At 41.2% G+C, this 57,671-nt stretch carries 53 protein-coding genes, 1 tRNA gene and 1 pseudogene (2 of these 55 cut by a window edge); 21 read left to right on the forward strand and 34 right to left on the reverse strand.

Going from position 1 to position 57,671, the window contains the following annotated elements:
- Positions 1–516 carry the final stretch of a cation:proton antiporter gene (locus PL11201_RS15535; protein ID WP_079679849.1) on the forward strand. 1,398 nt of this gene lie to the left of the window's left edge, so 516 of the gene's 1,914 nt are visible here — the last part of the coding sequence; the start codon falls outside the window, past its left edge; its stop codon occupies positions 514–516.
- A 207-nt stretch (positions 517–723) separates the two neighbouring features.
- On the opposite strand, the gene PL11201_RS15540 is transcribed toward PL11201_RS15535, so the two are convergent.
- Entirely contained in the window at positions 724–1,374 is a 651-nt protein-coding gene (locus PL11201_RS15540) for a hypothetical protein (RefSeq protein WP_339394364.1), read from the reverse strand.
- Positions 1,375–1,568: 194 nt separating this feature from the next.
- On the opposite strand from PL11201_RS15540, the gene PL11201_RS15545 reads away from it, so the two are divergent.
- Positions 1,569–1,641: transfer RNA gene (locus tag PL11201_RS15545), tRNA-Met, on the forward strand.
- Between the two features lie 105 nt (positions 1,642–1,746).
- Here PL11201_RS15545 and accC read toward each other — a convergent pair.
- From accC to PL11201_RS15580, 7 genes are all read right to left on the reverse strand, one after another.
- A complete protein-coding gene (gene accC, locus PL11201_RS15550; RefSeq protein WP_079679851.1) occupies positions 1,747–3,099 on the reverse strand; it encodes an acetyl-CoA carboxylase biotin carboxylase subunit in 1,353 nt (450 codons plus the stop codon).
- A gap of 108 nt (positions 3,100–3,207) precedes the next feature.
- Positions 3,208–6,099 carry an isoleucine--tRNA ligase gene (gene ileS / locus PL11201_RS15555; RefSeq protein WP_079679960.1) on the reverse strand — a complete coding sequence of 964 codons (2,892 nt, stop codon included), beginning with the start codon at positions 6,097–6,099 and terminating at the stop codon, positions 3,208–3,210.
- Between the two features lie 208 nt (positions 6,100–6,307).
- Positions 6,308–8,785 (reverse strand): ATP-dependent Clp protease ATP-binding subunit, encoded by a 2,478-nt coding sequence (locus tag PL11201_RS15560; RefSeq protein WP_079679852.1) that lies wholly within the window; start codon positions 8,783–8,785, stop codon positions 6,308–6,310.
- 579 nt (positions 8,786–9,364) lie between these two features.
- Positions 9,365–9,697 carry a DUF5615 family PIN-like protein gene (locus PL11201_RS15565; protein ID WP_079679853.1) on the reverse strand — a complete coding sequence of 111 codons (333 nt, stop codon included), beginning with the start codon at positions 9,695–9,697 and terminating at the stop codon, positions 9,365–9,367.
- Positions 9,690–10,007, reverse strand: a complete 318-nt coding sequence (locus PL11201_RS15570; protein WP_079679854.1) for a DUF433 domain-containing protein — start codon at positions 10,005–10,007, stop codon at positions 9,690–9,692. Before PL11201_RS15570 ends, PL11201_RS15565 begins: the two co-directional genes overlap by 8 nt.
- Before the next feature lie 245 nt (positions 10,008–10,252).
- Positions 10,253–11,695: an LCP family protein gene (locus PL11201_RS15575; RefSeq protein WP_079679855.1), complete on the reverse strand. Its 1,443-nt coding sequence runs from the start codon at positions 11,693–11,695 to the stop codon at positions 10,253–10,255.
- 82 nt (positions 11,696–11,777) lie between these two features.
- Positions 11,778–12,152, reverse strand: coding sequence for a hypothetical protein (locus PL11201_RS15580; RefSeq protein ID WP_079679856.1), 375 nt, complete (start codon positions 12,150–12,152; stop codon positions 11,778–11,780).
- Positions 12,153–12,277: 125 nt separating this feature from the next.
- Between PL11201_RS15580 and rpe the strand changes: the two genes are divergently transcribed.
- From rpe to PL11201_RS15605, 5 genes are all read left to right on the forward strand, one after another.
- The gene (gene rpe, locus PL11201_RS15585) at positions 12,278–12,979 is read left to right on the forward strand and encodes a ribulose-phosphate 3-epimerase (protein ID WP_079679857.1); all 702 of its coding nucleotides are present in this window, start codon (positions 12,278–12,280) and stop codon (positions 12,977–12,979) included.
- Between the two features lie 286 nt (positions 12,980–13,265).
- Entirely contained in the window at positions 13,266–14,057 is a 792-nt protein-coding gene (locus tag PL11201_RS15590) for a peptidoglycan-binding domain-containing protein (RefSeq protein WP_079679858.1), read from the forward strand.
- A gap of 69 nt (positions 14,058–14,126) precedes the next feature.
- On the forward strand, positions 14,127–14,567 hold the full coding sequence (locus PL11201_RS15595) for a GNAT family N-acetyltransferase (protein ID WP_079679859.1): 441 nt from the start codon (positions 14,127–14,129) through the stop codon (positions 14,565–14,567).
- Between the two features lie 69 nt (positions 14,568–14,636).
- Positions 14,637–15,473 (forward strand): type I methionyl aminopeptidase, encoded by an 837-nt coding sequence (map, locus tag PL11201_RS15600; RefSeq protein WP_079679860.1) that lies wholly within the window; start codon positions 14,637–14,639, stop codon positions 15,471–15,473.
- 127 nt (positions 15,474–15,600) lie between these two features.
- A complete protein-coding gene (locus PL11201_RS15605) occupies positions 15,601–16,041 on the forward strand; it encodes a GNAT family N-acetyltransferase (RefSeq protein ID WP_079679861.1) in 441 nt (146 codons plus the stop codon).
- 81 nt (positions 16,042–16,122) lie between these two features.
- Here the strand turns inward: PL11201_RS15605 and minE are convergent, their stop codons facing one another.
- From minE to PL11201_RS15635, 6 genes are all read right to left on the reverse strand, one after another.
- The gene (minE, locus tag PL11201_RS15610; protein ID WP_079679862.1) at positions 16,123–16,626 is read right to left on the reverse strand and encodes a cell division topological specificity factor MinE; all 504 of its coding nucleotides are present in this window, start codon (positions 16,624–16,626) and stop codon (positions 16,123–16,125) included.
- Between the two features lie 56 nt (positions 16,627–16,682).
- On the reverse strand, positions 16,683–17,489 hold the full coding sequence (gene minD, locus PL11201_RS15615; RefSeq protein WP_079679863.1) for a septum site-determining protein MinD: 807 nt from the start codon (positions 17,487–17,489) through the stop codon (positions 16,683–16,685).
- An 86-nt stretch (positions 17,490–17,575) separates the two neighbouring features.
- On the reverse strand, positions 17,576–18,409 hold the full coding sequence (minC, locus tag PL11201_RS15620; protein WP_079679864.1) for a septum site-determining protein MinC: 834 nt from the start codon (positions 18,407–18,409) through the stop codon (positions 17,576–17,578).
- A gap of 216 nt (positions 18,410–18,625) precedes the next feature.
- Positions 18,626–20,038, reverse strand: coding sequence for a GTP-binding protein (locus PL11201_RS15625; protein WP_079679865.1), 1,413 nt, complete (start codon positions 20,036–20,038; stop codon positions 18,626–18,628).
- A 201-nt stretch (positions 20,039–20,239) separates the two neighbouring features.
- Positions 20,240–20,863, reverse strand: a complete 624-nt coding sequence (locus PL11201_RS15630; protein WP_079679866.1) for a Uma2 family endonuclease — start codon at positions 20,861–20,863, stop codon at positions 20,240–20,242.
- A gap of 142 nt (positions 20,864–21,005) precedes the next feature.
- Positions 21,006–22,298: a hypothetical protein gene (locus tag PL11201_RS15635; protein ID WP_079679867.1), complete on the reverse strand. Its 1,293-nt coding sequence runs from the start codon at positions 22,296–22,298 to the stop codon at positions 21,006–21,008.
- A 465-nt stretch (positions 22,299–22,763) separates the two neighbouring features.
- Between PL11201_RS15635 and murF the strand changes: the two genes are divergently transcribed.
- The 3 genes from murF (at position 22,764) to atpC (ending at position 26,242) form a co-directional block, all read left to right on the forward strand.
- On the forward strand, positions 22,764–24,149 hold the full coding sequence (gene murF, locus PL11201_RS15640; protein WP_079679868.1) for a UDP-N-acetylmuramoyl-tripeptide--D-alanyl-D-alanine ligase: 1,386 nt from the start codon (positions 22,764–22,766) through the stop codon (positions 24,147–24,149).
- A gap of 125 nt (positions 24,150–24,274) precedes the next feature.
- Positions 24,275–25,723, forward strand: a complete 1,449-nt coding sequence (gene atpD / locus PL11201_RS15645; RefSeq protein ID WP_079679869.1) for a F0F1 ATP synthase subunit beta — start codon at positions 24,275–24,277, stop codon at positions 25,721–25,723.
- Positions 25,724–25,828: 105 nt separating this feature from the next.
- Positions 25,829–26,242 (forward strand): ATP synthase F1 subunit epsilon, encoded by a 414-nt coding sequence (atpC, locus tag PL11201_RS15650; RefSeq protein WP_079679870.1) that lies wholly within the window; start codon positions 25,829–25,831, stop codon positions 26,240–26,242.
- 446 nt (positions 26,243–26,688) lie between these two features.
- Here the strand turns inward: atpC and PL11201_RS15660 are convergent, their stop codons facing one another.
- Both PL11201_RS15660 and PL11201_RS15665 read right to left on the reverse strand, forming a co-directional pair.
- Positions 26,689–26,973 carry a DUF7734 family protein gene (locus PL11201_RS15660; RefSeq protein WP_079679872.1) on the reverse strand — a complete coding sequence of 95 codons (285 nt, stop codon included), beginning with the start codon at positions 26,971–26,973 and terminating at the stop codon, positions 26,689–26,691.
- Positions 26,974–26,984: 11 nt separating this feature from the next.
- Entirely contained in the window at positions 26,985–29,573 is a 2,589-nt protein-coding gene (locus PL11201_RS15665; RefSeq protein ID WP_079679873.1) for an ATP-binding protein, read from the reverse strand.
- A 762-nt stretch (positions 29,574–30,335) separates the two neighbouring features.
- Here PL11201_RS15665 and PL11201_RS15670 point away from each other — a divergent pair.
- Positions 30,336–32,471 carry a hypothetical protein gene (locus PL11201_RS15670; RefSeq protein ID WP_234996717.1) on the forward strand — a complete coding sequence of 712 codons (2,136 nt, stop codon included), beginning with the start codon at positions 30,336–30,338 and terminating at the stop codon, positions 32,469–32,471.
- Positions 32,472–32,519: 48 nt separating this feature from the next.
- Here PL11201_RS15670 and PL11201_RS15675 read toward each other — a convergent pair whose 3' ends face one another.
- Together PL11201_RS15675 and PL11201_RS15680 are read right to left on the reverse strand one after the other, a co-directional pair.
- Entirely contained in the window at positions 32,520–34,616 is a 2,097-nt protein-coding gene (locus PL11201_RS15675; RefSeq protein ID WP_079679875.1) for a M3 family metallopeptidase, read from the reverse strand.
- 91 nt (positions 34,617–34,707) lie between these two features.
- Positions 34,708–36,384 (reverse strand): serine/threonine-protein kinase, encoded by a 1,677-nt coding sequence (locus tag PL11201_RS15680; RefSeq protein ID WP_079679876.1) that lies wholly within the window; start codon positions 36,382–36,384, stop codon positions 34,708–34,710.
- Positions 36,385–36,677: 293 nt separating this feature from the next.
- Here PL11201_RS15680 and pheT point away from each other — a divergent pair, with 293 nt between their 5' ends.
- Positions 36,678–39,173, forward strand: coding sequence for a phenylalanine--tRNA ligase subunit beta (gene pheT, locus PL11201_RS15685; protein ID WP_079679877.1), 2,496 nt, complete (start codon positions 36,678–36,680; stop codon positions 39,171–39,173).
- A 37-nt stretch (positions 39,174–39,210) separates the two neighbouring features.
- Entirely contained in the window at positions 39,211–39,480 is a 270-nt protein-coding gene (locus tag PL11201_RS15690; protein ID WP_079679878.1) for a YciI family protein, read from the forward strand.
- A gap of 104 nt (positions 39,481–39,584) precedes the next feature.
- Here the strand turns inward: PL11201_RS15690 and PL11201_RS15695 are convergent, their stop codons facing one another.
- The 3 genes from PL11201_RS15695 to yvcK all read right to left on the reverse strand — a co-directional run bounded on the left by PL11201_RS15695 (position 39,585) and on the right by yvcK (position 42,061).
- Positions 39,585–40,055, reverse strand: coding sequence for a DUF2141 domain-containing protein (locus tag PL11201_RS15695; protein ID WP_079679879.1), 471 nt, complete (start codon positions 40,053–40,055; stop codon positions 39,585–39,587).
- A gap of 108 nt (positions 40,056–40,163) precedes the next feature.
- Complete coding sequence (gene tsaE, locus PL11201_RS15700; protein ID WP_079679880.1) at positions 40,164–40,637, reverse strand: tRNA (adenosine(37)-N6)-threonylcarbamoyltransferase complex ATPase subunit type 1 TsaE; 474 nt, start codon at positions 40,635–40,637, stop codon at positions 40,164–40,166.
- An 80-nt stretch (positions 40,638–40,717) separates the two neighbouring features.
- Positions 40,718–42,061 carry a gluconeogenesis factor YvcK family protein gene (gene yvcK, locus PL11201_RS15705; protein WP_234996718.1) on the reverse strand — a complete coding sequence of 448 codons (1,344 nt, stop codon included), beginning with the start codon at positions 42,059–42,061 and terminating at the stop codon, positions 40,718–40,720.
- Positions 42,062–42,316: 255 nt separating this feature from the next.
- On the opposite strand from yvcK, the gene PL11201_RS15710 reads away from it, so the two are divergent.
- The gene (locus PL11201_RS15710) at positions 42,317–43,192 is read left to right on the forward strand and encodes an ABC transporter ATP-binding protein (protein WP_079679882.1); all 876 of its coding nucleotides are present in this window, start codon (positions 42,317–42,319) and stop codon (positions 43,190–43,192) included.
- 134 nt (positions 43,193–43,326) lie between these two features.
- On the opposite strand, the gene PL11201_RS15715 is transcribed toward PL11201_RS15710, so the two are convergent.
- The 3 genes from PL11201_RS15715 to PL11201_RS15725 are packed head-to-tail and all read right to left on the reverse strand — an operon-like array spanning position 43,327 to position 44,830.
- Positions 43,327–43,746, reverse strand: coding sequence for a type II toxin-antitoxin system VapC family toxin (locus tag PL11201_RS15715; RefSeq protein ID WP_079679883.1), 420 nt, complete (start codon positions 43,744–43,746; stop codon positions 43,327–43,329).
- The gene (locus PL11201_RS15720) at positions 43,743–44,021 is read right to left on the reverse strand and encodes a hypothetical protein (protein ID WP_144017780.1); all 279 of its coding nucleotides are present in this window, start codon (positions 44,019–44,021) and stop codon (positions 43,743–43,745) included. Before PL11201_RS15720 ends, PL11201_RS15715 begins: the two co-directional genes overlap by 4 nt.
- Before the next feature lie 11 nt (positions 44,022–44,032).
- Complete coding sequence (locus PL11201_RS15725) at positions 44,033–44,830, reverse strand: hypothetical protein (RefSeq protein ID WP_079679884.1); 798 nt, start codon at positions 44,828–44,830, stop codon at positions 44,033–44,035.
- A 351-nt stretch (positions 44,831–45,181) separates the two neighbouring features.
- On the opposite strand from PL11201_RS15725, the gene PL11201_RS15730 reads away from it, so the two are divergent.
- From PL11201_RS15730 to PL11201_RS15740, 3 genes are all read left to right on the forward strand, one after another.
- Positions 45,182–47,803, forward strand: coding sequence for a C2 family cysteine protease (locus PL11201_RS15730; RefSeq protein WP_079679885.1), 2,622 nt, complete (start codon positions 45,182–45,184; stop codon positions 47,801–47,803).
- A gap of 390 nt (positions 47,804–48,193) precedes the next feature.
- Positions 48,194–48,457, forward strand: coding sequence for a BrnT family toxin (locus tag PL11201_RS15735; protein ID WP_234996719.1), 264 nt, complete (start codon positions 48,194–48,196; stop codon positions 48,455–48,457).
- Positions 48,454–48,708 carry a BrnA antitoxin family protein gene (locus tag PL11201_RS15740; protein WP_026795732.1) on the forward strand — a complete coding sequence of 85 codons (255 nt, stop codon included), beginning with the start codon at positions 48,454–48,456 and terminating at the stop codon, positions 48,706–48,708. The genes PL11201_RS15735 and PL11201_RS15740 overlap by 4 nt, the downstream gene beginning before the upstream one ends.
- 124 nt (positions 48,709–48,832) lie before the next feature.
- On the opposite strand, the gene PL11201_RS26820 is transcribed toward PL11201_RS15740, so the two are convergent.
- The 3 genes from PL11201_RS26820 to PL11201_RS15755 all read right to left on the reverse strand — a co-directional run bounded on the left by PL11201_RS26820 (position 48,833) and on the right by PL11201_RS15755 (position 49,884).
- Positions 48,833–49,108, reverse strand: a complete 276-nt coding sequence (locus PL11201_RS26820) for a type II toxin-antitoxin system VapC family toxin (protein ID WP_200816785.1) — start codon at positions 49,106–49,108, stop codon at positions 48,833–48,835.
- A 156-nt stretch (positions 49,109–49,264) separates the two neighbouring features.
- Positions 49,265–49,480 carry a hypothetical protein gene (locus PL11201_RS15750; RefSeq protein ID WP_079679886.1) on the reverse strand — a complete coding sequence of 72 codons (216 nt, stop codon included), beginning with the start codon at positions 49,478–49,480 and terminating at the stop codon, positions 49,265–49,267.
- Between the two features lie 104 nt (positions 49,481–49,584).
- Positions 49,585–49,884, reverse strand: coding sequence for a type II toxin-antitoxin system VapC family toxin (locus PL11201_RS15755; RefSeq protein WP_255377694.1), 300 nt, complete (start codon positions 49,882–49,884; stop codon positions 49,585–49,587).
- Positions 49,885–49,891: 7 nt separating this feature from the next.
- Here PL11201_RS15755 and PL11201_RS15760 point away from each other — a divergent pair, with 7 nt between their 5' ends.
- Positions 49,892–51,004: an IS630 family transposase gene (locus tag PL11201_RS15760; protein WP_079678737.1), complete on the forward strand. Its 1,113-nt coding sequence runs from the start codon at positions 49,892–49,894 to the stop codon at positions 51,002–51,004.
- A gap of 134 nt (positions 51,005–51,138) precedes the next feature.
- Here PL11201_RS15760 and PL11201_RS15770 read toward each other — a convergent pair whose 3' ends face one another.
- From PL11201_RS15770 to PL11201_RS26825, 3 genes and pseudogenes are all read right to left on the reverse strand, one after another.
- Positions 51,139–51,402: a hypothetical protein gene (locus PL11201_RS15770; RefSeq protein ID WP_079679888.1), complete on the reverse strand. Its 264-nt coding sequence runs from the start codon at positions 51,400–51,402 to the stop codon at positions 51,139–51,141.
- Positions 51,403–51,535: 133 nt separating this feature from the next.
- A pseudogene (locus tag PL11201_RS15775) lies at positions 51,536–51,868 on the reverse strand (type II toxin-antitoxin system PemK/MazF family toxin); the annotation flags it as partial.
- Positions 51,869–51,883: 15 nt separating this feature from the next.
- Positions 51,884–52,138, reverse strand: a complete 255-nt coding sequence (locus PL11201_RS26825) for a hypothetical protein (protein ID WP_079679889.1) — start codon at positions 52,136–52,138, stop codon at positions 51,884–51,886.
- Between the two features lie 194 nt (positions 52,139–52,332).
- Here PL11201_RS26825 and PL11201_RS15785 point away from each other — a divergent pair, with 194 nt between their 5' ends.
- Positions 52,333–52,650: a hypothetical protein gene (locus PL11201_RS15785; protein WP_079679890.1), complete on the forward strand. Its 318-nt coding sequence runs from the start codon at positions 52,333–52,335 to the stop codon at positions 52,648–52,650.
- On the forward strand, positions 52,647–52,925 hold the full coding sequence (locus PL11201_RS15790) for an aspartyl protease (RefSeq protein ID WP_200816786.1): 279 nt from the start codon (positions 52,647–52,649) through the stop codon (positions 52,923–52,925). The genes PL11201_RS15785 and PL11201_RS15790 overlap by 4 nt, the downstream gene beginning before the upstream one ends.
- Positions 52,926–53,032: 107 nt before the next feature.
- On the opposite strand, the gene PL11201_RS15795 is transcribed toward PL11201_RS15790, so the two are convergent.
- The 4 genes from PL11201_RS15795 to PL11201_RS15815 all read right to left on the reverse strand — a co-directional run bounded on the left by PL11201_RS15795 (position 53,033) and on the right by PL11201_RS15815 (position 56,884).
- Positions 53,033–53,953, reverse strand: coding sequence for a transposase family protein (locus PL11201_RS15795; RefSeq protein ID WP_079676644.1), 921 nt, complete (start codon positions 53,951–53,953; stop codon positions 53,033–53,035).
- A gap of 325 nt (positions 53,954–54,278) precedes the next feature.
- Positions 54,279–54,572 (reverse strand): type II toxin-antitoxin system Phd/YefM family antitoxin, encoded by a 294-nt coding sequence (locus PL11201_RS15805; RefSeq protein WP_200816787.1) that lies wholly within the window; start codon positions 54,570–54,572, stop codon positions 54,279–54,281.
- A gap of 80 nt (positions 54,573–54,652) precedes the next feature.
- Positions 54,653–56,380, reverse strand: coding sequence for a succinate dehydrogenase/fumarate reductase flavoprotein subunit (locus tag PL11201_RS15810; protein WP_079679891.1), 1,728 nt, complete (start codon positions 56,378–56,380; stop codon positions 54,653–54,655).
- A gap of 213 nt (positions 56,381–56,593) precedes the next feature.
- A complete protein-coding gene (locus PL11201_RS15815; RefSeq protein ID WP_079677063.1) occupies positions 56,594–56,884 on the reverse strand; it encodes a hypothetical protein in 291 nt (96 codons plus the stop codon).
- A 349-nt stretch (positions 56,885–57,233) separates the two neighbouring features.
- Between PL11201_RS15815 and PL11201_RS15820 the strand changes: the two genes are divergently transcribed.
- Positions 57,234–57,671, forward strand: partial view of a pentapeptide repeat-containing protein gene (locus PL11201_RS15820; RefSeq protein WP_079677062.1) — the 5' portion only. Its footprint extends 105 nt past the window's final position; the window shows 438 of its 543 coding nt (coding positions 1–438); the start codon lies at positions 57,234–57,236; the stop codon falls past the right edge of the window.

Raw genomic sequence — 57,671 nt, forward strand, 5'->3', positions numbered from 1 at the left:
GGAACATTCCTGGCGATGACGAGTAATGGGGAAGTAAATGTGGTACTCGCTGAACGTGCAGATACGGAATTTAAACCGCCCCGGGTATTGGCTTTATTTCCCAGGGAACCTCAAACTAAAATAACTGTTAATCGTGATAAAATTCAACAGGCTTTTATTCCCGATGTTTCTTTAAAACAGTGGAATACCTATCTGGAAGACAAGGAAGTAAAATTAGGGGAAACGGTTTTACGTCAACCAGAGTTAGAATTTCAAATAGCCCATCTACAGGCGTTAATTCGCTCAGGGGAATTAATTCCTTTATTAATAGAAAGAGATGGCAATTTTCAAGTTTTAGCCGCCTCAGAATCTTGGCAAGTCGGAGATCAAATTATTTATCTGCTTCATGATCCTAAACCAACCTTACTCAAACGTTTATCCGGTTCTCAAAAATCTAATTTAATCCTAGAAAAACATCCCGCCGTTGAGGAAGTTCCTCTATCAGTAATCAGTAATCAGTTAGTGGAATTGAAATGATCACCAATAATTTCAGCAATCACATCTTGAATTGTTACTAATCCGACTGTCCCTCCAAATTTATCAACAACTCCATACCGAAACTATAGGGAATTCGGCCGTGACAAAAAAGGCATTAATCGTAATTAAAAATAGCACTGAGAACAATCGCCCCAGCACATCGCCCGTTGTAAGGGTCATGATTACCTTTTCAGAAAATCCAGATGTCTATTGCGCCACTGGAATTCCTGACATCTGCAATTGCATTTTTTGGTCAGGATAATCAGTTAAACTCATGGTTAATTCCTTGGAATTTTCCACTAATGCCGTAGGAATTGTGACCGTTCCTTGATAAACTTTGCCACTAGGAGGCAATTGGCCAGGTAATTCTTCCACACTGGCGCTCAAAGCACGACCCTTGTCATCGGTAACATTTAAAAAACTATAGAGAAATCTAACAGATTCTTGACCTTCATTTTTTAGGTTGACATTTAAAACCAAAGAATTCCCTTTACGAGTCGCTTCTACCACTTCTAAACTTACCCCTCCATCACGGCTAACAATGGGAAAAACTGATTTATTATTTACTACCGGGGCGGGGGAACTTTCAGTTTTCGGTTTTTGGGCTTGGGTAGAGGTGGGCTTATTGGCCACTTTAGCCGATGCACTCGCCACTTCTTCCTTCCCTTCCATGCGCTTCTTGACCGTTGCTAGGATATCCTTCTCTTTCAGCAACAGCACCCCATCATGGCGGTTTCCATTTTTATTTTTATTGGCTAAGTTGTTTGGACGCACATCGGGTTGTGTAATTTCTTTCAACGCCGAACGACCCAGACCATAGCCCCAAACGGAACTGGTAAAGCCAGCGCCAAACATCATGGTTAGTAAAACGACAGTCAGAACAACAGTTGAATTTAGTCCCATCTCAAAATTTAGATATGATTTAACTTGCTATTTTAACGGCTAATGCCTATAGGATATGCTATCACCTACACAGCTTATTCAAAATTTAGCCAAAATTAGCGATCGCGGTTAACAATTTTGGGTGAGAGTATGATATTGTACTATTGGAAGCGCCCTTGGCCGATTGGGGAGGCAGCGAACTCATAATTCGCCTTCAGACTGGTTCGATTCCAGTAGGGCGCATCAGCTTAAACCCCATCCCTGGTTGAATGATGATTGAGGCTCTCCCGTACTCGGGACGCTCACCCCAGGTTATAATCTATTCCTGATTCGGGGGAGTTAGGTTTTCTATTCTCCTTTTTTCATCATTTTTTCCACAAAATTAGTATAAATTTCTCCCCTGATAAATTCGGGATTTTCTAATATTTTTTGATGAAATCCGATGGTTGTGGGAACTCCCGTAATCGCAAATTCCCGTAACGCCCGTTTCATTCTTAAAATTGCCGTCGGACGGTCTGGCCCCCAAACAATTAACTTGCCAATTAAAGAATCATAATAAGGAGGAATTTCATAATCCGTATAGACATGGGAATCAATTCTCACCCCATTTCCCCCCGGCGGTAAATAACCACTAATCTTTCCAGGATGGGGACGGAAATTATGTTCGGGATCTTCGGCGTTAATCCGACATTCAATGGAATGACCGCGTAAAATTACTTGATTTTGAGTTAATAATAACCTTTCCCCTTGAGCAATGCGAATTTGTTCAGCAATTAAATCTAATCCGGTGATCATTTCCGTAACCGGATGTTCCACTTGAATCCGGGTATTCATTTCCATAAAATAGAAATTGCCCGACTGATCAACTAGAAATTCAACGGTTCCCGCCCCGGTATAATTAATCGATTTAGCTGCTTTTACCGCCGCGTTTCCCATCTTTTGACGCAGTTTAGGAGTAATAAAAGAACTGGGGGCTTCTTCTAATAGTTTTTGGTGACGTCGTTGAATCGAACAATCCCGTTCTCCCAAGTAAATTACATTACCATAATTATCAGCTAAAATCTGAATTTCGATATGGCGAGGACGTTCAATAAATTTCTCTAAATAAACCCCCGGATTTCCAAAAGCGGCTTCTGCTTCCCCTTGGGCCGCGGCAAAAAGTTTAGGGAGTTCCGAATCTTCCCTCACTAACCGCATTCCCCGACCTCCACCCCCGGCGGTGGCCTTAATAATCACCGGATAACCGATTTTCCGGGCCAGTTGTAGGGCTTCTTTGTCATCACTCAGGAGTCCATCACTGCCCGGTACGGTGGGAACTCCGACCCGTTGCATGGTTTCCTTAGCCGTTGATTTGTCTCCCATTGACCGCATGGCGTGGGGTGTGGGGCCAATAAAGGCAATATCATGATCGGCACAAATTTCGGCAAATCGGGCGTTTTCAGCCAAAAATCCATACCCCGGATGAATGGCCGTGGCGTTACGAGTCAGGGCAGCGGCGATAATATTGGGAATATTCAAATAGCTTTTACTGCTGCTGGGTTCGCCGATACAAACGGCTTCATCGGCCAGTTGGACATGAAGGGCGTGGCGATCAACCGTTGAATGAACAGCAACCGTCGCAATACCCATTTCCTCGCAGGTGCGAAGAATCCGTAAAGCTATTTCCCCTCGATTGGCAATTAATATTTTTGAGAATCGCATCTTTAATATCAGAAAACAAGATTTATCAACCACTTTGTAGTAAGCCCTTTGGGGCTTAGTCTTCTGGGGAAGAAAGCCCTAAAGGGCTTACTACTTTTAGAAATAGTTTTAAAAAGTTCCCGCTAATGCCTCCACACAACGTTCACAAATAGTAGGATCTTCTTTTGATTCCCCAATATGGACGGAATAATTCCAACAGCGATCGCATTTTTCCCCATCGGCTTTGACAACACCAATTCCCAAATCTTCAAACTGTTGATTATAGGGTAAACCGTTTAAAGGTTCGGGAGTATCTAATAGTTCAACCTGGGAACAAATAAACAGATAACGCAATTCATCCACCCCATTATTATCTTTTAATTCTGTAGTTTTGGGGTTCATTTGTTGCAACTGTTGACGCAGATCCTCATCCGCAATATATAACAATACTTTGGCTTCTAAGGAGGCACCAATGATTTTATCCTGACGGGCTTTTTCCAAGACAACATTAACATCACTTCTAATTTGTCGTAACTGTTGCCATAACGTCCCTAATTCTGGCTTTTCCCAGTGTTTTTCTAACCTTACCCAACCCGCTTCAAAAACCGAAGTCTGGGGCGGAGAATAGGGAATATTTTGCCAAATATCCTCGGCTGTATGGCATAATACGGGGGCGATCGCCTTCGCCAAATTCTCTAACGCCACGGCTAAAACCGTTTGACAACTGCGACGCCGAAACCCATCAGCCCCACTAATATATAACCGATCTTTGGCAATATCCAAATAGAAATTAGATAAATCCACCACACAGAAATTCTGAATCACCTGGAAGAATCGGAAGAATTGATAACTTTCAAAGGACTCTGTTATTTCAGTAAAAACCTCCGTAATCCGGTGTAACATATACTGATCCAATTCCGGTAATTCTTCGTATTTAACCGTATCTTTACTCGGATCAAAATCATGCAAATTCCCCAATAAAAATCGGGCAGTATTTCTAATTTTGCGGTAAACATCCCCCATCTGTTTCAGGATATTTTTCCCCAAAGGAACATCCGAAGAATAATCGACCGAGGACACCCACAACCGCAGAATATCAGCCCCATAAGGCGGCTCCTGCTGTTGATTTTTCCCCCCTTCAATCACAATTGCCGGATCAACCACATTTCCGATGGATTTACTCATTTTCATCCCCTTTTCATCGAGGACAAATCCATGGGTTAATACGGTTTTATAGGGAGCATGACCAGAATTAGCTACACTGGTTAATAAACTTGATTGAAACCAGCCCCGATGTTGATCAGAACCTTCTAAATACATATCCGCCGGATACTTTAATTCGGGACGTTGATTAACAACAGCCGCCCAAGAAGAACCCGAATCAAACCACACATCCATGGTATCGGTTCCCTTGCGGTAGGTCTTGCCATTATTGCGGTATTCTGGGGGTAATAATTCCTGAATGGATAACTCCCACCAAGCATCCGAACCCTTTTCGGCAATAATAGTTTGAACGTGATTAATTGTGCTTTCATTTAATAACGGTTCGTTGGTTTCTTCCTCATAAAAAACCGGAATCGGAACCCCCCAACTCCGTTGTCGAGAAATACACCAATCACTGCGATCAGCTACCATGGAAGTAATCCGATTTTCTCCTTGGGCGGGAATCCATTGCACCTCAGAAATTGCTTTTAAAGCCGCATCTCGGAACCCTTCAACGGAGGCAAACCATTGTTCAGTAGCCCGAAAAATTGTGGGTTTTTTCGTGCGCCAATCGTAGGGATATTTATGTTGATAGGGTTCTTCTTTTAATAGGGAATTAACTTCCGTTAAAGCCTGAATAATTGCCCCATTTCCCTCACCTAAAACATTTAATCCTTCAAATTTTCCAGCTTCATCGGTAAAGTTTCCTTGATCATCCACAGGGGATAAAATCGGCAAACCATATTTTTGACCGACAATATAGTCTTCTTGACCATGACCGGGGGCGGTATGAACTAATCCCGTACCGGATTCGGTGGTAATATAATCTCCCCCAATAACTATCGGACTTCTCCGATTAAATAGGGGATGTTTATAGGTAGAATTTTCTAAATCCTGACCTTTAAAAGTGGCTTTAATGGTTAACGAATAACCCAAGGTTACTGATAATTGTTCAGCTAAATCCGCCGCCACAATTAAATATTTAAACGCCGGGGGGTTTTCACTTTCCCCCACTTCCACAACCGCATAATTTAAAGCGGGATTAACCGCAACGGCTAAATTACCCGGAATTGTCCAAGGAGTTGTTGTCCAAATGGCGACCCCTAATTCCGATAGAAAGGGCATTAATAATTCCCGCAAAGGTTCAGATACGGTTAATAGTTTAAAGGCGGCAAATAAACTGCGGGAAATGTGACCTTCTGGATATTCTAATTCCGCTTCAGCTAAGGCGGTTTTTGAACTGGGACTCCAGTGCACGGGTTTGTGTCCTCGGTAAATATATCCCTCTAAAAACATCTTGCCAAATACACCAATTTGGGCGGCTTCATATTCGGGTTTTAAGGTTAAATAGGGGTGTTCCCAGTCGCCCCAAACCCCATACCGTTTGAAACCGGTTTTCTGTTGTTCAACGGCTTGTAAGGCGAAATCTCTGGCTTTGTGACGCAAAGTTAAGGGGGTTAATTGTTCCCTTTCCCCGGCTTTCATGTTTTGTAATACTTTCAATTCAATGGGTAAACCATGACAGTCCCACCCGGGAACATAACGAACTTTACGACCCTGTAAAATTTGATAGCGATTAATAATATCTTTAAGAATTTTATTGAGAGCATGACCAATATGCAGCGTCCCGTTCGCATAGGGGGGGCCATCATGTAAAATAAATAATTCACCGGGGTTATTTTGTGACAGGCGTTGATAAATTTCCTGTTCAGCCCAAAAGGCTTGGATTTCCGGTTCTCGCTTCACGGCGTTTGCCCGCATATCAAATTTTGTTTGGGGCAAGTTGACGCTATCTTTATAGGATTTGGCTTCTGTCACAACAGTATCCTGAATGATTCTTGTTAATTGATTTGTATTGTATCCTAACATCGTAGTGAGCCCTTCACGCCTCAATTATTGATCTGCAAGTCGCAAATCGTAGTGAGCCCTTCAGGGCTCAATTATTGATCTGCAACTAAGACAGTGAACTTGATCTACAAAACCCGCCCTACCGGAGTAAGACGGGTGGGATGAGAATTAGAGTAAATTAGGAATGGGTAACGGCGTATTCATTTAGAGAATTCAGGGCATGATCTCCGGGTGAAATTGTAACTTTTCCCTGTTGATCCACATCAATAAATGCCCGATCGCCATCCTTAATTGTTCCGGCTAATAAAGCTTCAGCTAAGGCATCTTCTAACAGATTCATTAAGGCTCGACGTAAGGGTCTGGCGCCATAATTCGGGTCAAAACCCACATTAACTAAATGATCTTTGAACCCTTCACTGACGGTTAAAGTAATATCTCTTTCGGTTAACCGAGCCAGCAGATCTCGAAGTAGAATTTCGGCAATTTGTCTAACTTCGGATTTTTGCAATTGACGGAAGACAATAATTTCATCCAAACGGTTAAGAAATTCTGGCCGGAAATATTGTTTGAGTTCCTCATGGACTAAATTTTTAATCCGGTTATATTGCTGATCTTCTTGAGAAGTTGCAGCCCATTCAAATCCTAAACCGCCACCACCTTTTTCAATTACCTTAGAACCGACGTTCGAGGTCATAATAATTAAGGTATTTTTGAAACTGACCGTGCGACCTTTGGCATCGGTTAAACGTCCATCTTCTAAGATTTGTAATAACAAATTGAAGACATCGGGATGGGCTTTTTCAATTTCATCAAATAGCACCACCGTATAGGGACGACGACGGACAGCTTCAGTTAATTGTCCGCCTTCGTCGTAACCCACAAATCCCGGGGGAGAACCGATTAATTTAGACACCGTATGTCGTTCCATATATTCCGACATATCTAAACGAATCATCGCGTCTTCTGCCCCAAAGAAATAGGTCGCTAGGGCTTTAGTTAATTCGGTTTTTCCGACTCCCGTGGGGCCAGAAAAAATGAAACTGGCAATGGGGCGATCGGGATTTTTTAATCCTACCCGGGCACGACGAATGGCGCGAGAAACGGCCCCTACCGCTTCATTTTGACCAATTAAACGTTCATGTAAGATATCTTCGAGTTTCAATAATTTTACCGATTCCGATTCGGTTAATTTATTGACATTAATACCCGTCCATGCAGCTAAAATTTCGGCAATATCGTCTTCAGTTACGACTAAACCCGTACCCGCGATATCGGTTTTTTGAGCGGGGGTTTCCAGTTTATCTTTAATTTCCAATTCCCGATCGCGCAGTTCACTGGCTTGATCGAAATCTTGGAGTTTAACAGCCGTTTCTTTTTCGGCAATAACTTTAGTTAATTCCCGTTTTAATTCCCGCAATTCGGGGGGAACTTTGGAATTCATCACCCGAACTCGCGAACCCGCTTCATCAATTAAATCAATGGCTTTATCGGGTAAAAAGCGATCACTAATATAGCGATCGGATAAGGTCGCCGCCGCGTACAATGCCTGATCGGAAATCGTTAATTGATGGTGTTGTTCGTATGCGCGACGCAACCCGAACAGAATTTCCACGGTTTCTTCCACGGTGGGTTCGCCGACCATCACCGGTTGGAACCGCCGTTCCAGGGCCGCATCCCGTTCAATATATTTGCGGTATTCATCCAGGGTAGTCGCCCCTAAACATTGCAACTCACCCCGGGCGAGGGCGGGTTTGAGCATATTAGAGGCATCCATAGTCCCTTCAATGGAACCCGCACCCACAATGGTATGAATTTCATCAATCACTAAAATGATATTTCCGGCGGTACGAATTTCTTCGACAATGGTTTTTAGGCGTTCTTCAAATTCCCCCCGAAAACGAGTTCCAGCAATTAAAGTTCCCATGCTCAAGCTGATCACTTGTTTATTTTCGAGGACGTCGGGAACATCGTTATTGACAATGCGTTGGGCCAAGCCTTCCGCAATGGCGGTTTTTCCCACCCCCGGTTCACCCACCAACACCGGGTTATTTTTGGTGCGGCGTCCCAGAATTTGAATTACCCGCTCAATTTCCCGTTGACGACCGATCATCGGGTCAAGTTTGCCTTCGGCGGCTAGTTGGGTGAGGTTGGTGCCGAATTCGTCGAGGGTGGCGGTTTTGGTGGACTTGCTGCGACCGCCTCCTCCGGGGGCGACGGTGGCTTCTTCCCCAAGGGATCGAATTACCTCAGTCCGCACTTGAGAACGGTCAACCCCTAGATTTTCGAGGACTTTGGCGGCGACTCCTTCATTATCTTGGAGGAGTCCGAGTAAGATATGTTCGGGGCCAATGTAGTTATTCCCCATTTGTCGCGCTTCCTTCATCGCGGTTTCAAAGATGCGTTTGGCCCTAGGGGTAAAGGGAATTTCTACCGGGAGGAAACCTGACCCGCGACCAATAATGGCCTCGACTTCTTTTTGGACTTCCCGCAGGCTTAACCCTTGTGCCTTCAAGGTTTTGGCGGCGACACTGGTTCCTTCGCTCATTAAGCCCACAAGAATTTGTTCTGTTCCTACAAAGTTATGTCCCAGGCGTCGGGCTTCTTCCTGAGCTAACATCACCGCCTTAATTGCCTTATCCGAGAAGTATTCAAACATTTTTTCTGCTCACTCCCTATATAACGTTTATTTTTATGGAGTTGTCATCCCTGGTGGGGAGACGATGATAGGTTTTAATGTCCCGATGTAAACTTTTATTGAGATACTACAATCTAATGTAACGTTATTTGGTCAAACGTGCAGTGAGGACACCCGTAATTTTGATATGGGGTTGCAAACTGACCAATTCCCCCCATTACCCATTCCCTATTCCCCATTCGCTTTTATATCAGAATTAAAGGAAGAAGCAGAAATAAATAAATAGGGTAATAAAAACCCAATAATTGTTTGTTACACAAAATGATAATAATGCTATAATATAATCAGAGAAAAATCTGATATAGCAGTTGCCACATCTATTAGGACATTCTTGAAAGCTAAAAGCTACTTATAGTAAGTATTTACCTATTGCCCATTGCCCATTCCCTATTGCCTCTTGCTATAGTAGTAATTTTGAATCTGCCAAATATTCTGATCTATTGATATCGAATTGAAGTAAAATTAAGGAGGATAATTATTATTGTGGTTTTGGTGCGTGCGCTTTGCTCACACACCCTGCGGGTTGGCGATTGCCTGCTTCTATAAATACTCCAAATGATTCTTCATTTCCTCGGCATTCAGTATCTCCCAAATTAATACTAACCCTTGCAAAATTTGCCCAATAGATTTACTGCTTTGTGGACAGTAAACAATACCCGAATGGGTAAAACCAGCATGATGTAGTCTCAAAAAATCCGTATCCTGAGTAAAAACAACTCGCTCTTGAGACCGGGCAAATTCTAATTGTTGTTCGTCAGATTTCCCGATCATTTCTTCTTCTGGAGTCGTACTAACATCAATTCTACGTCTTCGCAACCCACTTGCTATAGCAAGAGTTATATTTTCATCTAAATGAAATTTAATTTTACCCATGCTGACGATTTTTTAATTTTTGTTGCAATAGTGATGGGGTTTCAGTTTGCAATTGACGGGCAAATTCTTCGTCAGCTTTGATGGCAGATCGGATTTCATCTCGATGATCATGATAATAGGCTAAAGCTGCATAAATATCAGATAAGGTAATACTGGGATAATGATAAAGAATTTCATCAGGCGACATTCCCATTTGTTCATGCCAGATAACAATATCCTGAACTCTAATTCGATGTCCAGCAATACGGGGTTTTCCCCCACAAATTCCAGGGGTAATTTCAATATGTTCTTGAATGACGGTAATAGACATAATAAACCGATGGTAACGGGAAAATTAGCCTCGTAAGATTATAACATACTTCCATCGAATTGAGGTAAAATTAAGGGGAATTATTATTATTCTGGTTTAGGTGCGTAGGCGTTGATAGCCACACCCCACGGGTTGATGGGATGATTTAAACTTTTTGATCTGAAACTCAAAATAAATATCGTAGGGTGGGTAAGCCCAGCGAACGCACCAACGCCTAAGAGGGTTTGGAGACCCAACCCCGACAATCATTTTTTTGTGGAATTAGGAGTTAATTGAAGCCCTGGAGACGCAGAAGGACTGGGTTGATTATATTTTTTCAACCAATCTTTCCCGACTTGAATGGTTAAGTCAGATTCTAAAAATCCCGTACTTTCGACGACAACCTTACCAAAACCTAGAGATTTTTGTAAAGATTCAGCACTCTTAATATCGCCATCCTGAGCGACAATTTTGGTTTCTTCTAAGGGTTCTGTCCAAGGTTTAGAAATTTTGACATTCCAAAATCCCTGATCATTTAAAGTTCCAACCAATTTATCAATAGCCTCAGAACTATCATTACTATCTTGAATGGCAATTCTTAAATCTTTGGGATCAATATTATCAAATTTCCAAACATCCTGACCAAAATCAAAATGTTGAGCCACTATATTTTCTAAACGGGCTGCATCGGGTAACCAATAGCTGGCTCGATATTCTTTCGGGTCACTAAATTCCCCTGGAACCATTAGCATTTGTACATTTTCCCGTTTAATATTGGTGGCAAAATCAACTAAGGCGACTAATTCTTCTAAACTTAAATTGGTATCAATATGAGACTGAACAATTGACATAACTTGAGGCAGTTTAGAAATGGTACTCACACTTAATGCTTGTTCCATGAACTCCCGAATTAGCATTTGTTGACGTTGTACCCGTCCGATATCGCCTAAAGCATCATAACGGAAGCGTAAAAACTGTAAGGCTTGCGCTCCATTCAGGTGTTGTTCCCCTTGTTTTAAATTAATATAGAGATGTTGGCTATCATCTTGATAGTGCATATCTTTGGGAACGTAAATACTCACGCCTCCCATGGCGTCAATTAATTTTTCCACCCCTTGCACATTCACCCGCACATAACGGTCTATTCCCACACCGCCTAATAACTCACTGGTGGCTTTTGCACTTAACGCCGGGCCGCCATAATAGTTAGCATCATTAATTTTAGTCATTCCCCGACCTTCTACATACGTCCGAGTATCCCGGGGAATGGATAATACTTTTAACTGTTTATTAGCCGGATCAAAGCGGATCAATAGCATTGTATCCGATAACCCTTTAAAGGAATCCACCAAGGCATGGTATCCCGCTTGCGGGTGGGAATCATCTTCCAAATCTGAGGTTAAAACCTTTACCCCCATCACCAGAATATTCACCGGGCGGGTTAATTCTGGCAGTCTCATGTTGGTGGTCGCCATTTGACCTTTAGAAAAAACCGCCGCTTCTTCGGGGGTTAGTTTTTGCTGTAATAGAGGTGTTGTCGATAGAGACACGGCTAATAAAGCTCCGGCGGTGGCCGAAATCATGGCGACTCCAGCCAAACCTAAACCCAGTCCTAACCACCGTCCAGGACTAGATTGAGCTAATTTCCTGAGATTGGGTTTTGACGGGTTTGGCAATGGTTTTTGACTCTGATATCTTGGTGCTGACACGGACTTCCTCACACAATCAATAAATAATTTTTAGAGAGAATACACTGATGGCGAAATCGGGGATTGTTTTAGAACCAACCTATTATGGCAGATGTTTGCCTAATACTTGTTCAGCTAGGCGGCTAATTCCAGGAAGCCATAGCGGTTGACGTTTCCAGACTTTAATCATTAAGCCTAAGCTGACAATAAAATAACTGCTTGTCAATAGACTACTGGTTAATAACATCGGCAGGGTGATCGATTCCGCACTATAAGCTCCAGTTTCTAACAATATCAGTGCTGTTAACCAACTGAACGCTAACACAATCACTAATCGACTGACGGCTTGTTGTTGTTTTGTTCCTGACCGTCGATATAGTGTCCACAATGCCGGGAAGAAACCCAATATGGGAATTAGATAAACAAATAACTGCAACCGTTCATGTTCAGGATTCTCATACAGGGGATTGGTTTTCATAAAATAGAAAATAAAGTAAGCACCGAAAACAGAAAATATTTTCTCAACCTCTAAAACCAGCAAACCCAATACCCCGATTCTGATACAATGGTGACAACTTGAGATGCAGGAGAACAGATTACCCCATGATCGCAACCCAGAAACCGATTGTTATTTCCCCCTCCATATTATCAGCAGATTTTAGTCGTCTTGGTGAAGAAATTCGGGCGGTGGATGAAGCTGGCGCCGATTGGATTCATGTTGATGTGATGGATGGTCGCTTCGTTCCCAATATTACCATTGGGCCATTAATTGTGGAAGCTATTCGTCCGGTAACGAAAAAACCCCTGGATGTCCACTTAATGATTGTGGAACCGGAAAAATATGTCGAAGGTTTTGCCAAAGCTGGCGCTGATATTATTTCGGTTCACGCCGAACACAACGCTTCTCCCCACTTACACCGAACCCTGGGTCAAATTCGAGAACTGGGTAAACAAGCGGGTGTGGTTCTGAATCCTTCTACTCCCTTAGAATTAATTGAATATGTCTTAGAACTTTGTGACTTGGTGTTAATCATGAGTGTTAACCCCGGTTTTGGTGGTCAGAAATTTATCCCCGGAATGGTGCCGAAAATTCGCGCCCTCCGTCAAATGTGCGACGAACGAGGTTTAAATCCCTGGATTGAAGTCGATGGCGGTCTGAAAGTCGATAATACTTGGCAAGTCTTGGAAGCCGGGGCTAACGCTATTGTGGCGGGTTCGGCGGTATTCAATGCCCCTGATTATGCTAAAGCTATTGAAGGAATTCGCCATAGTAAACGTCCTAGCCCTGAGTTAGCAACGGTCTAATATTCCATCATGAAATGTTTGCTACAGATTCCCCAGTGTAGAGACGTTGCATGCAACGTCTCTACACCGTGGGTAGAGGGATAATCTGTAGCATCTATAATTGGATTTCATTAATCTGAATTTGATCGGATTTTTCTATATTATTACCCCCCTTGATGATCGAGAGGGTTAATTTTATGTAAAAATTTAACAACTTACTCTTTTCTTCATCGCCTCCTGATGCTAAGATTCAATTCAGAAACTTGAATTTAGTAAAGTTAAACTTTATAAAAATAGGGTAAAAGCCATGGGGATTAAAACTGCTATTATTGCTGGCTTGTTTTCTTTAGTTCTTCCTGTATTTGTTCCCGTTGCTTTCGCAACATCGAATTCTGGTTCAGGAATCACAGAATCCTGGCAGGAAAACGGTAATTCCGGGGTAAACTCCAGCGTTACAGACACAGAAACGGCTAAACGGGAACTGTTTTCTGAACCCTTTTATCAATCTGAACCTCAGCCCCCTCGCCATCGGGAACGGGTATTATCCCAAGGCACTCAAGGCTCCCAAGTCACGGGGTTACAACAACGGTTAAAAGCCCATGGGTTCACCCCGGGTAAAATTGATAGTGTTTTTGGCCCACGGACAACGGCATCGGTGCAGGCGTTTCAGCAGGCTAAGGGATTAGAAGTGACGGGTGTTGTAGACCGCGATACCTGGCAAGCTCTATCGGCGGAGCCCCAAGTGGCTAGTTCAGTTCCGGTTAATCAGGAGGGTGTTTTATCCAGAGGTTCCCGGGGAACGGATGTTCGTGTATTACAGGAACGTTTAATGGCTAAAGGCTATCGTCCCGGCCCGGTTGATGGGATTTTGGGTTCTCGCACCCTGGCGGCGCTGCATGAATTTCAAATTGCCCAAGGCTTAGAAAGCAGTAATCAAGTTAATCAAACAACTTGGACAGCTTTGAATAGTGAATCGTTGCTTCCCGAAACCCCCGCTCGTTTAACAGAAGAAAATCCTAATTTGAATGAGAACGAAAACACAGATTTAGGAAGTAGTTCTGAAGAAAAAGTCTTCAATTTAGACGGGTTCACGAACTAAAATCATTCCCACCCCTAGAGACGTGCAAAGGCGCGTCTCTTTTTCTCTCTTTGAATATTGAGGGGAATCATGGCATTATCATTAGAAATTAAACGGGTAACATCTAGCGATTTAGGTTTATTAAACCAATTATATACAGAAATAGATGGAGAATCTCCTCTGTCTCTATCGGAGGTTGAACAAATTTTTGAGCAAATTCAGCAAGTTCCCAACTACAATATTTATATTGCATGGCTGAACGGTGAACCAGTGGGTACATTCAGCTTATTATTTATTCCGATGATTTTGCATCACAGCAAATCTGCGGTTATTGATGCCGTGATTGTCACTTCTGGTTACAGAAACCAAGGAATAGGTAAAGCCATGATGCACGAAGCTCTCAAACTCAGCCGGGAGGCGGGATGCTATAAAGCCATGCTGTCGTCTAATTTAAAACGGACTAACGCCCATCAATTCTATGAGTCTTTAGGGTTTAAACAGCATGGTTGGAGTTTTATTCTGGAACTGTAACCCAAAACTTGAGATTTTAGGGTAATTTATTAAAGGTATTTTGTCTGAACACACTTAACTCCGAACACGATGAATATTCTTGCTGATTTTCTATCTAAACCAACTCAAACTAATTCCCCTCAAGTTAAAAAAAGTGGTAGAGGAATCTATATTAAATCACCTCAAGAAATAGAAACTATGCGACAAGCTGCAAAGATTGTGGCTACGGTATTAAAAGAAATTTCAGAACGGGTTGAACCAGGGATGACCACGGCGGATTTGGATGCTTATGCAGAAAAACGGATTCGAGACATGGGAGCAACCCCAAGTTTTAAGGGATATCATGGATTTCCGGCTTCTATTTGTGCTTCTATTAATAATGAAGTTGTTCATGGCATTCCTAATCGTAGAAAAGTCATTCGTACCGGAGATGTTTTAAAAGTCGATACGGGTGCTTATTATCAAGAATTTCATGGCGATTCTTGTATTACTATTGGGGTGGGTGAAGTTTCTCCAGAGGCAAAAAAATTAATTAAAGTGGCTGAAGAAGCCTTATATAAAGGCATTGAACAGGTCAAAGCGGGAGCTTATTTACTCGATATTGCGGGAGCGGTTCAAGACTATACAGAAGCCAATGGTTATAAAATTGTAGAAGAATTTACAGGTCATGGAGTGGGAAGAAATCTACACGAAGAACCCTCGGTTTTTAATGCCCGTACCCATTCTTTACCTAATGTTAAATTGAAAGCGGGAATGACTTTAGCTATTGAACCGATTCTGAATGCAGGCTCTCGATTTACAAAAATTTTATCGGACAAATGGACAGCCGTAACCATTGATAATGCCTTATCTGCTCAATTTGAACATACGGTTTTAGTCACAGAAACCGGCTACGAAATTTTAACAGATCGTTCTATAATAGGTTAAGGAATAATAATCAGTTATCAATCGTAGGGGCGGGTTCATCAAGATTTAGGCGATTAACAAAGATATAAAAGAACCCGCCCCTACCTACCCATTCGTAATTCGTAATTCTTAATTCTTAATTCCCCCAATGATTCGCATTCAAACAGTTAACTATTCTGAATATTTTATAGAAATTAAAGCAATTCGACATCAAGTTTTTGAACTTGAACAAGGAATTAATCTTGGATTAGAATTTGATGGGAAGGATGAATCAGCCCAACATTTATTAGCCTATTTAGATGATTATCCGATTGGAACCCTGCGTATCCGTTATTTATACCCGGAAAAAGCTAAAATCGAACGGTTAGCTGTTCTGGCGACCGCTAGGGGAATGGGCATTGGTCAACAATTAATGGAATGTGCCCTAGAAGCGATCGCTCAAACTTCGATTAAAATAGTGATTGTTAATGCTCAAGTTTATATTAAAAATCTCTATTTAAAATTAGGATTTGAAACAATAGGAGAACCTTTTCAAGAAGCCGGAATTGCCCATATTAAAATGATTAAATATTTGGGAAATAGGGAATAGGAAAAGTCGTAAATCAACCAAACTCAGAGGAGGGTTTGAAGACCAAACCCCTACTATAAAAGATGATAACATCACGAGTTTCTATGGGTTTTCTAGGCTTTTCTCCGGTTGGGTGGGGGGGGATTTTAACTTGGATTTAACTGGAGTTGGTGGTTCGGGGGTTGGGGTTGGGGACGGCGGGGTNGATTTTAACTTGGATTTAACTGGAGTTGGTGGTTCGGGGGTTGGGGTTGGGGACGGCGGGGTTTCCTCAGTCTCCTCATCTTTGGGAGATTCGGTTTCCACTTCCGGGGGAGAAGATTCAGCCATGACTAATCCCCTTTGTTTAACCCGACGAATCAATAAATTAGCCACTAATGCGGTAGCTCGGTTATCACTTTCTAAGTTAAATTCCGAATCATCGGTATCTATTTCTACATAACGAGATACCACTTCCATAATTTCTTTTCGCATGGCTTCGACCATTTCCGCCGATAAATCAGCCCGGTCATGGGCTAATACCAACTTCAGGCGTCGTTTGGCCTCCTCTCGACTGGTTTGATGAGTTCGAGGAAAAAGTCGTTCTATGAGTTCATTAATTTTCATGGGGGTTTGGAGGATGAATACAGAAGCAGTCAGATCAACAATTTCAAGATATATTTTTAGCCAACTTTAGAGGAAAGCAAGCGACGCAGTTTGGCAAAAAAACCTTCTGGACGGGGGTTAAGGTCAAGGAACGCTACTTTTTCTCCTTCAATTCGACGCACCACATTCGTGAACGCTTGGGCTGCTTGGGATGGGGTTTCTGATAACACCAAAGGTTCTCCTTTATTGGTAGAAACAATCACATTTTCATCATCGGGAACCACCCCAATTAAAGGAATCGCTAAAATTTCCTCCACATCCTGTACCGACATCATATCGTTAGCTTCCACCATTAAGGGCTTAATCCGATTAATTAATAACCGAATTTTTTTCACCGAATTTGCCTCTAATAAACCAATCACCCGATCCGCATCTCTAACGGCTGAAACTTCGGGAGTAGTGACAATAATTGCTTCTTTAGCAGGGGCGATCGCATTTTGAAACCCCTGTTCAATTCCCGCCGGACAATCAATAATAATATAGTCATATTTCCCCTCTAACATCGCCACTAATTGCTTCATTTGATCGGGTGTAACGGCTTCTTTCATGCGATTTTGAGCCGCAGGTAATAAAACCAAGCGGGATTCTCGTTTATCTTTCACTAAAGCTTGTTCCAGGCGACATTCTCCCGATAAAACCTCCATTGCGGTATATACAATCCGATTTTCTAAACCTAGAAGTAAGTCTAAATTTCTCAGACCAAAATCCGCATCAATCACCACAACACTGTGGCCCCGTTTTGCCAAACTCATGCCCACATTAGCGGTACAAGTAGTTTTTCCCACCCCTCCTTTTCCAGAGGTAATCACAATAACACGACTCATATTTTAAAAATTTGTATTCAGCAATAATCGATCCGGTGTTCAGAATAACCTATTTTATTGACACTTGGCGCATCACCCATCACCCATTACCCATTTATATCCAGGGTCAAAACTCTAGCCTTGGCCACTTCCTTCGCGGGACTAATCCTAATCCCGGTACTATTGATATAGGCGACTTCCGGGTAAAACTGTTCGGGGGAGGTTTCTGGGCCGCGCGCCACTTGATCCGCAATCCGAATTAACTTAGGTTCCATTTGCAAAGCCATAATTAAACTATTCCGGTTGCCTTTTGCCCCGGCGTGGGCGTTTCCCCGTAACCGTCCCCAAATAATAATATCTCCATCGGCAATCACTGAACTACCTGGGTTGACATCCCCGACAATTACAATGGTTCCTGGGTGACGAATATCCACCCCAGAGCGCACGGTCATTTTCAAATATAATGGTTCTGCTAAGGGCTCTGTAGTCGTCTCTAACACGGGTTGAGCCAAGGTTTCTCGTTCCATATCCTGATCAACGCTATAGCCCGCCATAGCTGCTGCTACTGCGGTTTGGCGACGGCTGGTTTTAACCCGTTTGAGTTGGAGTTGGACTTCCGTTAGTGCCTCAGCAATATCTTGGAGTTGACGCCCATCTAATAACCTATTTTCCGCCATTAGATAAACTTCCGTATAATCTTGTTCTGCGTGTTCACCCCCGTTCAGGCGATGTTTTAACTGTTGCCAGAGTTCTGTCCAGGTATTATTAAGGTTAGCATTAGTCTCGGTATCTTCACGGTTGTTTTCTGGAGGTAAAAATAACAATAACCGTCCCGCTTCAGTTTTGAACCGAACTTGTAAATTAGGATCAATCTCAGGTGAAATTACAGGAGATTCAGATTCAGTTATTATTGGTTCAGATGTTGGGGTATCTAAAGACATATTAGAAGGGAATAGGGATCACGGATTTAAGAGGATTTCATGGATTTCACGGATTTTAATCTGTCCCCCAATCAAGTCGAGGGCAGGGTTAATCTGCGTAATCCTGTAATTATTGTAAGCGATTAAGGACAATCCCTAACCCCCCAGTAGAAACCTTACAGGCAACGTCTCTACTGGGGTGAATGCTAAAATATATAATTTGAATTTCCAACAGAATTAAATTTCCCCAATTCTTTTTTGAACATTAATTTTCTTCCATAATTCCTGTTTAATTCGGTTGAGAATTGAAGTTTCATCTAAGGTTTCTAAAATATGTTGAACCACCGCTTTTGGCCCTTCTTCTCCCCAGGATGCACCATTGGCTAAATAAGCTTTTGTCACCTGTCCAATAGCATAACCAGAAACCCCGGCGATCGCAGCTTGGGGAATAGCAACAGATAGATAGGGAATTAATGATAATCCCCCGGTTGCTGGAGCGGTTAATCCTAATAGACTTTTTAAAGAACTTAAACCAAAATTTGCCACTAATTCACTAGCAGTAATTCCTCCCATACTTAAGGCAATTTTTTGTAATAATTCCACCGCCCCCTGTTGAGTCATGGAAATTCCATATAATTTAGATAGGGTTAATATTAACGCCACATCGATCACCGCCCCGCTTAATAAATCAATCATCATCATGGGATTTAAGGCGATCGCAATTGATTTAGTCATCACCCCATTCCAAATTATTCGGTTAGCACTAGATCCTCGAATTTCCATTTTTCGCCGGACTAATTTTTCATTCACATCCCCGGCATATAACATGGTATTTAAGGCGACTAATGATTTCCCTTCCTGATCCAAAATCTCTAAAATTTTTAACTTTAATTCCTCAATTTGAGGTTCTCCTCGGGTAATTTCGGCACTTAAAGTTCCATCGGGGCGACGAATAGCTTTAGCGACTAAAGGAGAAGCCGCCGCCATCACAATTTCATCGGGAGATAACAATTCTTTAACTCTTTCATCTCTAATTTTTTCATAAATTGCCTGTCGATCCGCTTCGGGATATTGATCAATTTTATTAAAGACTAATAACATTGGTTTTCCCGCTTCTCGTAATTGCGAAAGGGCATCATATTCAACTTGGGTAATATCCCCGGCGATGACAAATAATAATAAATCCACTTGTTGCGCCACCTGACGAGCAATTTGTTCCCTGGTTTCCCCATCTACTTCGTCAATTCCTGGGGTATCAATCAGTTCAATTTGAGAAATTTTATAGGAAACCGTAGGAATATTAGATGTCTGGTTATCGGTCATTTCCCATGGCTGAATTTGAGTAGTTTGGGTGACCCCATGAATTGGGCCAGTGATAAATACTTCTTGACCTAATAACGCATTTAATACCGAAGATTTTCCCCGTCCTACCATTCCAAATACGGCAATTTGTACACAGGTACGGTCTAATTTATCCATCATTCTTTGCAACCCCCCAATATCGGGTTCTAAACCTTCTCTTTCTGTGGGAGTTAAGTCAAGATGGTCTACAATCTCCCGTAGGGCGTCTTGGGCATGACGTAAATTTAATTCCGCTTGTAGGTCGGTGAAACTCAGTAGAGTTGTATTAAGTTCGTCATCTAAAGTCATAAAAACCTCGTTTAATGGGGAATGGGGAATGGGGAATGGGGAATGGGTAATAGGTAATGGGTAATGGGTAATGGGTAATGGGTAATGGGTAATGGGTAATGGGTAATGGGTAATGGGTAATGGGTAATGGGAGTTAAATAAAAATCAATTCTAAATTGGTTTTATGGGTTGAGAATATATCCCAATTTTGTTTCAACCTTTCTACATATTAAAAATCTGCTGTGCGGATAAGTTGAACTGGGGAAAGGTCGGGGAAATAAGGGTTGTGTTCTCTCTAAATGGATTCATTTGATATTCTCCATCCTCTAAATTACAAACAAATAATGTAGGTTGCTTGGGGCTACCAATAAGCTTTCTCGGCCCCAATGCTGCGTAATCCAGAATCCAATATTCTTCAATTCCCATTTCTTCATAATCTCGAAATTTATTATAATAATCATCACGCCAATTCGTTGAAACCACTTCGACAATTAATTTCACTGAATCATAATTTTCGATAATTGATTCGCTTTCCCATCGAGGTTCAGACCCTAAAACTTCTTGATTTAAAACAATAATATCCGGTTCATAACCAGATTGTCCACGCTTGGGTTTGATAATCGATTCTCTAGGAATAGTCCATATACCACCTTTGCCCATCTGCCTAATTATAATTAATAATTGTTCCATCAGGGAACCTGTTAGATTTGAATGTTTTCCCCTGGGTTTGGGCATTTCAATAATTACTCCTTCATGCAGTTCATAACGAACTTCTGAGTTTTCGGGATACCAGTTGATAAATTCATCAAAGCTGTAGATTTTGGGTTCGGTTTGGGCTGAAGTCATCGGTCTTTCAAGAAAGTATCTGTTCTTATTGTGGCAAAAAAGTCAGTTATTGGGTCAATAAAAAAATTTTGCTGTCAGAAGATTTTACCTCTGCTGATGAAACTGTTCTCCATTCTTATTGACCATTTTAATTTTTTCAAGTTTATCTGATGAAAGACAAATCAACCCCGCCAAAGTTGGTACTTAAAGCAATATTTAAGTTTTCTAAGACTTTTACTAACCAGAGAACTCCATCTTGAGAACAGGACTCGTAATGATTAAATAAAATGGCGAATCGTTTTTCTAGGTAGGGTTTGACTTTTCGACAAATTAAAACTATTTTGAGTAATAAACCTACGGTCATGGTTGGCCCCACGTTGGCAATCAAATCGATAAAGACAAAATGATTGGGTTTTTGGGAACTTTCAACCACCAGAAAGTTTAATATTTGGTTACAAGTTCTCAGGAGGAGAAATTCATTAAAATTTTCATCATCACTATGGGGAATGGTATTCTGTAACTGTTTGTATAATTTATCATTGAATTGATTACGGATATAGGATGAATCAATAGATGTTGGGCTGATATATTCATATAAACTGTCTTTAAATTCTCGAAAAGATTGATTGGTTTGAGTGTGGGATAAAAAATTTTGAGCTAAATCTTTATAGGTTTGTGTCCCTTCTATTTTGCCCACAAATTGTTTCAAGGCTGCAAACAGTTCTCTATTATTTAAAAAAGTGGGATTAGGAACGGGAGAAACAATTTTTCTGGCTTCTTCTAGGGATGTCCGTCGGGCGATGGTGGCGAGTCGCATTTGATGGGCTGCATACTGGGATAAATCCAGTTCGTATTTCCGTTGTTTCTGAACTTGAATTAGTTGAATCATTTGTTGATGTTCATAGGAACTATCATCACTGAGTAAACAATGTTTATAAAGATAGGGATAGCGAGGAATTAAAACTCTCAATGGTTCGGAAGATTGGGTTTTATAATCTAATTCAGCCGGCTGGTTAATGACTTCTGCAAATCGTTTTAAGGCGAGATACTGCTCACTTTTGGTAAATTCATAAACTAAATCTCCCAACTGACGAATATTTCGAGCATAGGAATAAACTTTGCGAATTTTAGGAATAGATTCATCAAAAAGTTGAATTAATTTATTAATTGCTGTTTTCCGTTGGGGAGAAGTATGCCAGCGATTCACTAAAATATAAAAACAGCGATTCAGGATATGATTAAAGTCCTGAACCTCTAATTTTGATACCACTAATTTATTTAAGGCTTTAGAAACCTCTAAATCTGGATATTCCGTTCCTTCAATAAATAATACATTCAGCCTTTCGATCAGTTGCTTAGGCTCCTCTATTTCTACCTTTTCGAGCAAATGATCATAGAGAATTTGTTCTTCTTTGAGGGTGGCTCGGTTAAAAGGATTGGCTAGATTGTTGTTCATTTTTGATTACCCATCTACTCAATTTGAGTGTGATTGTCTGGTTAGGTTTTCTGATCACTATAAATCTATGATTTTGACCCTGATTAAATTTTAAAATCAACCCTAAAATAGCAGTGTAGAGACAGGAATATTGGGTCGGATTACAGATGATAGAACTTAGATTAAAAACTATGCAAAAAAAGTTTTTAAAAAGAAGTTGAACCCTTGATATTCTGGGCAGATACTTCCTAGAATATCTCGGTTATCCTGACCCGAGATCAAAGACTAACACCGCTATTCAGTTTAACAGATTTATAAAAGAACTATTAGGGGGAATAGTTGCAACTAATAATATATTTTCTGTGCTTGTTATGCTATTTTCAACAACTAGGGTTGAAATCTCAATAAAAATCGCTACAAAACCCGAGATATTTTAGAATATCATAACTGGGTAATCAACAACAATCTATTTTTAAGAGCCAGAGAATGTCTAATCTCCTCACTCTCGGTCAGGTTGCTAAAATTCTAGCGATTAACTCACCATTTTACTGTGATTTCAACGATCCTACAACCGTGATCGGAATCACAACCGATACCCGCAGCATTCAACCCGGAGAGGTTTTTTTGGCTTTACAGGGGGAACACTTTGATGGCCATAACTTCGTGGAACAGGCAATTAACCAGGGAGCTATTGCTGCGATTGTGAACACGGATTTTGCCCAAAATCACCCGGATTTACCCCTTTTCCCCGTTCCTAACCCTTTAAAAGCCTATCAACAGATTGCCCGATGGTGGCGGGATCAATTTCAGATTCCGATTATCGGGGTTACTGGGTCGGTGGGGAAAACCACAACCAAAGAATTAATCGCCGCCGTACTTGGAACTCAGGGCAAGGTTTTAAAAACCCAAGCTAACTATAACAATGAAATTGGGGTTCCTAAAACCCTATTACAACTCACGGCCGATCATGATTTTGCGGTCATCGAAATGGCCATGCGGGGAGCCGGACAAATTGCCGAATTAACCCAAATTGCGCAACCCACAATTGGGGTAATTACTAATGTGGGGACGGCTCATATTGGACTGTTGGGGTCAGAAGATGCGATCGCTCGGGCCAAATGTGAACTCTTAGCGGAAATGCCGAAAACCAGTTTGGCGGTATTAAATCAGGATCAAGAACGTTTGATCAAGACCGCCGCTAAAGTTTGGTCGGGAAATACTATGACCTATGGTTTGGCAGGGGGAGATCTGCGAGGAGAATTAATAGACACCCAAACCCTACGAGTCGAAGGAGTAGATTTACCCTTACCCCTACCCGGAGAACATAACGCCTCTAATTTCCTGGCTGCATTAGCCGTATTCCGGGGAATTTATGGGTCGCAAACCTCCTATGCACCTTTTGAGGCGGGAATAGCCGTACAGTTACCCGATGGCCGGGCGAAACGCTATCAGTGGGGGGAAGATATTGTGATTTTAGATGAAACCTATAATGCCGGGTTGGAATCAATGTTGGCGGCTTTGCGGTTACTAGCTCAAACTCCAGGAAAACGCCATATTGCGGTATTAGGGACGATGAAAGAGTTAGGGGCGCGATCGCTAGAATTCCATGAACAAGTGGGGCGCAAGGTGCGGGAACTGAATTTGGACGGATTATTGATTTTGGCAGAGTTTGAAGAAGCCAATGCCTTAGCAAAAGGGGCAGGGGGCATACCCTTAGTCGCCATTGTAGATAGTCAAACCGCCGATGCTCACCACCAAATGGCACAACAGTTAAAAGCCTTAATTCAGCCCGGGGATCGGATTTTATTTAAAGCTTCCCATTCGGTGCAACTGAATCGGGTTGTAGAATTATTAGGATCGGATTTTCAATAGAATCAAAGGGCAGTCATGATCAGTGATCACGCTTGAGTGATACCCTGAAAGATGGCAATATTAAATTCTTCTAAAGCTTTCCGAGACAAATCGGAATCAACTTGTATTAACCCATAAGCAAACCCATGGTCAGCACCGCAGAAAAAACAAATGTAGGCCACGTCACTCAAATCATTGGCCCGGTTGTAGATATCAAATTTCCCAGTGGTCACCTGCCGGAAATCTACAATGCCCTCAAAATTAGTGGCAAAAACGAAGTTGGTCAAGATATTTCTATTGTTTGCGAAGTCCAACAACTTCTAGGGGATGGTCAAATCCGTTCCGTATCCATGAGTACCACCGATGGTTTAGTCCGGGGAATGGAAGTTGTTGATACGGGCGCTCCGATTAGTGTTCCCGTTGGCCCAGCAACCCTAGGACGGATTTTTAACGTTATCGGTGAAACCGTCGATAATTTAGGCCCGGTGCAAACCCAGGAAACATCTTCCATTCACCGTCCCGCCCCAGCTTTTACTCAGTTAGAAACAAAACCCTCCGTGTTTGAAACGGGGATTAAAGTGGTAGACCTGTTAGCTCCCTATCGTCGGGGTGGCAAAATTGGTCTGTTCGGTGGAGCCGGAGTCGGCAAAACCGTTATTATTATGGAACTGATTAACAACATCGCTAAGGCGCACGGGGGAGTGTCCGTGTTCGGCGGTGTGGGCGAACGTACCCGGGAAGGGAACGATCTTTACAATGAAATGATCGAGTCTGGGGTGATCAATACCAAAGACTTGACCCAATCGAAAGTGGCTCTGGTTTATGGCCAGATGAACGAACCCCCCGGAGCTAGAATGCGGGTGGGTCTGTCGGCTCTAACCATGGCTGAATATTTCCGCGATATCAGCAAACAAGACGTGCTCCTGTTTATTGATAATATCTTCCGGTTTGTGCAAGCGGGTTCTGAAGTATCGGCTCTGTTAGGTCGGATGCCCTCGGCGGTGGGATATCAGCCCACTCTGGGAACGGAAATGGGTGAACTGCAAGAGCGGATCACTTCTACCAAAGAAGGCTCTATTACTTCGATTCAAGCGGTGTATGTGCCTGCGGATGACTTAACTGACCCCGCTCCAGCTACCACCTTTGCTCACTTAGACGCCACCACCGTATTATCCCGGGGTTTGGCTTCTAAAGGAATCTATCCGGCGGTTGATCCCCTGGATTCCACCTCGACGATGTTACAGCCGTCGATTGTCGGTAGCGAACACTATAACACCGCCCGGGCTGTGCAATCCACCCTGCAACGCTATAAAGAACTGCAAGACATCATCGCCATTTTAGGGTTAGATGAACTGTCGGAAGAAGATCGGATGACCGTGGCTCGCGCTCGGAAAATTGAGAAGTTCCTGTCTCAACCCTTCTTCGTGGCGGAAGTGTTCACAGGTTCTCCCGGTCAGTATGTCACCCTGGAAAAAACCATCAAAGGCTTCAATATGATTCTGGCTGGGGAACTCGATGACCTGCCCGAACAAGCTTTCTACATGGTGGGCGACATTGACCAAGTGATTGCTAAAGCCGAAAAACTCAAAGGCTAAGGTTGACCGACTGTTGTTGGGCTAGGATTGGGAGGGCTAAAGCCCAACAACGGCCCAACAACCGTTATTTTTTGATCTCGATAATATTTTATTAACTCTTGACAAATGACATTAACTGTGCGTGTAATCGCCCCGGATCGGACGGTCTGGGATGAAAATGCTGATGAGGTGATTCTTCCGAGTACAACGGGTCAAGTGGGTATTCTGACGGGTCACGCTCCCCTGCTAACCGCCTTAGATACCGGGGTTCTGCGGGTTCGGTCGAAAAACAAATGGACTCCCATTGCCTTGATGGGTGGGTTTGCTGAAGTGGAAGCCAATGAAGTCACCATCTTGGTGAATGGTGCAGAACGGGGTGATACTATTGATTTAGAAGCAGCCCGTACTGCCTACACCAAGGCTCAAGCTGATTTAGAAGCGGCTGAAACTGGTGATTCTAAAAAAGCCAAAATTAAAGCGACAAAAGCAATTAAAAGAGCCAGAGCGCGGTTACAAGCGGCTGGTGGTAGCGTCGAGTGACAAACAAGAAACCGGGTTTCTACCTTAACCTTTGCTACTAACAGAAAGCTCAATTAAGAAACCCGGTTTCTGAGCCGTGCCAGGTATGCCAATTATTGAAATAAAACCCGTAGGGGCGGGTTCGACAAAATCTTTCAAATCTGACAAATAATCTTGATAAACCCGCTCCACCCCACCAAAATTTAACGTTAATAAAACCGGGTTTATATTGATTTCTATTATGGGGTTGGGCGGGTTTATTTAGGTTAATTATTATTAACAAAAATCCCGGCGAACCCGCCCCTACATTCAGGGGTTGGGCGGGTTTATTTAGGTTAATTATTATTAACAAAAATCCCGGCGAACCCGCCCCTACATTCAATCGATGTCATAAATCTTAGGGAAAATTATCAATATCTTCAGGTCTTAACATTCCCGCCTCTGTTCTTCCGGCAACTTCTAACATTTTATAGTCCCAATTCTGTTAATAATTCCTGCATCATTTCCCAGGTTAATCCCTGTTGAATATAATGGGGTTCGGTGGGATTGTAAGGACTTAATAGACGATCAATTTCCAGGATTTTGGCCGTATTAGGAATAACAGGAATATCAGGATCAAAAGCTGTGGGACGCATTAAGGAACTAGAAAATCCTTTAAAAATGGCAATTTCATCGAATTCGCCATCGATTTCAATTTTAACAATTAAAACTTCTTGAGGACGTTTAGTGGTATATTGTTCTAAGCGATTCATGATTAAAGTTCCTAATGACTTGAATTAAACGAGGCTAAATAGGAAAATTTTTGCAAGGGAAAATTAATAGTAAAAGTAGCTCCTTTTCCCTCCCCTTCACTTTCAGCTTTAACCGTTCCTTGCTGCAATGTCACTAACTGTTTGACAATCGCTAATCCTAACCCTAATCCTCCATGTTGTCGAGTGATGGAACTATCTGCTTGTCGAAAAGATTCAAAAATAGATGATAAGGAATCCTGGAGAATCCCTTGACCCGTATCCTGAACTTGAATACAAGCTTGAGTTGAATTAGCAGTTAAACTGATGGTTACCGCTCCTCCTGGGGGTGTAAATTTAATTGCATTATCCAAAAGATGCTCTATAATTTGTTGTACTCGTTCTGGATCTCCAGCCACACTATCAACAGATTCATCTATTTTTATTTGTAGTTCAATTCCTTTAGTTATTGCCAAAGGTTCAAACATTTGTAAAACCGATTGAATCACCGACCGTAAATTAACTGAACTCAAATTAATCTTAGTTTTCCCTTGTAATAAATTAGAAATATCTAATAAATCTTCAATTAATTTCGTCAAAGCTTTAGCATTACGTTCCATGGTTTCTAAAGCGATTTGGGAACGTTCCGGGGTTAAAGAACGGGTACGCAAGAGATATAACCAACCCAAAATAACATTTAAAGGCGTTCTTAATTCATGGGAAACAATAGCTAAAAATTCATTTTTTAACTGATTAGCTTTAGCTAATTCTTCCGTTTGTTGTTGCAGTCCGGTTAAAGCTAGTTGTAATTCTCGTTTTCTTAATGCTAATTCCTGGGCTAAGGTTTCTAAATCAACACTTTGAGTGGTTAATTCCTGCTGCAATAAATCTCTTGTCCGTTTAATAATAATCCAATTACTCACCCTTGCCCGTAATTCTTCCACAGAAAAGGGTTTCATCAAATAATCTTGCGCCCCTTCTCGTAACAATTGTACCCGAGATTCATCATCTGTTTTAGCAGTTAAGATCACAATGGGAGTAATATTCAATTCTGGATAAGTGCGAACTTTCTGCACCATTTCATCCCCACTCATGCCCGGCATCATAATATCACTAATAATTAAATCGGGATGGAGGGCGAGTGCTTGATATAAACCTTCCTCTCCATTCGTCGCAATTGCGGTGTTATAGTCCGAGGCTAAAGTTGTACAGACAAAATGACTCATGGTTGGATTATCTTCTACCACTAATACCAAAGGTTTTTCCGGTTGGGAAAACATTGATAGGGGTGGATCAGATCCCAAAGTTTTGAGTTCATCTAACCAAGGTTGAACCTTCTTGTTATTATCTATATTCGGAGTAAAAATCAAAGATTCATCTACCGTTTCAGAGGTTGTTTTTAAGGGAAACTCCACGATAAACAATGCACCTCCCTGGGGTGCTTCCTCAACGGTAACATTCCCTCCTTGAAGCTCCACAAATTCCTTAACAATGGCTAATCCTAATCCCGTCCCCCCAAATTGCCGACTCAAACCCGTATCAACTTGACGAAACCGTTCAAAAATTGCCTGTCTCAGTTCAGGAGGAATACCAAATCCAGTATCTTGAACCTGTAAAATTGCCCAAGGAGAATTATTTTTCTCAGACAGGGATAAACCGCAATAAATTCTACCGCCTTGGGGTGTAAATTTAAAGGCATTTGAAAGTAAATTCAATAAAACTCTTTCTATTTTTTCTCCGTCTATTTCTACTAAAATCTCATCGGGTGTATTCACAACAAATTCTATATTTTTTTGCTGTGCTAAACCCTCAAAATTTGCTGCCATTACTCGCACTAACTGAGCAACATCCACCGAACTATAGTGAAGCTGCATTTGACCTTCTGCTAATTTTGAAACATCTAATAAATCATTAACTTGTTTCAGTAATAAGCGAGCATTTTGTTCAATAATTTTAAGATCTTTATGATGTTTTGGAGTAATTTCTGGTGAGCTTAATAGTTGTTCCGTTGGCCCCAGAATCAAGGTTAAAGGAGTCCTCAGTTCATGACTCATATTGGCAAAAAACTGAGTTTTTAGGTGGTCTAATTCCTTGAGTTGACCGTAAATACTTTCTAATTTTTGATTAGCAACCTCTAAATTTTGATGACGTTTTTCTGACAGATGAGCCGTTTCAATTAAGCCTAGGGCTTGGGGAACTAAAGGAGGTAATGCTAAAGCAGTAACGACAGAAACAAAAGCCGTAATCACTTTAATCATCCCTGATAACCAATACATCGGATTCCAGAGTGTCCAGACCTCCATAACATGAGTAATTCCACAGGCAATAATAAAGGTTCCAAAGGCTAAAAACATCCAATGAAAAGGAATTTCTCGACGGGATTTATGAACAAAATAAACCAATGTAATGGAAATCGAAAGATAGGCTAAAGCAATCATCAGATCGGAACTAACGTGCATCCATACCAGTCCGGGTTTCCACAGAAAACAATGACCATGGGGAATAAAACTAGACCCATTAAATAGGATATTGAAAACGTCTGGTATAACACTTTCAATTGAAATCGGAATCGATAGGATAACCAGAGGAATTGAAAGAATCGGATTGCATGGAGTTGTGATCATTGTCACCACTGATAATATAAAGATGGGTATTTAGGGGATATATATTCTTAGTCTAAGCTACTCTAGGGCAAACAGAGTTTTGAACACCAGCACGACAACTACTCAGGGATATATCAACGCTTCCCACCATGATCGAAAAATTGGGTTTAAAATCCCTAACTTCGTAGTTAGGCTTTATCAAGAAAATGGGTTCCACTTCGGCAGGCTCAGTACACGGCTTCTAGGACGGCTTTATATTGGTGGGTTGTCTATTGGCATCTGATGGTGCTACTATTTCCCATAACACCGAAAGGTAAAAAACCTGTCTAAAAACCTAGTCGCCTAACGGCAAAACGCGCTCACCTTGACAGTTGGAATCTATAGGGTTCTACTGCAAAGTTCTAGCTCTCCCCAGCAGTGGGTAAAAGATTCATGGGAGCTAAACAACCAGTTTTTTGAAACAAATTTGTTTCAAGTTAAAAAAGAACTCGCAGCAGTTCAACAGGCTCACTGCGAATAGGGTAGGGCATACCCGAATTTACGCTTGGGGAGAATCCCACCTCTGGTCAGAGCACCCAAAGGTACTTTAGATTAAGTGGTTTCGCTGAACCAAGAATCCCCACGCCTTTAGGCAAAGGGAGTGTCAAATTAGAATGTGGAGGCAGTTGCAAAGAAGCACCAAACCTAAATCTTGAGGTTTAGGAATCGTCGCACTTTTAGGGCGGTGAGGGTGTCAATAAGGCAACTTTGAAAGATCGTACCGAATAAGGCGAATTCATGACAATGCCACAGTTTGACAAAACCCATGTCTCTCCATCGGAACCCAACGAGGAAGTTTCGAGTCCCACCCTATCGGAAAATGCTTTAGAAACCCCGGTAGAGGAAAACACCAAGACCCAGAAAAAAATCCCGTTGAAACTTCCGGCTTGGTTTTGGGGATGGCCGTTTCTGTGGCTGATTGTCTTACTGGGGTTTGGGACGATGGGGACAGGGGCGTTGTTGTGGTTATTGACGATGCCACCCGTCCCAAACTGTGAGGATATTTCGTCCCTATCTCCCGATAGCGAACATTTGTATTGTGCCGATATGGCTACAAAGTCGGGCAAAATTGAACCCTTACGTCAAGCCTTTGCCCTGGTTGCTAGTTGGCCGGCTGACCATCCCCTCCAGGGACTCGCCCAGCAAAAAATGAAAGAGTGGTCACAGGCTTTAATTACCATTGCAGAGCAGAAGATTGAAACGGGAAATTTAGAAGATGCCTTAGCCATTGTTAATATTGTCCCGAAAAATACCCCCGCCTATGAGTCGGTTGCCGTTGCCATTGAGGGATGGAAAAATAATTGGGATCAAGGGCAAAAAATTTATGACAAAGCCCAAGCAGCAATGAAGGCATTAGATTGGAGTAAAGCCTTTGAATATGCCCAGGCTTTATCTAAGTTAAATAATAGTCATTGGAGTGAAAAACGGTTTGATGAAATCATGGATCGTTTGAGCTTAGAGCGTCAAGGGAATCAACGACTGAATGAAGCCCGGGAGTTGGCTAAAGACAACACCCCGGAAAAGTTAGCGGAAGCGATCGCCTTAGCTAATCAAATTGATAAAAAACTTTATATTCAAGCGGGTGCAATTAAAGAAATTAAAAATTGGAGTCGATCTTTACTCGATTTAGCCGCTAAACAATTAAAGGAAAAAAATATAGACGGTCTGACAAAAATTGCGGGTTTAGTTCCTAACTATTCTCCTTTATATTCAGAAGCACAAAATTTAATTTTAATGGCCCAAGTGAAAGCCCTCAGTTGGAATCAAGCTAGTAGCAAACCCATTTGGCAACAAATGGCGATTCTGTGGGAAGGACAAGCAACCCTCGATCAAATGGGCAATCAGTCCCTGCCCTATGAGGAAGCCAAAGTCACCTCCAAAGAAGTCTCAGGACAAATCCAGGATCTGATCAATTTACAGTTGGCGACGGCGGTGGCAACTATTCAGCATCCTTTTGCCTTACAACTGGCGATTGATCAAGCTCAGATGATTACCCCCCAACAGCCTCGGCGGGTTCATGCTCAAACCTTAGTCGCCCATTGGCGTAAGGAAATTCAGCGTCTTGAGGATCGACCCTATCTGGCTTTAGCACAACGGTTGGCCCAGACGGAAACCCCGCAAGGATATTCCCTGGCGATACAACAAGCCCTTCAGGTGGCTTTGGGGAGTCCCCTGCGGGTGGAGGCTCAAACCTTAATTGCTGAATGGAACAAACGGATTGAGATTATTGAGGATCAACCTGTCCTGAATGAAGCTTTAGCCTTAGCCAAGGCAGGTAACCTCAGTGCGGCGATTGACAAAGCCTCCAAAATTGGCAGCCGTCGAGCGTTGTATAAGCAGGCACAGGATAAAGTTTCCGGTTGGGTGGCTACAGTTCAAACCGCCGAAGATCGGCCAATTTTGGATCGAGCTTATAATTTAGCGAAAAAGGGAAATCTGAGTGGGGCGATCGCCGAAGCTGCTCAAATTCGCTATGGTCGGGCATTATATTCTGAAGCTCAAGGGGCGGTGGCAGGTTGGGCAGCCGAAAGAGATGCGGCGCTTGCGGTACAACAAGCCCCCACAGAACCCGCTCGTCCCGCGTATCAAGATTCCTACTCGAATGATTCGGGTTATTCTAACAATTCCGAACCCAGCTATTCCGAACCCAGCTATTCAAATGATTCGGGCTATTCTAACAATTCCGAAGCACCTAGCTATTCCGAACCTAGTTATTCCGAACCACCTAGTTATTCACAACCTAGCTATTCCGAACCCGCAGCACCTCCGGCTCAGGAGATTGCACCCGCCCCGGCTGAACCCGCACCAGAACCCGCCCCGGCTGAACCTGCCCCTAGTGGTGGAAATAATGCACCCGATCCTAATTTATTCTTGGAGTAGAGACCGATCATGGTCGGTCTCTACTCGTAGGCGAATCCAACCTAATAATTAAGCCGCAACTAAACCACTATGAATTAATAAAGGTTTTGTACTCGGTTCCCGTCCTCGGAAGGCTTTAAATACTTCCATGGGATGCAAACTTCCCCCTAGGGCTAATACCGTATCTCGGAAGCGTTGCCCAGTTTCAGACACCGCATTTTCATTATCTAATCCGGCTTCTTCAAAGGCGGCAAAGGCATCAGCACTTAATACTTCTGCCCATTTATAACTATAATATCCAGCCGCATAACCCCCGGCAAAAATATGACCAAAGGCGCATAAAAACGCATCTTCAACTATTGGTTTTAAAACCATAGTATTCTCGGCAATCCGGTTACGAACATCATTAACGGTTTCATTTCCTCCGGGTTGATAACGGTGATGTAATTCGATATCCACAAAGGCAAAATGTAGCTGTCTTAACATGGCTGTCCCGCTCATGTAGGTTTTAGCCGCTAATAACTTTTGATAATAATGTTCGGGTAAAGTTTCTCCGGTTTGATAATGTTTTGCCATGCCAAATAATGTGGCTTGGTCATAACACCAATTTTCCATAAATTGGCTAGGCAATTCCACCGCATCCCATTCCACGTTATTAATTCCCGCCGCTCCAGGATAGTCAACGATGGTTAACATATGTTGCAGGCCGTGACCAAATTCATGAAATAAGGTTTCTACCTCTCCAAAGGTCATTAAACTGGGTTTATCATCCACCGGGGGCGTTTGATTACATTGTAAATAAGCCACAGGTAATCGGACTTTAGTTTCGCCATTTTCGACGAATTTAGCCCGGTTAATACAGTCATCCATCCATGCCCCTCCCCGTTTTTCTGCGGGGCGACTATAGGCATCTAAATAGAAAAATGCGATGGGATTTCCGCTTGAATTAGCCACTTGAAAATAGCGCACTTCTGGATGCCAAATGGGAGCTTGACCATCGGCGGGAGTAATTATAATTCCAAAGATACGTTGAACTAATCCAAATAACCCATCTAGGACTTGGGGTAAGGCAAAATAAGGCCGTAATTCTTCATCGGTAAAGGCAAATTTTTCTTCCCGTTGTCGCTCTGACCAAAAACTAATATCCCAATGTTGTAAATTCTCGGCTTCTGTGGCTCCTTTTGACCGCGCAAAGGCTTTTAAATCTTCAAATTCCTGTTGAGTTGCGTCATAACTGACAAGGCGTAATTCTTCTAATAAGGCTTCTACGGCTTCCACATTGGGAGCCATTTTGCTCTTTAAACTCAGTTCGGCAAAACTATTGAAACCGAGAATATTGGCTTTCTGTTTTTTGAGTTCTAAAATCCGTTCAATTAAGGGAAAATTATTCCATTCCCCACTCGATGCCCGACTAATATAACCGCGATAAACTTGTTCTCGCAGGTCTCTCCTCTGACTGTATTTTAAGAAGGGGCTAAAACTGGGTAAATCTAAAGTAATCTGCCAGGGGCCGTTTTCGGCGGTGGCATTTTCCGACCCCGATGAACGGGCAGCTTGAGCAGCTAAACTGAGTAAACTTGGGGGTAATCCGGCAATTTCTTCCGGTGTTGTTAAGGTTAAACTAAAGGCTTTTGTCGCATCTAAAACGTGATTAGAAAACTTAGTTGAAAGCTCGGCTAATTCTAACTGAATGGCATTAAAGCGATCGCGATCTTCTCCTTCTAATCCAACTCCAGATAATTCAGCATCTCGTAAAGCCGTATTCACAATTCGTTGTTGAGCCGAATCTAAATTATCCCATTCATCGCTATTTCTTAATTGTTTAAAAGCCTGATAAATTGCTTTACTTTGATTGAGTTTATTGATAAATTGAACAATATTAGGCTGAACCGTTGCATGGGCTGTTCTCAATTCAGGACTATTTTTAACTCCCATTAAATGACCGACAATTCCCCAACTCCAGGTTAACCGTTCCTGTAGTTTTTCTAAGGGTTCAACTAAATCCTTCCAAGTGGGTTTGACATTAGTTTCTAACTGAGTTAGATCCTGTTCTAATTCTGTTAACAGTTGCGTGATCCCAGGGACAACCTGATCGGGTGTAATCTGTGGAAAAGGGGGTAATCCCTGACCAATTAATAGGGGGTTTTCTGTGATCGTGGAACTCATACTTCTATTGTTTTCAATTTAGGGGGTAAGACATCTTATATAGTATCAGAAATTTGAATATTGTTAAAATATTTGTGCAGCTTACCCAGCTTTAAAACCAGAACCACCACCAACTTTTTCGTTTTCCATTCGGTCTAATCGTACGCCCATTCATTTTAGCCGTGGCTAATTGTTCATCGGTGACAATGGCATCGGTCAGATTAGCACCACAGAGATTCACCCCTCGCAAATTAGCCCGATTTAAACAGGCATTTCTCAAATTTGCACCCCGAAGATCCGCCCGTTCCAAATTAGCATTACTCATATAGGCTTTAACTAATTTAGCATTTCTGAAATTAACAGAAGTTAATCTTGCCCGACCAAAATTAACTTCTGTTAAATCGGCTCCTTGAAAATTCGTATTACTTAAACGGGATTCGTAAAAATTAGCTCCAGACCCATCAAAATTTTCTAAATTTAAACCACTTAATTCACAGTCTGCAAAATCCCGTCTGCCCTTTATATATGCAGTTTTTAATGTGTTTTCATTCCATTTTGGGGCTGAATTTACCGGGACAGAAGCAGAATTAAATTTATTACTTGCACTAGAATCAGAGATCATGCTGACTGGAGCGCCTTGATTGGAACTGAAACTACTGATTAGAGCAGTTTGATCATGAATATCCTGATCTCCTCCCAGGTTTCCTGGTTTTTTCTTAGCTAACCGTTGTTTCCTTTCCCGAATTTGTGCACCTATTTTTTCTGAAGTCAACATCAACCCGGTATTTTCATTGAAAACAGTAGGTTCATTCGTAGAAGTTGGTAATTTCGAGTTAGAAGTTGAGTTAGACTTCTGCTGCATTACCATGCCTTCTGAAAGACCTCCATAACTAAATTCAGAATCTAATGCTCGCAGAACATCTTGCGCCGATTGATAGCGATACTGCACCGAAAATTCTAACATTCGTTGCAATATACTGCAAAAAGAATCACTCACATCCAGATGGGGTTGCCACAAAATTTCCCCCGTAATTTGATTACTTTCAAAGGAATTAGGAGACTTCCCGGTCATCAAATAAACGCAGGTCATTCCCACCGCATAAATATCACTGGCATAAACCGGACGCAAAGCCATCTGTTCGGGAGGAGCAAACCCCGATGTGCCGATGGCAAAATTAGTAAAAGCCGTTTGTCCAGTTCCCATCATTGTGGCTTGGTTAACTTGATCTTTAACGGCTCCAAAGTCAATTAAAACCAGATTTTGATCAATTCGCCGACGTAAAATATTAGCAGGTTTAATATCTCGGTGAATCACTTCTTGACTGTGAATATAATCTAATATGGGAAGAATTTCCCGCAGAAATTTTTTGGCTTCTGCCTCGTCAAAAATACCCTTTTCCTTGACCTCTTGTTTTAAGGTACAGCCATCCACATATTCTTGTACCAGATAAAATTGTTTTCCCCCGACAAAATAATCAATCAGGCTAGGAATCTGAAGATGATCACCAATTTTACCCAGGGTTTTTGCTTCCCGTTGAAATAACTCCCGTGCCATTTCTAAAATTCGAGCCGATGTCGCCGTGGGTCGCAGTTGTTTGACCACACAATTCGGCTGTTCGGGTAGGGACATATCAGCAGCCAGAAACGTTGCCCCAAATCCTCCTTTGCCCAAAGGTTGAATCACCTGATAGCGATTTCTCAGCAGCAATTTTGAACCACAAGCCTTGCACTTGAGGGCATCATCTAAATTTTCAGGTTGAGGGCAGGCTGGATTAACACAGTAGCTCATGATGTTTGAGATTGCTTTTTACCAGTGAACGGGGAACTTGCAAAACCCACAGGACGGACGATATGATACTGGATTTGTGTTTTACTTATTCCTCAACGACTATGCCACCCTTGAAGCATAAACATTCGTTTTCTATTAATCTTGCTCTTGTAGCAATATTTGAACGCATTGACACCCCGATTATAACACAAAATCCTTAGAGTTTCAGTGGTTGAGCTTCAACACCTTAATAATCAACACTTAACACCCGACTTGATGCAACAATGGATTAGGAACATTGAAAGCGAATCACGATGCGTATTTCTCTAAATTGGTTACAAGAACTGGTAGATATCCAGATGACCCCCCAAAATTTGGCAGAAACCCTAACGGTGGCGGGGTTTGAAGTAGAAGATATTGAAGATTGGCGTTCCTGGGCTGATGGGGTTGTCCTGGGAAGAATTATTCAGGCCGAACAACACCCCAATGCCGATAAATTAAGGGTTTGTCTAGTGGATATTGGGGGTTCAGAACCCCTGAATATTGTCTGTGGAGCACCCAATGCAGCAGCAGGAATGGTTGTGGCTGTAGCAACCCTAGGAACTTATTTACCTAAAATTAATTTAACCCTGAAAAAAACTAAATTGCGGGGAGTTTCCTCCGAGGGGATGATTTGTTCTTTAGCTGAATTGGGATTAGAAAAAGAGTCCTCGGGAATCCACAGTTTTAACCTAGAAAATCCAATATTAGGCAGTGATATTAGACCCTTATTAGGGTTAGATGATGTCATTTTAGATGTCACCGCCACGGCTAACCGCGCCGATGGTTTAAGTATGGTAGGAATTGCCCGGGAAATTGCCGCATTAACCGGGGCAAATTTAAGAATTCCTGAACCGCCGGAGTTGTTAATTACACAGCCAGATGAATCGGAATATTTAGCAATTGAAATTGCCGATAAAACCGCCTGTCCCATCTATATTGGCACGATGATTAAAGGAGTGAAAATTGCTCCTTCTCCCGATTGGTTACAACGGCGTTTACAAGCCGCGGGAGTGCGTCCAATTAATAATGTGGTAGATGTCACGAATTATATTTTATTGGAATGGGGACAACCGCTTCATGCCTTTGATTTAGATCGGCTAAAACAGGTAACTCACTCTCAAGATTTAACCGTGGGTGTGCGGTTTGCTAAATCCGATGAATCCATTAAAACCTTAGATGGTCAAACTCGGAAATTACAAGAGCAAAATCTGTTAATCACGGCTAATGATTATCCGGTAGCTTTAGCTGGAGTTATGGGAGGGGAAGAAACAGAAGTTTTTGCCCAAACTCAAAATATATTGTTAGAAGCAGCTATTTTTTCCCCCATCACTATTCGTCGTTCCGCCCGGGCGCAAGGTTTACGCAGTGAGTCTTCTACCCGTTATGAACGTGGGGTAAATCAGGCGGAATTAGAAGTCGCTTGTCGGCGGGCTATTTTATTACTAAAAGAGTTGGCTTCTGGGACTCCAACTCGTCAAGAAAGCGATCGCAGTTCCCTAGAAATTCAGACTCCTGAAATTACATTAAGGTTAGATAGAATTAATGCTATTTTGGGACAACTGAAACGAGCCGAATCTCCCTATTTATTACCCGAAGAAGTAGAGAAAACCCTGACGGCTTTAGGATGTAAATGTAGGGGCGGGTTCATTCAAATTCCGGCAATGAGCAAAGATATCACAGAACCCGCCCGTACGGAGTCTCCCAATAATTCTGTGGTTTGGCAAGTTACGGTTCCCCCCTATCGTTATCGAGATTTAGAACGGGAAATTGACTTAATTGAAGAAGTTGCCCGTCTCTACGGATATGATCAATTCCGTGACACTTTACCCCGTCAAGGAGTATCGGGTTATCTCCCCTTAGAACAGGTGGCAACCCGACAAATTCGGGCGGCTTTTCGCGGGGAAGGATTAACGGAATTAATGCACTATTCCCTAGTCAAAACAGAGGGGGATAATCAAGTGGTTTTAGATAATCCTTTGTTTGTGGAATATTCGGCTTTACGCACCGAAATGTTAACCGGATTAATTGATGCCTTTGTCTATAATTTAGAAAATGGCAATGGGCCGTTAAATGGCTTTGAAATCGGTCGAATTTTCTGGAAAGAAGGAGATGAATATAAAGAACAAGATGCTGTTGCTGGGATTATGGGAGGCGATCGCAGTTTTGGCCGTTGGGTTCGCAGTGGTCAAGAGCAACCCCTAACTTGGTTTGAAGCTAAAGGGATTTTAGAAGCGGTATTTCAGCGCTTGAATTTAACCGTTGAATATAAACCGGAATCTACCCTAGAATTGTTACACCCCGGACGCACCGCTTCTTTATGGTTACAGGGAAAACGGTTAGGAATTTTCGGACAATTGCATCCGCAACTGTGTCAAAAACAGGATTTACCGAATCAAGTTTATGCCTTTGAATTCCAGTTATCGGTATTATTAGAAGGGATGAATCGCCCCTCTAATTTAGTTCGTAAGTTCAAACCTTTTTCAGCTTTCCCCGCTTCCGATCGCGATATTGCTTTTTTCGTCCCCGTCGAGGTAGCGGTCGCAGATATTCAACGCTGTATTACCAAAGCCGCCGGAAATTTATTAGAATCGGTGGAGGTTTTCGACGAATATCGGGGTAAAAATGTACCTGAAGGTCAACGGAGTTTGGCTTTTCGTTTAGTTTATCGTGTGAGTGATCGCACCTTAACTGATAGCGATATTGATCCCTGCCAACAAAAAGTCCGAGATGCTTTAGTGCAACAATTTAACGTCAGTCTCAGAAGTTAGATATTAGTCAACAATCAACAATCAATCAGCAACAATTATGCCAAAATATGTCATGTTCGGAAGCTATTGTGAGAACGTTCTTGAGAAACGAGAACCCTATCGGGCGGAACATTTAGAACGATTAAAACAACAAAAAGAATCGGGAGTTTTATTAACCATTGGCCCGACTCAGGATGTTACTAAAATATTTGGGATTTATGAGGCGGAGGATGAAGCAACCGTGCGTCAGTTAATTGAGTCTGACCCCTATTGGCAAAATGGGATTTGGACGGAATATGATGTTAAAGCCTGGATTCAAGTCTATTAAGATTAAGGCTAAATTTATCCCACCCAAAATTTCAAAAATTATCCATTTTTGATTTGTTGAAGTAGATGAAATCCCCGCCCATTCACGGCGGGGGGGTGTCAACCCTAACCCCCTAAAAAATACTGTAATTTAATATTAATCTTAGTGTTTTCCCCCGCTACCACCACCGCCGCATCACTGAATTTGGGGGGCCCGGTGAGAATGGTGGGATTTTTAGAAAAACCAAATCCTTCGGTGGGAATTCCTAAAGCATTTCGGTTAGCCGTTTTATCGTTATTCGCATCATGAATAACGGCAATAGCATAACTACCAGGTTGTAAATTATCAAAATTCATCACCACAGGAACTTCTGTAATACTCACACAACCGCTTTTTATGGCATCATCTCCATTACTGGGGAAGCCTTTATTACTCGCAAATAAACTCGCACAAACTTGTCCATTTTTATTTTTAAACCCATCAATAGTCAGGGTTATTTTACTTTTGGTTTGAGCTTGAACATTAACAGAAACGGAAAAAATACTGACGAAAAGGAAAGAAGTCAGAAACATTAAGGGTTTTGTAGATTGAATCATTGGGGGATTTTAGGAAATGGGTTGAACGGGGATTAGTCTGTTTAAATTATCCCATAATTCAATGGTTTTGTAAAGTTGTTTTGTTTGGCGATCGCCTCCAATTCATACTCAATTTAGAAATTCAATCTGATCTAAATCCAGATTAAAATTCTCCTGACCGATATTAAATAAAGTGGCAAGACGATCACCTTTTTCTGTATAAGTTAATTCTATTTTTAGATAACTTTCCGGTTTATAGGGCAAACGATCCGCCCATTCAATGGCAATAATTCCGGGTTCTACTTCGATTCCTTCCCAATATTGTTCTAAGTTCAAGTGTTCAATTTCCGATGCTTCTAATCGATATAAGTCTAAATGGTAGAGAGGAATCCTGCCATTTAGATATTCATTAATCAAAGTAAATGTCGGACTTTCAACGCAGTCAGAAATGTCTAAACCTGCTGCTAAACCTTGAACAAAAGTTGTTTTTCCGGCTCCTAAATTCCCTTCTAATAATAGCACACTATTGGCTGGGAGCGATCGCCCTAATTGTTTCCCTAATTCATGGGTTGCTTGGGCATTGGGTAAATGGAATTGAGTCATAATTTTATATGAATAGTTTAGAAAAGATTAAGCCCTAAAGGGCTTACTACTTTGTAGTGAGTCCTTTAGGACTCTCTAACCTATGGGTTAGTTTTGCCAAACCATCTTAATAAAACTTGGGCTAACCGATAGGGATCATGGCGTAAATATCCGGTATCGGGATCAACATCCATAACATTACTCATCACAATTCTGCGACCCAATTGTTTAACCAGATCTCGATCTAAAATAACTGGATGAGAGTCCTCTTGAGCATAGCGAATTAAAGCATTAGCTGGGGGAACTGTTCCTTGAGTTAACACCGCATCAAATAATTGATAACCGCAGGCTTTATCAATGGCTTTAATATGATCGGAAACGGTATAACCATCGGTTTCCCCTGGTTGCGTCATAATATTACAAATATAAATTCGAGGAACATTTCGAGAAGCAATGGCAGCGGCGATTTCTGGAACTAATAAATTAGGAATTACACTTGTATATAAACTACCAGGGCCAATAATAATCAAATCTGCCTCTAAAATCGCTTGCACTGCTTTCGGTAGGGCGGGAGGGTTGGGGGGAATACAACCAATTGTCAAAATTTTTCCCTTAGCTTCAGTAATACTAGATTCCCCATGAATTCGGCGACCATCGGCTAATTTTGCCCATAAATTAACATCTGTTAATGTGGCGGGTAGGACTTGACCTCTAATGGCTAATACCTTAGAACTAGCGGCAATTGCCTGTTCTAAATCTCCTTCAATTTCACTCATTGCAGTTAAGAATAAATTTCCGAAACTATGTCCGGTTAATCCATCTCCGGCGGTAAATCGGTATTGAAATAATTCCGTTAATAATCGTTCTTCATCAGCTAGGGCGGCGATACAATTCCTAATATCTCCCGGCGGCAATACCCCCATTTCTCGACGTAACCGTCCTGAAGATCCGCCGTCATCTGCCACAGTAACAATGGCGGTAATATTCGCACTATATTCCTTCAATCCCCGCAATAGAGTCGATAACCCAGTTCCGCCCCCAATCCCCACGATTTTCGGCCCCCGTAATAATCGGCGATGACTCAACAAACGATCGACTAATTGTTCATCTCCGACCGGATAAAAGGCTTCGCTAATGGAATTGAGACTGCGGGTTTGACTCCAAAGAACTAGGACAACCCCCAAGGCAATCATTAATGGCCCCGAGATATAATTTGGCACAACGGTGGTAATCCATCCTAATAAATTTTTCAGCAGTTGTAGGATGTAATAAATCGGAGTCATTCCCGTCGAGATTGCCAACCCTAAACTAGCCACTAACACCCCCGTGGCGCTAACCGCCATCCACCGCTTGATAAACAACCCAGGAGATAACCATTTAAACCATTGGTTAATCATCCGGGGAGAACGATAGTTCGATAGGCCAAGATGGAGTCTGAGTTTCATAATTCTGCGGAGGGTGTGTTTGAACAAACCAGTTGACATAGATAGTGTTTTACTCTGATATACAGGCTTTTACAGACAATTTAGACTACGCGAGGTTGTACTGATCGTAAAATAACGGACTAGAGGTTAATCCCATCGGGCTATCGGTGTTTTTAATTTTTCTCAACGAGGGAGATCAAAGTGATGATAACGATTAAATCGTTTGCTTAACAACCGTATCGGGTAGAAGTTACATGATAAGAAGGGTTTAGCGAAATGATCAAAGACGGTAACAAGGGAAAAACTCCAAGGATTAAAGTTGAACCCGTCGATTTTAAGGATAACTTGGTTTTATCAAAGCAATCAGAATCTTTAGAACCTTTAATTGAATTAAAAGGAGTGAGTAAAGCCTTTGGTTCGCAACGGATTTTAGATCGGGTTGATTTAACGATTTATCGGGGAGAAGCCTTGGGAATTATCGGCCCTTCAGGAACGGGAAAATCAACGATTTTGCGAATTATTGCTGGACTTTTGCCCCCCGATGAAGGGGAAGTTTATGTGTTAGGAAAAAAACGGCAAGGATGGGTAGATGATATTACTGATCCGATTGGAATTGCTATGGTATTTCAACAGGCGGCTTTATTTGATTCTTTAACGGTGACGGAAAATATCGGTTTTTTACTCTATCAACATACGAAATTACCTACTAAAAAAATCAGGGAATTCGTGAATGAGAAATTGGAAATGGTCGGGTTGCCTAATATTGGCGATCGCTATCCCGCCGAATTATCGGGAGGAATGCGAAAACGGGTGAGTTTTGCCCGGGCAATTATGCCAAATCCAGAAAATCCTCGGGAGACTCCAGAGGTGATTTTATATGACGAACCTACCGCCGGGTTAGATCCGATTGCATCAACGGTTATTGAAGATTTAATTAGGGATTTACAACATAGTGGAAAAGGTTGCAGTACCTATAGTATTGTCACCCATCAAGATAGTACGATTCGACGCACAGCGGATCGGATTGTTTTTCTATATCAAGGTTTAGTGCAATGGCAAGGAACAATTCAGGAAGCATTTACCACCGATAGCGCGATCGTAAAACAGTTTTTTAGTGGTAGTATTGATGGGCCGATTAAAGTGGCTAAATAATATATTAATGGGGATCACGGATTTAAGAAGATTTCACGGATTTCACGGATTTTAATCTGTCCCCCAATCAAGTCGAGGGCAGGGTTAATCTCCGTAATCCTCTTAAATCCTTGATAGATAATGGGGAGTAGATATTAAGGATTTTCTAATAATAAAGCTCTAAAACCAGCTTGTATAAAATGAAGGTCAGCCGTTACTGCATTGATTAAACCTTTATCTGCCATAACAATAAATGAAATACAGTCTGTTAAACCCCAAGTTTTATCAGGGCGTGCTTGATAAAGTTGAAGCGCACGAGTTAGTAAATTTGTATCTACAGTAACAACATAAATATTGTCTGTCTGATAACATTGTTGAATAAATCTAACAGCCGGATTCCGATTAATAGCACTCAACGCATTAGCAACTTCCGTTAAAACTGCTTCTGTTACCCATACTTCATCTGCATTTCTAACGGGATTTAACCATTTTTTAGCTTGATCATGATACTGATCACGAGGATTTAATAAGGCTTGAATAAAAACCGTATCTAGCAGTAAACGGGAATTGCTCATTGAGAATTATCTGGATAACGTTTTGCTGTTCCATATAAGTAATGATCGTGATTGATTGACCAATCTGGAGGAGCCTCAACAGTTCCCATCACTGATTCTAAGACATCCCAAGCATTTTGTTGATTTTGAACAAAAGTTATCTTTTGCTCGGTTTCTTTTTCGTGTTCTGTATTCCCTTCAGTATTCAAATAAGTTTGTAACCATTCTGCCAGTTGACGGACTTCAATAGCAGATAATTTTTGAATAGCCGCTTCAACTTCTGTTAGTGAATTCATCCTATTTGATCCTAAATGAACTTAATTATAAATTCCTGCACAATCTGATCTGGATCTTCTAAACATTGAACTGGATCACAGTATTCAATCAAAAAAATTCCCTGTTTTGATAAAAAATAATCTCGTTGTTCCTGTTTTTCAGTATCGGAATATTGAATCTCTAAAACACCTAATTTGCTATTATAACAAATTAAAAAATCTACCTGTTTATAGGGTTGATCTTCAAAATTTGGTAATTGAGCTTTAGAGTTAGGAAAAAATAGCACTCCCGCTCTATCCAACGCTTCCGCTATTTTAACTTGTTCTAAGGAATGAAAACGCCATTTTTTCCAAAAATATTCGGTTTTCTGTAAATGAGTTAAAGTCTCTGATAGCTGTTTTTCTTCAAAATCATCTATTGTTTCACTTAGTTCTGATTCATTTTCTTTTATAAATGATTTATGAGATTCATTAAAGCAAGAATATAATCTTACATTTCTAAAGACTTTATCACCGGTTTTTCCACTAACATTAACTCCAATAATTTTAGTTTTATGAATTGTTAAACTTTGCCTTCGTAAATACCGCTTTAAAACGGATTTTAGATTATTTCTTTTAACCTTTTCTTCAAAAACCTCTGAAAGTTGCTTCCACAATTTCGCCGCCGTCGATTTTATATATTCATTATCATAATTTCCCTGTTTGGCAATTTCTTCGTAGGATTCTCGACCTAGCCAACACTGCTTAAATATTAACTCCTGCACATCATTTAACTGTTCATCATCGTCTAAAACAGTTTCGATGATAGCCAGTGCTTCATCAATATTCATATCAATAATATGGGATGAATGGTTTTTTACACAACCACAGATTCAGTACACAAGGGAAATACGGGTTTGGACGAGTGATTAAAAATCAAACTCCCAGGGTTTCCGGCTAGAGCCTCTGTGATATTGGGGTCAGTATATATCTTAGCAGCACTCGCCAAAATTAGCTACTTTTTATCACTTTTTGTTACTTTTTCTCACTGTGCAATCAACCGTTGAGTTGCTACAGTTTTAAAACAACTGTGAGCGATCGCACTCTACCTTACAGCCAGTAACAGCTAAAAACCAGATATATTCAGGATTCTAGCCATCAGACTCATATAAATTTAACCCATAGATAACCAGGAGATCAGGATGTTTGGCCCCAGTAATGACGGATCTTTATACATTTTAGATGACCAGTCCAATACTTTTTCCCTACAACCTAATTTTTTAACCCCCTACCCTGGTGGGTTACTAGGACTGGCCGGAAACGATAATATCACGGGTTCAGTTTCTCCAGAAATCATCAACGGAAATCAAGGAGATGACCTCATCCTTGGACAAGGAGGTGCAGATACCCTCTATGGCGGACAGAATAACGATACCCTCGATGGGGGAGATGATGATGATCTCCTGTTTGGAAACAAAGAGAATGATCTTATTGATGGGGGTTTAGGCAACGATAACCTTTTCGGTGGCCAGGGTGATGATTTTATTATCGGTAATGATGGCAATGATCAGATTTTTGGCGATTTGGGTAACGATATCCTAGAGGGTGGTGCAGGTCAGGATACCTTAGAGGGTGGTGCGGGTCAGGATACCTTAACCGGGGGCGATGGTGCAGATGTCTTTATCCTAGAGGAAGATGCAGGTGCAACAGCAACAACTGTGGATGTGATTGATTTTGATAATGCTTCTGATAGTGTTGCTTTAGCGGGTGGAATCGGTAAAGCCGATATTACTTTAGAAGTAACTTCCGATGGAACGTTAGTTAAAAATCAACAATCCGGTGCAATTTTAGCAAAATTAAGACCCCCACTTGAAGAAATGCCCCAACCTACATTTGAAGTGATAGGTCTAGATATGCCGCCACCTGTATCTGTACCTGTTACGGGACTATTACAAGGGATTTCTGGGAATGACACCCTTGAAGGAAGTCTTGTAAACGGAACTAATGAGAATTTTGTCTTATCCGGTGTGCTGGCCAATCAAACGGTAACAGTTCAGTTGAACTCAACGGGATTTGATCCGAAGTTGCAAATTGTGGATCGTTTGACAGGAAATGTTATTGCTGAAAATAGCGATATCAGTAGTACCGATACCAATTCAGAACTGTCTTTCAAGGCACAACTCGGTCAAAAATATGACATTGTTGTAGTCAGTGAAAATGGACAGAGTGGCAACTATACCCTTACCACTTCTACCTCACAGCGACCCGTGGGAGAACTGGCTTTAAATCAGACCATTAATGCTGATTTGAGTGGGACGGATGACATCGAAAACCCGTTGCGTAACCGTAGCTTTAGTGAAGATTTCCGTTTAACCAATCTTCCTTCTGGTGAAGAAGTTGCGATTAACTTAAACTCCGGTAATTTTGACACCTATCTGCAACTGATTAATCGTCAAACGGGGCAAGTTGTTACCGAAAATAATGATGTTTTAAACGCTTCTCCACCCACAGACGATTCTCAAATCAACTTTACTCCAGAAGCCGGGGTTGAATATATTGTTCGTGTCACCAGTTCGGCAGAAAATACGACAGGAAACTATACCCTAACTGCAACAAGTTCAACACCTACCCCCGTACCCTCGGACTTTTTCTCCACCTTCACCGATGATCAATTAGAAGCAATCTCCCGTGATAAAGCATCCGATGGGGAATTAAGCCGACAAGATATGTTAGATATTTTTGCCGATGCCCAAGATGGAGGTACTGTTGATGCTAACGAGTTACAAGACTTACAGAAAATAACGGATCGAGTTAGCAATTCCACACCCTTTACCATGAAAGATTCGACTTGGTATCTCTCAGATAAAGTGGTTGAAGATGTAAAAACCAAGAGTATTACTACTGCAATTGATAAATGGTTTAAAGGAACGGACAGACCTCCTGCTTCATTTACTTCATTTACTGTAAAAGATGGGAAAAGAGAATATAATCCAACAGTTTCTCTGCAATACACAACTTTACAGGGTTCCTTGTTTGGTAGTGATGGAGAAGCTCGAATCAAACATATTGATCAAAGACAATTTGGTGATTGTGTCCCACTAGCTATTCTGGGAGCAACCTTTGGTTCCCAGACCAGTGATGCTGATAATCGTGCTAGTTCCATTATCCAAAATATGATTGAGGATAATGGAGATGGCACCTATACTATTCGTTTTTATAACGGCAGTAGTTCAGAGTATGTAACAGTTGATCGTCAGGTTGTAACCCAAAATGGACAACTCTATGGAGCCGCAACTGGTGATGGTAAATTAGATCCTAATAACCCTAACAATGGTGCAATCTGGGTACCATTAGTTGAAAAGGCTTATGCACAGTGGTATCAAGATAGTCAGGGTGTTACTAATGGTTATAACGGTATTGGTAACGGGGCATCTATAAACGATGTATTTCCTAGAATTACGGGACTTTCTGTTAACAATCCCCCATCCCCAGTATCTTCAACACCTTTTGATCAAATACAATCAGCGTTAAATAATGGCAAGTTTGTTGCTGTAGGTAGTAATAACGAAGCTGAGAAAAACTCAAGCTCTTTGATTTCCGGTTCTTCAGGAGGAACCCATGCTTATTCTGTAACCAATGCTTACGTTAACTCATCAAGTGAACAACGAATTATTGTTCGTAATCCTTGGGGTTATGACGGATATAATGTCGCAACTAAAAAGTATGTAAAAAGAGATGGTGATCAGGATGGATTCGATGGATTCATTGATCTTTCTTACAATGAATTCACATCTTACTTCTCCAATGTCGTGATAACGGTGTAACTTTTTTTCTCGTTCCCAGACAACCCGCCCCTGCATTTGTGGACAGATAGGGCGGGTTTATTTGGGTTAATGATCATAACAAAAATTGACTCGAACCCGCCCCTACATCTCACAAAATCTGTAGGGGCGGGTTCGACAAAATCTTTCAAATCTCACAGATAATCTTAATAAACCCGCCCAACCCCACCAATGCTTACTTGATCTTGAGATTTTTGGGTTAATTGTTATTATAGCAATTTAGGATCGTAGGAAATGCGATCGCACTGCATTGTTAAAAATGCGATCGCCCTTTTCTTTCCTAAAGTGCGATTTTTATGATCAACTTCCTTTTTTGCCTAAAGTGCGATCTGGTTATGCTATATTATAAGTGCGTTTTGTATATACAATATCATGCAGTTTGAATGGGATGAAAATAAAAACGCCCAAAATCTCAAAAAACATGGCATTAGCTTTGAAGAAGCTCAAGAAATCTTTGATGGAATCGTTTTTAATGCCATTGATGAGCGTTTTGACTACGGAGAAATCCGAGAAATCAGTATTGGTGCCATACAAGGTGTCGTTATCGTCACCGTAGCGCATACTGAAAAAAATGGAGTTATCCGCATCATCTGGTGCAAGAAAAGCCACTCGTCGAGAAAAAAATACCTACTATGACTATCTCGCCCAAACGACTTGAGGAATTAGAAAATATTCCAGAATCTGCGATCGATACCTCTGATATTCCTGAATTAGATGCGAATTTCTGGGAAAAAGCAAAACTTGTAACACCACTGACAAAACAAGCTATTTCTTTAAAAGTTGATAGCGATGTATTAGATTGGTTTAAAAACCAAGGAAAAGGTTATCAATCTCTAATGAATGCCGTGCTGCGCTCTTATGTTGAACATCATATAAAGAACAGTTAATAAATATGCGATCGCACTCTGATCTTCATGCTTGATGTTGAGGTTTTTGGGTTAATTGTTATTATAGCAATTTAGGATCGAGGGAAATGCGATCACCTTTCTTTTCCCTTCCAAAAATACTCCCTCAAATTCTCAAATTCTCCAACACTAAAACCGTTAACTCCGGTAAAGAAGGCAACCGGGCATCATTTGTCAAAAAAAATGAAGCACCCTCACAGATAGCTGTAGCCATTAAAATAGCATCGGGCGATCGCAAACTATAAATTGCCCTCAGTTGTGCTGCTTTTTCAGCAATATCTGGAGTTAATTCAACCACAGTTAAACCTTCTTGATTGAGCAATATTTCACGATATTCTTGAGCCAAGATAGTGTTTTTTTGTTGCAGGGGATGAACTAGCACTTCTAAAGAGCGTTACTGTTGATGTCACCAGCCTAAAATCACCGCGATCAAACGATTTAAAGAAAAGCCGCATCATCTCTATATACTTGGGATTTCGCTCCATAAAGTAAATCAAAGGCGCGGTGTCTAATCCCACAACTTTTCCCTGTAACCGGGCTATCCATTCCATGAATTTCGTTCGTGATTCACATATTCTTGAGCATCAATCCCATGCCAAATTTCCTCACCCAATCCTTCTAATTCTAAAATACTCCGTTTAGGTTTAGGCTGAAATCGGTGACGAACATATACTAATAATTCAGAGATAAGTCGCAGTTGCTCATCTGGTGTAAGTCTTAGAACCTCAGTCAGTACGCTGCTATAAGTAGACATTATGCTTGATGTTGAGATTTTTTTACTGGTTGTTATTATAGCAATTTACGATAGAGGGAAATGCGATCGCCCTTAATTTTCCGAAGTGCGATCGCCCATCTTTCTTAAGCCTCAAACGGGTTAATCAATGTGATCTCAGCAATCCACCGAAAATCGTCTATATTTCTTGTCACTAAAGTTATGCCATAAACCAAAGCTGTTGCCGCAATAATAGCATCCCCAAGAGTCATTCTCCTTATCTGTCGCAACGCCACTGCTTGATCAAGTACAGTGTTAGAAATCGGTAAAACCTCCACAACATCAAAAAACTCCTCAAAATACAATCTATAATCTTCAGTTAGTCGGTGATAAGCTGTTAAGCATCTAAATAGGGTATAATAAAAAACTAAGTTTAGAAAAATCAATAAAAAGATGCCTGCTAAAAATCACTTAAATGAAAAGCAAGTAGAGAAACTACAGAAAAGATTGAAAGAGGAAGAAAATGGACAAATTAGAGAAAGAATCTTGATTCTACTATTGCTAAATGATGGTAAAAAACAAAGTGAAATTGCCAATTTTTTGGGATGTTCAATAAATAAAGTATGTTATTGGTGTGTACATGGAGATCCGGACAAGTTAGAAAGCCTAAAAGATGAAAGAATGAAAGGAAATTATAGAAAAGCCACAGATAAATATATAGAGATATTATTAGAAACTGTAGAAAAAGAACCGGAAGAATTAGGATATGAATTTGGGAGATGGACAGGAGAAAGATTGGCAACTTATTTAGAACAAATCACAGAAATAAAATTAAGTGGTTCACAAGTGAGAAGGATATTAAAGAAAAAAAAGTATGTTTACTTGTGGGCAAAGTATAGCTTGGAAGAGAAAAGAGATCCAGAAAAAAGGAAATTATTTAAAAATAAAATAGAAGAGTATTTAAAAATAACAAAAGAAAGTCCAGAACAATTACAGGTATGGTTTTGGGATGAAAGTGGATTTAATTTAAGAGTAATAAAAAGAAAGAACTGGTGTAAAAAAGGAAAGAGGAGAAAGATTAGAGGAGACAGAAGAAAAGGAAAAGTTAATGTTATGGGAGGATTGAGGTACTCGGACAAAAAAAGATTTGTAGAATTTCTGGATAAAGGGAATGCAAATAATTTTTATCAAGTGTTAAAAAGTTTTTATCAAGAGCTAATTCATGAGTGGGTATTAGCGGGAAATCAAGCAGAAGAATTTGTAGAAAAAGGAGCCAAGATTGTCATTATTCTTGATAATGCAAGTTTTCACAAAAAAGAAGAATACCTAGAAAAAATCAAAGCAGAAATGCCGAATATCTATTTAGAATTTCTTCCAGAATATAGTCCAGATTATAATTTAATTGAATTGGTCTGGCATTCAGCTAAAGAATATATTGCTAATCGACTCTTTAAATCAGTTGATGAGCTAGAGTGTTTATTGCATCAGCTTTTAAATGAGGGACAGTTATCTATTAAATGGGGACGTAAACTTAAAAACAAAGGTAATGCTATAATCACAGTTTAAATGCACAACAGCTTAGCCCAAGACTTCAACGTAACTTATTGCCGATACAACTATGTCATGTTCGCCAATAAACTGCCTAATCTTCGAGTTTTCCAGTTGGGAAGCGTAGATAATAATATTACTATCAAGTAGCATTATTCATCCCTACTTGGAAGTGGACGATCTTGACGCAATTCTCGCTGCCATTCCACAGGATCGCTAATATCAGCACAGACATTACTTGCTGCAATTTTTTCCAATATTTCAACTGTTTTTTGGCGGCGAAACTCAGCACTTAGACTTGATCGATCTTCTTGTAAAGTAACGTAAACTCTGATCGGGTGATCGCTCTGTTTGGGAACCTCCCGCGCCCATTCTAAAAGGTTTCCCTTCAATATAGCTTCATATATTCTCTGCATACCATCTCTCAACTATTTTTTTACTATTCTAACTCTTGAATGACTGTTTCGTCCCTGTCTTCCCCAAACGGTGATCGCACATTTCTATCTTCCCCAAAAATGTGATCGCACTCTGATCTTCTCCAAAATGCGATTAAACTTGACCAGGCAAATCCAACGCAATTAATAGAGCTTGATTCAGCAGAAGTATTGCTTCATCACTAAGTATTCCTCGTAAACTCAATAAACGAGATTTAGATAATACCCGTACTTGATCTGCCATAGCTATAGAATCGTTGGTTAATCCACCGTCGGGAGCTTTAATTAATACTTGAGTCGGATAAACTCGTTTACCAGTTTGATAAGTAGTGCAGGGAATAGCTAAAACTACAGGGCTATATGTATTGATTGTAGCTCGACTAACGATAATAACAGGACGGGTTCCTCCTTGTTCAGAACCCTCAACAGGTTCAAGTCGAGCATCATAGACTTCTCCCTGTGTTTATACTGAGGATTCCCCCAATTGCAACGCTTCCCAACTCGCTACCGCAAACTCAGCCTCCATCTGTAGCACTTGAGATTGATACTCTGGATCTTGTGTCATTTCAATCAGTGCTGCATCAATTTCTGATCGTTTACCCTGAGTTTGGGTTGTTACCCGATCGCGCATCAATGCTAACAATACTTCTAAAAGTTTTTGTTGCTCGTCAGGAGTGAGATTTTGAGCCTGACTCAGTACCTCGCTGTAAGTAGACATTATGCTTGATGTTGAGATTTTTTTTGTTGGTTGTTATTATAGCAATTTAGGATGGAGGGAAATGCGATCGCACTTCGTTTTCAAAAATGCGATCACCCTTCTTTTACCTAATCAAATGGATTTAATATACTTTTAAAAGGAAATACAAAAGTATGTTAGGATCTAAGAGGTATAAGTCCTGAAGATTTAACTCCATGACTCAATCACTACCAAAAAAAAGCCCACCTCGCGGCAGAATATTCCCAGAACACACCTTATCACCCGAAGCACTAGCTCGACGCAAAGCTGAACGCGAAGTATTTCATAAGCGTTGTCGAGCAATTTTTGAGCAAGTTCGCCCCGATCTCATCGCAGAACACTATGGCTGGTATATTGCCATTGAACCTGACAGCCGCGATTATTTCATTAACAAAGATCAAGAAGTAGCTAGTCAAGAAGCACGTCATAAACACCCTGATGCCGTACACTGTATGTTTTGCTTAAATGAAAGTGGAGCTACTGGCAAAATATGATTCAGGGTACTTTTGGAAGTAGGGGTGAACTGTTTTTTGAAATTGATTTGATTGCTGCTGATGGCTTAAATCTAACTGTGGAGGCAATGCTAGATACGGGATTTACAGAATTTCTGGCAATTAATAAACAAGATTTAGATGGTCTGGATTGGCAATTCATCCGGCAAAATGAAATGATCACAGCACAAGGAGAAAGCACTTTTGATGTTTATGCTGGCAAAATACTATTAGACATCTCCGAAAATCCTCAAATGCCCTCTATCGCTACTTTTTGAGTCTCTAGCACTCCTGTGCCGGTTTCTCCTAAAGTAACGGATTCATAGGCTTTTTCAGTTACATTAATAATAATTAATGAATTTTATTTCTGATATTCAATCATTTTTCAAAAGTATTCTGGGCAATTCTTAGATGATAATACAATCGCTCCTATTCGCCATCTTATTAGTCCACATACTGTCAAGATTACTGCTTCATAATTTTGGCTCTTTAACCGAAATCTTTCTGAAGCAACTCGATAAATTTTTATCAGTCTTATTAAATGTTCGACTACAATCCTTTGTTTGGCTTTTAACCGATTTTCTTCTCGATTTTCAAGGGATATTTCTTGATTCCTCGGTTTCTTATGTGGTGTATTAATTGCTGTTTCCCCTACATAAGCTTTATCCCCCCTGTATTTTTGATGATTCCCCAATTCCTCCCTTCTTTCTCTCCACAATTTCAGATCGCTTGTTGCTCCGGTATAACCCACAGCTACATCCACTATTTCTTTCCCGCTCGGCATGACAATGACTTGATTTTTAAAGGTATGTGTTTTTTTCTTTCCTGAGTAATATTTTTTCTGCTCTTCATTGTCTGTTGGTCTTTGCATGGGCTGTTCATAGCTATCTACTACTAACTCATATTCCAGCAGAATTTTTTCTACCCACTCCCAATCACTCTCGTTTTTTTTTACTTGCTCAAGTAAACTGGCTGGCAGTAATTCTCTCAATATTTTTATCCCGTTATGGAAAATATCATTCGCTGTTGATTCACTCACTTCAAACTGTAACCCTAACATTTGAAATGTGGGCATCTGATGCAGATAAATTAGAGTTAGTAAGATTTGTTCCTCCACAGATAATTTCTGGTGACGACCCCCACCTGCTTTAATCAACCTGATCTTAGCTTTTTCTCGTTCTTGTCGTTTTTCTTGTTCTAATAACTCCGCGGCTTGAATTAGTTCTATCAACTGTTCATATTCCATCCCTAATAGCCTTTTTGTTTGCTGGGGATTCTTGTCCAGATAGCCTCTTAATTTAGTCATCTCTCCTTGGGGTAAAATCAAATTTTACCATCTTGCTATCCCTCCCCATTTTTATTTCGGAGATGTCTATTAGGTGAACAAGAATTCGAGATTCCAGTTTTTGCAGGTGATGAGATTCCTGAAGTTTTACTCGGTTCGAGATGGTTAACAATCTTGCCGTTGGCGGTGAATTTTTTGGCGGGAGTTCTCACATTGGGGTAATAACTGATTCTGTCAATCGATCTTGACGTAACTCTCGCTGCCATTTCACCGGATCACTAATATCAGCACAGACATTACTTGCTGCAATTTTTTCCAAGCATATCATCTCTCAACTATTTTTTTACTATTCTAACCCTTGAATAATTGTTTCGCCCCTTTCTTCCCCAAAGTGTGATCGCACATTTCTATCTTCCCCAAAATCTGGTAATGGTGCATCAAAATCATTACTTGTCCATATTTCTCCCCGGTGTAGTCCGGCTATTCGAGGTACATTTTGTTGAGAAATAGGAACTAGACGAGCCAACGGGTTATTACCATCTGTCAGTAAAATCTCTGTCCCTTCATTAACCAGGTGTAATAATTCTTGTACACTCATTTGTGCTACACTAATATCTACTATTTTTTGAACTGTGGTCATATTAAGTTACCATATTGTTACTATTATATCTCGATTGTAGTAAGCCCTTTAGGGCTAGGAGGCGTGAACGCCTCACTACTTTAATATTTGCGTTCTTGGGGTTCAAATAGGGTAATTTTTACCGGACGATAGGCTAAATCAATACCCGCCGGAGAATAATAAGCCAAAGTATGTTTGAGGAAACTTTCATCATTGCGTTGAGGATAATCTTCTCGACTATGGGCACCTCGACTTTCCTGGCGGTTTAAGGCAGAAGTTAAAATCATATTTCCTACGATCATCAGACTTTTTAACTCCAACGCTTCAATTAATTCTGTATTCCAACATTTGCCTTTATCATCTAAATAAATCCGTTGATAACGATTTTGCAATTCTTTAATTTGACTTAACCCTTCTTGCATAATATGATCAGTTCTAAACACACCACCATGAGAGGTCATGGCATCTTGGAACTCTTGGCGCAGTTTCGCAATTCGATAGTCTCCTGACTGATCTAATAACCCTTGTAATTGCGTTTGGGATTCTTTCAAATAACGCTGTTCATCAATTGTTGGTAACTTGCGATTTTGCACAAATTGGGCAATAGCCGCCCCGGTTCTTTTTCCATAAACCACACATTCTAATAAGGAATTACTGCCTAAACGATTGGCTCCATGTACCGACACACAGGCGGCTTCCCCTGCGGCAAATAAGCCATCCACAAAACTATCAATACCGCTTAAAACTTGCCCATTAATATTAGTCGGAATACCTCCCATAGAATAGTGAACTGTTGGACGCACAGGCATGGGTTCCACTGCCGCATCAATTCCTAATAAACGGTGGGCTTCTTCCCAACAAAAGGGAATCCGACTCATGATTTTTTCCCGTCCCAAATGTCGCAAATCTAAATAAATATAAGGCCCCCCAGAACTGCCATCGGGGTTAATTCCTCGTCCGGCTCGAATTTCTAAAGTAATCGCCCGAGAGGTAATATCTCTGGGTGCTAATTCCATCCGACTCGGGGCGTAGGTCGCCATGAACCGTTCCCCATTACTATTAATTAAATAGGCGCCTTCCCCCCGCACAGCCTCGGAAATTAATACCCCCACCGGATATAAACCCGTGGGATGGAACTGGACAAACTCCATATCTTGCAGGGGAACTCCCGCCATTGCCGACATCGCCAACCCGTCCCCCGTTGAGGCGTAATCATTGGAAGTCGTATTAAATGCCCTACCATACCCCCCGGTGGCGAACATCACCGCCTTAGCCCGCACAACGGTTAACTGTCCGTCATTAATGCGGAACATGACCACACCCTTCGCCTGTCCATCTTCTAAGATCAGACGCAGGACGTACCATTCATCATAAATCTGCACACCATAGCGTCGCAGGTTGTTCACCAGTTCGTGTAAAATCGCATGACCAGTTTTATCGGCGGCGTAACAGGTGCGATTATGGGAATGGCCGCCGAAGGCGCGTTGAGCGATGCGACCATCGGGAAGACGGGAAAATAAGACGCCTAAATGTTCTAAATCAATAATGACATCCGGGGCTTCTTTGGCTAAAATTTCGACGGCATCTTGGTCAGCTAAATAGTCTGAACCCTTGACCGTATCAAAGGCGTGGGCTTCCCAACTATCACTTTCATCAATATTTTTTAAAGTAGCCGCAATACCCCCTTGGGCGGCCACGGAATGGGAGCGGATGGGGTGAGTTTTGGCAACAATGGCTATATTTAAGCTGGGGTTAGTCCGGGCAATTTCTACCGCCGCCCGACATCCTGCCAACCCGCCCCCAACAATAATCACATCATGTTCTAGCATCTTAATCAGTTATCAGTCATCAGTTAAGGAGTTATCAGTTAAGGAGTTATCAGTTAAGGAGTTATCAGCATAAGAGTTATCAGCATAAGAGTTAATCAATTAACTGTAAACTTCTTAACTATTAACTGATAACTGGTACGGGCGGGTTCTTTTAGATTTTTGTTAATCACCTAAATTTTGATGAACCCGCCCCTACACTGATAACTGATTTGTTTAGGAAGCCGGAAATTCAGCACGACTGGGTTCGTCTTCAATCAAGGGATCTACGGATAAAATTTCAATATGGTTAAATAAAGTGGTGACGAATGCAAAGAGCAGGAAAGGTAAAGACAGCACAACAATTAGGCCAACCGTCGCTAAAGCATAAATTTGACGGGTTGTACTCCACAGGGCTAGGGAAGTTGCTAAGGCGATAAAGATGACAATTAACCAAACGATGATTTGGCTATAGATATCGCCATAGGTTAGTGTGCATCGAATACGATACTTTTTCAGATCTTGCATTGGTTCTCTCTCGATAATATTACTTTAAACTTCCAGGTTAAAGGATTGATTCAATTTTGGAAAATTTCTCAACATTTTAATCACAGTTGTAATTTAACTTTACATTCTGTCAAACATTCGGCATCGAAAATACTCAATTCTTTATTCTTTCAGGGATTCTTAACATCTAACTTTAATTCTTATTGCTTAAGAGATATGAAATCACTCTACTTTCTTTGCTTTTTGACTTAGCAGAGCAAATTAAAATTTGTTATGGTAAACTCGATGAAGTATAAATCACAAGATTTAGAGAGCCTAGATTGGCAATTCATCAGACAAAATGAAATGAATGGGATTTAGGCTGAATATTATGGATGGGTTGGAATTATTGCAGCGAAAGGCAAAAGGAGAATGGAGTTTTAAAGGGGTGGATTTAAGAGGGGCAGATTTGCAAACTTGTGATCTAAGTAAGTTAGTCTTTATCGGGGCGGACTTGAGTGGGTCAAATCTCAGTTACGCAAATTTAAGTCGAGCTTCGTTGCGCGGGGCCAACTTAATGGGGGCGAATTTGAGTTATGCCATTTTGAAACAAACCAGTTTATATAGCACCCAAATGATGGGGGCAAATCTTTCCCATATTAATCTCAATGGAGCGAATTTAACTCAAGCTAATTTAAGTTATACTAATCTTTATCAAGCAGATTTAAGCGATGCAACTTTATATGAATGTAATTTAGAAAATGCCTGGTTAGTGGGGGCAGATTTACGCGATACCGATTTACACAAAGCCAATTTTAAAGCCGCTAAT

Source organism: Planktothrix sp. PCC 11201 (genome assembly GCF_900009135.1).
In the GTDB taxonomy this organism is placed as follows: Bacteria; Cyanobacteriota; Cyanobacteriia; order Cyanobacteriales; family Microcoleaceae; genus Planktothrix.

Excerpts from the sequence above, each read along its gene's own strand:
- PL11201_RS15770 (WP_079679888.1), bottom strand. The coding sequence starts at position 51,402 with ATGCAGAGAATATATGAAGCTATATTGAAGGGAAACCTTTTAGAATGG.
- PL11201_RS15660 (WP_079679872.1), bottom strand. The coding sequence starts at position 26,973 with ATGAATCGCTTAGAACAATATACCACTAAACGTCCTCAAGAAGTTTTA.
- murF (WP_079679868.1), top strand. The coding sequence starts at position 22,764 with ATGTCTAATCTCCTCACTCTCGGTCAGGTTGCTAAAATTCTAGCGATT.
- PL11201_RS15595 (WP_079679859.1), top strand. The coding sequence starts at position 14,127 with ATGGCATTATCATTAGAAATTAAACGGGTAACATCTAGCGATTTAGGT.
- minD (WP_079679863.1), bottom strand. The coding sequence starts at position 17,489 with ATGAGTCGTGTTATTGTGATTACCTCTGGAAAAGGAGGGGTGGGAAAA.
- atpC (WP_079679870.1), top strand. The coding sequence starts at position 25,829 with ATGACATTAACTGTGCGTGTAATCGCCCCGGATCGGACGGTCTGGGAT.
- PL11201_RS15750 (WP_079679886.1), bottom strand. The coding sequence starts at position 49,480 with ATGTCTACTTATAGCAGCGTACTGACTGAGGTTCTAAGACTTACACCA.
- PL11201_RS15790 (WP_200816786.1), top strand. The coding sequence starts at position 52,647 with ATGATTCAGGGTACTTTTGGAAGTAGGGGTGAACTGTTTTTTGAAATT.
- PL11201_RS15740 (WP_026795732.1), top strand. The coding sequence starts at position 48,454 with ATGACTATCTCGCCCAAACGACTTGAGGAATTAGAAAATATTCCAGAA.
- PL11201_RS15725 (WP_079679884.1), bottom strand. The coding sequence starts at position 44,830 with ATGAATATTGATGAAGCACTGGCTATCATCGAAACTGTTTTAGACGAT.
- rpe (WP_079679857.1), top strand. The coding sequence starts at position 12,278 with ATGATCGCAACCCAGAAACCGATTGTTATTTCCCCCTCCATATTATCA.
- tsaE (WP_079679880.1), bottom strand. The coding sequence starts at position 40,637 with ATGACTCAATTCCATTTACCCAATGCCCAAGCAACCCATGAATTAGGG.
- PL11201_RS15680 (WP_079679876.1), bottom strand. The coding sequence starts at position 36,384 with ATGAGCTACTGTGTTAATCCAGCCTGCCCTCAACCTGAAAATTTAGAT.
- PL11201_RS15675 (WP_079679875.1), bottom strand. The coding sequence starts at position 34,616 with ATGAGTTCCACGATCACAGAAAACCCCCTATTAATTGGTCAGGGATTA.
- PL11201_RS15565 (WP_079679853.1), bottom strand. The coding sequence starts at position 9,697 with ATGGGTAAAATTAAATTTCATTTAGATGAAAATATAACTCTTGCTATA.
- PL11201_RS15785 (WP_079679890.1), top strand. The coding sequence starts at position 52,333 with ATGACTCAATCACTACCAAAAAAAAGCCCACCTCGCGGCAGAATATTC.
- PL11201_RS15670 (WP_234996717.1), top strand. The coding sequence starts at position 30,336 with ATGCCACAGTTTGACAAAACCCATGTCTCTCCATCGGAACCCAACGAG.
- PL11201_RS15695 (WP_079679879.1), bottom strand. The coding sequence starts at position 40,055 with ATGATTCAATCTACAAAACCCTTAATGTTTCTGACTTCTTTCCTTTTC.
- PL11201_RS15720 (WP_144017780.1), bottom strand. The coding sequence starts at position 44,021 with ATGAATTCACTAACAGAAGTTGAAGCGGCTATTCAAAAATTATCTGCT.
- PL11201_RS15630 (WP_079679866.1), bottom strand. The coding sequence starts at position 20,863 with ATGACTTCAGCCCAAACCGAACCCAAAATCTACAGCTTTGATGAATTT.
- PL11201_RS15605 (WP_079679861.1), top strand. The coding sequence starts at position 15,601 with ATGATTCGCATTCAAACAGTTAACTATTCTGAATATTTTATAGAAATT.
- PL11201_RS15690 (WP_079679878.1), top strand. The coding sequence starts at position 39,211 with ATGCCAAAATATGTCATGTTCGGAAGCTATTGTGAGAACGTTCTTGAG.
- PL11201_RS15810 (WP_079679891.1), bottom strand. The coding sequence starts at position 56,380 with ATGCTAGAACATGATGTGATTATTGTTGGGGGCGGGTTGGCAGGATGT.
- PL11201_RS15580 (WP_079679856.1), bottom strand. The coding sequence starts at position 12,152 with ATGAAAACCAATCCCCTGTATGAGAATCCTGAACATGAACGGTTGCAG.
- PL11201_RS15540 (WP_339394364.1), bottom strand. The coding sequence starts at position 1,374 with ATGATGTTTGGCGCTGGCTTTACCAGTTCCGTTTGGGGCTATGGTCTG.
- PL11201_RS15715 (WP_079679883.1), bottom strand. The coding sequence starts at position 43,746 with ATGAGCAATTCCCGTTTACTGCTAGATACGGTTTTTATTCAAGCCTTA.
- minC (WP_079679864.1), bottom strand. The coding sequence starts at position 18,409 with ATGTCTTTAGATACCCCAACATCTGAACCAATAATAACTGAATCTGAA.
- accC (WP_079679851.1), bottom strand. The coding sequence starts at position 3,099 with ATGCGATTCTCAAAAATATTAATTGCCAATCGAGGGGAAATAGCTTTA.
- PL11201_RS15795 (WP_079676644.1), bottom strand. The coding sequence starts at position 53,953 with ATGACTAAATTAAGAGGCTATCTGGACAAGAATCCCCAGCAAACAAAA.
- PL11201_RS15570 (WP_079679854.1), bottom strand. The coding sequence starts at position 10,007 with ATGTCTATTACCGTCATTCAAGAACATATTGAAATTACCCCTGGAATT.
- PL11201_RS15710 (WP_079679882.1), top strand. The coding sequence starts at position 42,317 with ATGATCAAAGACGGTAACAAGGGAAAAACTCCAAGGATTAAAGTTGAA.
- PL11201_RS15730 (WP_079679885.1), top strand. The coding sequence starts at position 45,182 with ATGTTTGGCCCCAGTAATGACGGATCTTTATACATTTTAGATGACCAG.
- PL11201_RS15815 (WP_079677063.1), bottom strand. The coding sequence starts at position 56,884 with ATGCAAGATCTGAAAAAGTATCGTATTCGATGCACACTAACCTATGGC.
- yvcK (WP_234996718.1), bottom strand. The coding sequence starts at position 42,061 with ATGAAACTCAGACTCCATCTTGGCCTATCGAACTATCGTTCTCCCCGG.
- PL11201_RS15735 (WP_234996719.1), top strand. The coding sequence starts at position 48,194 with ATGCAGTTTGAATGGGATGAAAATAAAAACGCCCAAAATCTCAAAAAA.
- PL11201_RS15665 (WP_079679873.1), bottom strand. The coding sequence starts at position 29,573 with ATGATCACAACTCCATGCAATCCGATTCTTTCAATTCCTCTGGTTATC.
- PL11201_RS26825 (WP_079679889.1), bottom strand. The coding sequence starts at position 52,138 with ATGTCTACTTACAGCGAGGTACTGAGTCAGGCTCAAAATCTCACTCCT.
- pheT (WP_079679877.1), top strand. The coding sequence starts at position 36,678 with ATGCGTATTTCTCTAAATTGGTTACAAGAACTGGTAGATATCCAGATG.
- PL11201_RS15805 (WP_200816787.1), bottom strand. The coding sequence starts at position 54,572 with ATGACCACAGTTCAAAAAATAGTAGATATTAGTGTAGCACAAATGAGT.
- atpD (WP_079679869.1), top strand. The coding sequence starts at position 24,275 with ATGGTCAGCACCGCAGAAAAAACAAATGTAGGCCACGTCACTCAAATC.
- PL11201_RS15635 (WP_079679867.1), bottom strand. The coding sequence starts at position 22,298 with ATGAACAACAATCTAGCCAATCCTTTTAACCGAGCCACCCTCAAAGAA.
- map (WP_079679860.1), top strand. The coding sequence starts at position 14,637 with ATGAATATTCTTGCTGATTTTCTATCTAAACCAACTCAAACTAATTCC.
- PL11201_RS15760 (WP_079678737.1), top strand. The coding sequence starts at position 49,892 with ATGCCTGCTAAAAATCACTTAAATGAAAAGCAAGTAGAGAAACTACAG.
- PL11201_RS15625 (WP_079679865.1), bottom strand. The coding sequence starts at position 20,038 with ATGACTTTAGATGACGAACTTAATACAACTCTACTGAGTTTCACCGAC.
- PL11201_RS15590 (WP_079679858.1), top strand. The coding sequence starts at position 13,266 with ATGGGGATTAAAACTGCTATTATTGCTGGCTTGTTTTCTTTAGTTCTT.
- PL11201_RS15560 (WP_079679852.1), bottom strand. The coding sequence starts at position 8,785 with ATGTTTGAATACTTCTCGGATAAGGCAATTAAGGCGGTGATGTTAGCT.